Below are 55,053 nucleotides of genomic sequence, written 5' to 3'. Positions count from 1 at the left end.
GGAGTACAGTACGTCGTCCACCAGCACAACGGTGGCGCCGTCGATCCCCTCGTCGGGGATGGAGGTGGGCTGCAGCGCGCGGTGCGGGCGTCCGCGCAAGTCATCGCGGTAAAGCGTGGTATCAAGAGAGCCGGAGGGAATCGTCTTTCCCCCGTACTGCTCGATCTTGGCGGCGAGGCGCTTCGCCAGGGGAACGCCGCCGGAGGGGATTCCCAGGAGGACAACGCGGTCAGCGTCCGCGGTCTTCTCAATGATCTGGTGCGAAATGCGGTCGAGCGTGCGGTTGATGTCCGCAGCGTCCATGAGTTCGCTCATTATTCTGCTCCTTCTCCGCGTCAGCGCGCGGTCCTTAAAGGATCTGTTGTGGCGCCCTTTCGGGCTGGGAGGGAGAGTAGCACAAAGCGGGGCATTTTCGCTTTTCGACGCCCGTTCGCTACCAGCAAACACCGGGCTTGAGCAGGTAAAAGGGGGCGTCGGCAAGCAAAGCCCCAAAAAGGCGGGAAGTCGTGTGGGACCCGCGCGTTATGGTGGGGGACAACTCGTTTAACGAACCATGCAAAGGGGTCTGCCACATGTTCGAGAGGTTCACGGACCGCGCCCGCCGCGTCATCGTCCTCGCCCAGGAGGAGGCGCGCTCGCTCAACCACAATTACATGGGCACCGAGCACATCCTGCTCGGCCTGATCAAGGAGGGCGAGGGCGTCGCCGCGAAGGCGCTCGAGTCCATGGGCATCGATCTCGAGGACGTGCGCCGCGAGGTCATCGACATTATCGGCACCGGCTCCCAGCCCGTGACCGGCCACATCCCGTTCACCCCGCGCGCCAAGAAGGTGCTCGAGCTCTCCCTGCGCGAGGGCCTGCAGATGGGGCACAAGTACATCGGCACCGAGTTCCTGCTCCTCGGCCTCATCCGCGAGGGCGAGGGCGTGGCCGCGCAGGTGCTGATCAAGCTCGGCGCTGACCTGCCGCGCGTGCGCCAGCAGGTGATCCAGTTACTCTCCGGCTACGAGGGCGGCGAGGGCCAGAACCCGGAGGCGCCGCAGATGGCTGCGGGCGCCGCCACGGCCGGCCCGGGCCCGCGCGGCGGCGGCCAAGGCGAGCGCTCCAATTCGCTGGTGCTCGACCAGTTCGGCCGCAACCTCACCGCGGCCGCGAAGGAGGGCAGGCTCGACCCTGTCGTGGGCCGCGACAAGGAGATCGAGCGCATCATGCAGGTGCTCTCGCGCCGCACCAAGAACAACCCGGTGCTCATCGGCGAGCCCGGCGTGGGCAAGACCGCCGTGGTGGAGGGCCTGGCGCTGGACATCGCCAACGGCAAGGTGCCCGAGACCCTGAAGGACAAGCAGGTCTACTCCCTCGACCTCGGCTCGCTGGTGGCGGGCTCGCGCTACCGCGGCGACTTCGAGGAGCGCCTGAAGAAGGTGCTCAAGGAGATCAACCAGCGCGGGGACATCATCCTGTTCATCGACGAGATCCACACCCTCGTGGGTGCGGGCGCCGCCGAGGGTGCGATCGACGCGGCCAGCCTGCTGAAGCCGAAGCTGGCCCGCGGCGAGCTGCAGACCATCGGCGCCACCACGCTGGACGAGTACCGTAAGCACATTGAGAAGGACGCCGCGCTGGAGCGCCGCTTCCAGCCGGTGCAGGTGGACGAGCCGAGCGTGGAGGACACCATCACCATCCTCAAGGGCCTGCGGGATCGCTACGAGGCGCACCACCGCGTCTCCTACACCGACGGGGCCCTGGCCGCCGCCGCGAACCTCTCCGACCGCTACATCAACGACCGCTTCCTGCCGGACAAGGCCGTGGACCTGCTGGACGAGGCCGGTGCCCGCATGCGCATCAAGCGCATGACCGCCCCGGAGGAGCTGCGCGAGGTGGATGACCGCATCGCGGAGGTGCGCAAGGAGAAGGAAGCGGCGATAGACGCCCAGGACTTCGAGAAGGCCGCGGGCCTGCGCGATACCGAGCGCAAGCTGGGCGAGGAGCGCTCGGAGAAGGAAAAGAAGTGGCGCTCCGACGACCTGGAGGACATCGCCGAGGTGGGCGAGGACCAGATCGCGGACGTTTTGGCCCACTGGACCGGCATCCCCGTGTTCAAGCTCACCGAGTCCGAGTCCTCGCGCCTGCTGAACATGGAGTCCGAGCTGCACAAGCGCATCATTGGCCAGGACGAGGCCGTCAAGGCCGTGTCCCGCTCCATCCGCCGCACCCGCGCGGGCCTGAAGGACCCGAAGCGCCCCAGCGGCTCCTTCATCTTCGCCGGCCCGTCCGGCGTGGGTAAAACGGAGCTGTCCAAGGCGCTCGCCGAGTTCCTCTTCGGCGACGAGGACTCCCTGATCCAGGTGGACATGGGCGAGTTCCACGATCGCTTCACCGCCTCGCGCCTCTTCGGTGCCCCTCCGGGGTACGTGGGCTACGAGGAGGGCGGCCAGCTCACCGAGAAGGTGCGCCGCAAGCCGTTCTCCGTGGTGCTCTTCGACGAGATTGAGAAGGCGCACAAGGAGATCTACAACACGCTGCTCCAGGTGCTCGAGGAGGGCCACGTCACCGACGGCCAGGGCCGCAACGTGGACTTCAAGAATACCGTGCTCATCTTCACCTCGAACCTGGGCACCGGCGACATCTCCAAGGCGGTGGGCCTGGGCTTCACCGGAAACAGCGCCACGGACGAGGACGCGCAGTACGCCCGCATGAAGAACAAGGTGCACGACGAGCTGAAGAAGCACTTCCGCCCCGAGTTCCTCAACCGCATCGACGAGATCGTGGTCTTCCGCCAGCTCACCCAGGAAGAGATCGTGCAGATGGTGGATCTGCTCATCTCCCGCGTGGACAAGAACCTCGCGGCGCAGGACATGGGCATCGAGCTCACCGACGCGGCAAGGAACCTGCTGGCCAAGCGCGGCTTCGACCCGGTGCTGGGCGCCCGCCCGCTGCGCCGCACCATCCAGCGCGAGGTGGAGGACGTCCTGTCCGAGAAGATTCTGTTCGGCGAGATCGGCGCCGGCGAGATCATCACCGTGGACGTGGATGGGGACGTGGATGGGGACGGGAAGCTGACCTTCACCCCGCGCCCGCGCCCGCTGCCGGAGGACACCTTCGGCGAGGCGGAGCAGGTGGAGCAGGACGCGTAAGCCGTGGGTATCCAGTACCGGAAGAAGCACAAGGTGTCCAAGAACGTCTGGATCAATCAGACGGGCACCGGCGCGTCCGTGTCCACCAAGGTTGGGCCGGTCACCTTCAACTCCCGCGGCGGGGTGTGGGTGAACCTCCCCGGCGGGATGTCCTACCGGGGCAGGTGGAAGTAGCCGGCGGGCGTTTGCTCGAGGAGGCCGTCGGCAAGCAAGCTCCATAACGCACGGGAGCGCTGGGCTTCATCGGCCCAGACTGCGTCGATGTCGCGCTGCGGCACCGGCGCTTTCGCTTCGCGCACCACGCGCATGATTTTGCCGCGCACCTGCCGGTCGGTGCCCGCGAACTTCTGTGCGGGCGCCCGCTCGAAGGTTTTGGGGTAGCCGCGCTCGCGCCAGGCGCAGTCGGTGACGGGGCACCGATCGCACAGCGGGGTGGTGCGGCACACCAGCGCGCCCAGCTCAATCAGCCCCTCGGAGAACACCGGGCCGTCGCGCTCGGGCAGGATCCCGGCCACGGCGGCGATCTCCGACTTGCGGGGTTTCAAGTTCTCCTCGCCCAGCTCGGCGCGGGCGTAGACGCGGCGCACGTTGGTGTCCACCACCGCCACGTTGCGCCCGTACGCGAAGCACGCGACCGCCCGCGCCGTGTACTCGCCGATGCCGGGTAGCGCGAGCAGTTGCTCGACCTCGCTGGGCACTTCGCCCGCATGCTTGTCGACGATCACCTGGGCGCACTCCTTCAACCGCAGCGCGCGCCTCGGGTAGCCCAGCGAGCCCCACGCCCTGAGGATCTCGTCCGTGCCCGCCGCCGCGAACGCCTCCGGCGTGGGCCAGCGTTCGATCCACTCCCGCCAGACGGGCGCGACGCGCTCGACCTGCGTCTGGTGGCTCATCACCTCGCTGAGCAGCACGCCCCACGGCGTCACGCCCGGGGCGCGCCACGGCAGGTCGCGGGCGTTCGCGCGGTACCAGGCCACAATTTCGCGTGCGTCGATCACAATGAGTGCCACAATAGTTGCCATGCACACAGGGAGAGATGTCTGGGCCGAGCTGCGCGCCGGCAACGAACGATTCGCCTCCGGCGCCGCGGCCGGCCCCCACCGCGACCGCGCGCGTCTCGACGAGCTCGTAGGCGGGCAGCACCCGCGCGCGGCGGTGATCGCGTGCAGCGATTCGCGGGTGCCGGTGGAGCTGCTTTTCGACGCAGGCTTCGGCGACATCTTCACCATCCGCACCGCCGGGGGCTGCGTGGACGACGCGGTGGTGGCCTCCGTGGACTTCGCGGTGAGCGCCCTCGGCGTGCCGCTGGTGGTTGTGATGTCCCACGAGTCCTGTGGGGCGATCGGCGCCGCCATCGGGGCCGTGCGCTCGGGCGAGGTGCCGGGTGGTCTCTCCCGCGTCTTCGTGGAGAAGATCGGGCCGTCGGTGATCGAGGCCGGCGACCAGGACCGGGCGGGCGTGGAGGAGGCGCACGCGCGCATCACCGCCGAGCAGCTCATCGGACGCGTCCCCGCCATCGCGGAGCGCGGCGCCGGGGTGGTGGCGGCCCGCTACCGCCTGGATGGGGGCCGCGTCGAGACCGTTTGGGAGCGCTTCGCTGACTAAAGTGGGGGCATGACCAACCAGCGACCCCTTCCGGAAGAGATCTACATGCGCCGCCGCGTCGCGGCGCTGGTCATCCTCTTGGTGGTGGCCTCGCTGGTGATTTGGGGTTTGAGCGCCATGGCCAAGTCCGGTGGCGGCGACGGCTCGAACGAGTCCTCCTCCACCGCCTCAACCGAGGAGACGAGCGAGCTGGTCACGGAGCCGACCGTCTCCGAGCCCACCACGGAAACAAGCACGGAAACAAGCACCGCGACCGCGTCCAGCACCGCGACCACGTCCACCACCGCGACCGTAGCCGCCGAGAAGAAGGGCAGCTGCGCGCTTTCGGACTTGCGCATCGAAGCGGTCCCGCCGCAGCCGTCCTTCGCGGTAAACAGCCAGCCGGAGTTCTTCATGAACGTCTCCAACCCCACCGACGCGGACTGCGAGCTGGACTTGAAGGACGGCCAGGTGCGCTTCGAGGTGTACGAGATGGCCACCAACAAGCGGGTGTGGGCGGACACGGATTGCTACCCGTCCATCGTCACTGGGCGGCAGGTGTTCCCGGCGGGCTCCGAGCAGGCGTTCAAGGCGGTGTGGTCCGTCACCTCCTCGCAGCCGGGCCAGTGCGCGAACCGCCAGCAGGTGCCGGCGGGGGCCTACTACCTGCACGCCGTGATCGGGGACAACGCCTCCGACCCGGCGCCGTTCAACCTGACTAGCTGAGCCGGCGCAGGCCCTCGCTGATGTGGCGGGCCCATAGCGCGGAGACGTGGTCCGCCTCCGCCAGCTGCTCCGGGGTGGCGGCGAGGATGGCCGGCAGCTCGCCGAAGGCGTTGACAATGTGGTCCATGAGGAACTTCTGCACGCGCGGCACCCGCGACAGCGCCCGGTAGCCGCGCGGCGTGAGGGACTGCATGAGGTTCTCCTCCGACGCCGGCAGCCCCAGCTGGCGCGCCAGCGCCGCGGTGTTGAGCAGCTCCGGGTCGGGCAGGGCCTCGAGGGCGGCGAGGGCGTCTTCCACCTGGGCGTCCGTCGGCGCGGCGGAGGCGGTGAGGTAGTCCCGCACCAGCATCTCGATGTTGGTGGCGTTGCTGCCCTCCAGCTCGCTGAGCTGCAGCATCAGCTGGCGCGCCTCGGTACCCAGCTCCACGATGGTCAGGTCCAGGTCCTTCGCTGCGCGCTCGAGCATCATCTGGCGCTGCAGCACGTTGACCACGTCGCCCACGGTGGCGTAGTCGTTCATCTCGGCCACGAAGAGGCGCTGGTTGGCTAGGTCGAGGCGCTGGCGGTAGCGCTCAACGGTGGACAGGGCCTGGTTGGCCCTGCTCATCAGCACGGCCGGTTCCTCCAAGCGGTGGCGCTCGCCCTCGGCGTAGAGGGTCAGCGTGTTCATGGAGGCGGAGACGCTCACTACCGGCACGCCCGTCTGCAGGGCGGTGCGCTCGGCGGCGCGGTGGCGCGTGCCGGATTCCACGGTGGGGAAGCGCGGGGAGGGCACCAGCTGCACGTTGGCGCGGGTGATGCGGGTTGCGTCGTCGCTCAAGACCACGGCGCCGTCCATCTTTGACAGTTCCCGGAGCATCGTGGGGGAGAAGGGGACGTCGAAGCTGAGCCCGCCGTCGCAAAGCTCGCTCACCTCGGGCCCGTCCCCGATGACGATCAAGCCTCCGCCGCGGCCGCGCTGGATGCGCTCCAGGCCGTCGCGGAGCGGCGTGCCGGGGCTGAGCTGTTCGAGGATGTCGCGCATACTCACGCGAGCAACCCTATCGTCTCGCTGAGCGTGGCCACGCGCTGGATCCGCATGCCCTCGACGCGCAGGTCATCGCCCGTGGGCACGATGGCGCGCGTGTAACCCAGGCGCGCGGCCTCCTGCAGCCGGCGGCCCAGGTTGGGCACGCGGCGCAGCTCGCCGGCCAGGCCCACCTCGCCGATCACCACCGTTTTCGGCGGGAGGGGGCGCTCGTGGAGGGAGGACCAGGTGGCCAGGGCCACGGCCAGGTCGGTCGCCGTCTCGGTGATGCGCCCCCCGCCGACGGCGGCCACGTACGCGTCCTTGTCGTTGGTGCGCTCGCCGCAGCGCGCCTGCAGCACCGCCAGCACCATGGGCACGCGGTTGCCGTCCAGGCCGGTGACCACGCGTCGGGGACTTTTGTTCACCGGGTCCACCGTCAGCGCCTGCACCTCGGCCAGCATGGGACGCACGCCGTCCATGGCCACGGTCACCGCGGAGCCGTCGGGGGTGGAGCCGCGGTGGCTGAGGAAGAGGCCGGAGGGGTCCGGCACCTCGCGGATGCCGTCCGCGGTCTGCTCGAAGCAGCCCACCTCGTCGGTGGCGCCGAAGCGGTTCTTGATGCCGCGCAGCATGCGCAGCTGGGACTGCCTGTCGCCCTCGAAGTTCAGCACCACGTCAACCAGGTGCTCAAGCACGCGGGGGCCGGCAACGTTGCCGTCCTTGGTCACGTGGCCCACCAGCAGCACGGGCAGGTTAGTGGTCTTGGCAAGCGAGGTCAGCGCGGCGGTTACGGCGCGCGACTGCGCCACGCCCCCGGCCACGCCCTCCACCCCGGCGGCGTGCATGGTCTGCACCGAGTCAACGATCAGCAGGGATGGCTTCACCTGGTCCACGTGGCCGAAGACCACGTCCAGGTTGGGCTCGGAGGCCAGGTACAGGTTCTCCTTCAGCGCGCCGGTGCGCTCGGCGCGGGCGCGGACCTGGCCGGCGGATTCCTCGGCGGTGACGTAGAGGGCCGTGCGCGTGTCGGCCCACTTGGAGGCCACCTCGAGGAGGAGGGTGGACTTGCCCACGCCGGGTTCGCCGGCCATGAGCACTACGGAGCCCGGCACCACGCCGGAGCCGAGCACGCGGTCGAGCTCCCCGATGCCCGACTTCATGGCGTTTGTGGCCGCCGCGTCCACGGCGGTGATGGGCCGCGCGGGCGCGTTCGGCGTGAGCGTGACCGGGGTTGCGGCGGGCGCCTCCTCCTGCAGCGTCCCCCACGAGCCGCACTCAGGGCAGCGGCCGAGCCACTTCGGCGAGGTGTACCCGCACTCGGTGCAGGTGTGCACCACCCGCGGTTTCTTGGCCAATTAGCGGGTGAAGTCTAGCGGGTGAAGTCCATCTCGCGCTCGCCGGACGGCACCCCGGGGGCAGAGACGGTGGCGGTGACCTCGATGGAGCCCGCGTCGAAGTTGAACTTCACCGGCACGTTGCCGCCGTAGGCGAAGTCCTTGTTCTGCACGGAGTTGGGCACGTACTGGATGCAGGCGTCCTTGGCCTCGGGGATTCGGTCCAGGCCGTCCTGCGAGTCGGCGACCAGGTTGCAGTTGTAGCCGATGGTCTTGGCGCTGCCCAGGTTCACCTTCGCGCCGTCCACCTCGGCGGAGACGAGCTGGTGCTCGGCCTCGGTGCGGTCCTGGTTGGTGGCCACGAACTTGAGCGCCGCCTGGCCGTTCTCGTCCAGCACCACGGTGACGTCCTGCACCGACAGCTCGCGGTTCTCGGTGAACCCGGTGGCACCGTCCACGGCCGCAACCTGGGAGGAGGTCTGGGTGATCTGGCCGGCGGAGCAGCCGGTAAGGGCCAGTGCGGAGGCGACGGACAGTGCGGCAACCGGCTTCAGGGACTTCACGAGGGGTCCTCCATCAATCGAGCGAATATCTCCATCACACCTTAGTCGCAGCTGGCGCACATTTCCCAGTTTGGGGAGGGGTAAACTTTTGGAGTGGTCGGCAACGGGGCCGTCGGCAAGCAATGCACTGTACCCTGTTGTGGTTGATTCCCGGGAACTGTCAAGGAGAGTCGTAAATGGAGTTCAAGGTCGGAGAAGTGGTTGTGTACCCGCACCACGGCGCGGCGCGGATCGCGGACATCGAGCAGCGCGAGATCGGCGGGGAGAAGCTCGACTACTTGGTGCTGCAGATCCTGCAGTCCGACCTTGAGGTCCGGGTGCCCATCAAGAACACCGAGCTGGTGGGCGTGCGAGACGTGGTGAACGAGGAGGGCCTGCAGAAAGTCTTCTCCGTCCTGCGCGAGACCGACGTGGAGGAGGCTGGCAACTGGTCCAGGCGCTACAAGGCGAACCAGGAGCGCCTCGCGTCGGGCGACATCAACAAGGTCGCCGAGGTGGTGCGCGACCTGTGGCGCCGGGACCAGGGCAAGGGGCTGTCCGCGGGTGAGAAGCGCATGCTGGGCAAGGCCCGCCAAATCCTCGTCGGCGAGCTCGCGCTGGCTGAGCCGGTGGACGAGAAGAAGGTCGGGGAGATGGAGTCCCGCATCCAGGAGATCATCGAGGAGCAGATCAAGGCCGGCGTGAGCGACGACCCGGCCCAGGAGATCGACGACGACCTGGACATGGACGATCTGAGCTTCGATGACGAGGACGACGAGTAGGCCGGTCATCGCCGTCATCGCCGCCGCGGGGAAGGGGACGCGGCTCGGCGCCGGCGTGCCCAAGGCCTTCGTTGAGCTGCGGGGGGAGAGCCTTATCGCGCGGTCCGTGCGCGCGATGGGGGAGGCGGGCATCGACCGGATTGTGGTCGTGGTCAGCCCCGATACGGAGCCGCTCGCGCGCGAGCAGCTCGCCGGCTTCAGCGTCAGCGTCGCCCACGGCGGCGCGGAGCGCGCGGATTCCATCTGGAGCGCGCTTCGGGGCATTTCGCTTGTCGACGCAACCGTAGTGATCCACGACGCCGCCCGTGCACTGACCCCACCCGCCATGATCGCCAGGGTGGTGCAGGCCGTGGAGGCGGGTGCGCCCGCCGTGGTGCCCGTGGTGCCCGTCACCGACACCGTGAAGGTCGTCGAGGGCACGGCCGTGCGCTCTACGCCCGACCGCTCCCGGCTTCGCGCCGTTCAGACGCCCCAGGGCTTCGACCTGCGCACACTGCGCGCCGCCAACGAGGCCTACTTCGCCTCGCCCCAGGGCTTCGCCGCCACCGACGACGCCTCCCTCATGGAGTGGTTCGGCGTGCCGGTGCGCACGGTGGACGGCGATCCTTGGGCCTTCAAGATCACCACGCCGGTGGACCTGCTGCTGGCCGAGGCGCTGCTGGATAGCGATTTAGGTGGATAGCGATTTAGGTGGATAGCGATTTAGGTCAGCGAAAAAACTTTCGATAAAGTTCGCAAAACCCCTTGTCCCCCCTCCGGTTCTTGGTTATAATGTTCGGTATCGAGGGTGGAAACGAAAAAAGGGGGAACCCGATGGGCTACTTCGCCACAGAACGCGACGGCGACGAGCTGAGCGCCTGCGGGCAGCGCGCGCGTGACATCGAGTACGAGGTCTTTGCCAGGTACGCCGAGCAGGGCTTTTGGGACCTGGACTTAGAGCTCGAGCGGGGGCGCGTCGCCGCCTCGCTCGGGCGGAGCCCGGCGTGGGTGGAGAAGGCGATCCTGGCCTACCACCGGCTGCGGGACCTGCCCAAGCTCAGGGCCCTGCAGGCCGAGACCCGGCGCCTGGACATCACGCGGCTCGAGGCCGTCGGCGAGACCGTGGACAAGCTGTACCGGCTGCCCGAGCAGGACGTCCTGGAGGAGTTCGACGAGCTCCTGGTGCAGATGTTCACCCCGACCCGCGCCGGGCAGGCGCTGCCTTCCCCGATGACGATTCGCCGGCGCCTGAACGACCGCCTGCGCAAGATCGACGCCTCGTTGGCGCCGGACCCAAAGAAGAAAAAGGAGCGCAAGGACAAGAAGGACCGCCCCTTCGGCTCCTGCGAGGCCGAGTTTTACGGCCTGAACGACTATGACGCGGGGCTGTCCGTGTCCGGTGACGCCGCCACCATCGGCCTGATGGACATGCGCACCCGCCAGGTGGCCAAGGAGGCCAAGTGCTCCCAAAGCGAGGCCATCAAGCGCCTGCTCACCGGGGAAATCACCTCCACCACCGGCATCGTGCTGCACCTCTTCGCCTCGAAGTCGGACCGCAGCACCTACTACGTTCCCAACTTCGGCTGGACCGACGCCGAGGGCACCGAGGCGCTCAACGCGATGATGGAGGAGCGCCCACCCCGCATCGTGGACCTGGAGGAGGCGGAGCAGGCCACCACGGCGTCCTACACGCCGACCGACGCGATCAAGGCCTACGTCCAGGCGCGGGACGGGTGCTGCATCTACCCGGGATGTGACCGCCCGGCCAACAAGTGCCAGCTGGACCACCGGGTCCCGTTCGGCGACGGCGGCCCAACCACGCCCTCCAACCTCTTCTGCCTCTGCCAGCGCCACCACAACGTTAAGACGGACCGCCGCGCCTTCTACGTGCCTGATCCCGCCACGGGCGAGGTCGTGTGGCTGTTCGCGGACGGCACGTACCAGGTGGTGGAGCCCGAGGGCCTGCTCGCCGAGTCCACCACCCCGGAGCGCCCCCGCTGGCGCCAGACCATCGCCCAGCGCCGCGAGCAGAAGGCGGCTGTGACGGAGTTCAACGCCCGCTGCCACGCGGCCGTGGAGAAGTACGAGCAGGACGAGGACTACCACGCCTGCGTCGCCGAGCTGGAGCGCCTGGAAAAGGCGAGCGGCCTCCGGTTCGAGTACTGGCCGAGCAAGCCGATGTGGATGACCATGTCCGAGGGCGAATGGAAGGCCTGCCTCCTCCGCTGGTACCAGGAGGGCATGATCTCCGCGGAGCGGGCGGGCATCGAGGAGCCGGTGCCCTTCTAACCCGGCAGGTAGCGTGGGGCGCATGGACAATCTGCGAGTTGGCACCGCGTTCGACGCCCACCAAATCCAGCCCGGCAGGGAATGCTGGATCGGCGGCATCCTCCACGAGGGCGAGGACGGCTGCGAGGGCCACTCGGACGGGGACGTGGTCGCGCACGCGATCGTGGACGCCGTGCTTTCCGCCGCCGGGTTGGGGGACCTCGGGTCCTTCGTCGGCGTCGGCCGCCCGGAGTACGAGAACGTGCAGGGGGTCACGCTGCTGCGGGAGCTCCGCCAGCTTGTCGACGCACACGGTGTGCGCGTCATCAACGCCTCCGCGCAGCTCATCGGCCAGACGCCGAAGATGGGGCCCGTGCGCGAGGAGTGCGAGCGGACCTTGAGCGAGGCGCTCGGCGCGCCGGTGTCGGTGTCCGCCACCACCACCGACCACATGGGTTTCACCGGCAGCGGCGAGGGCCGCGCCGCGATCGCCACGGCGCTGGTGCAACTTGGTACGAAAGTCCCAACTTCGGATACTTAGGTTCCTGACCTGCTGTTTCAGCTTTTCTCCAGACGGCTGTGCGGGCTACGTTAGCCGCATGAAGAAAACCTTGACCGCCCTGTGCGCCACTGTGCTGGCGTCGGTGTGCGCCCCGGCAGCGTCGGCAGTGCCGGCCATGCCGCAGGGCTACCCGATCGAGGGGTTCGGCACCCCCTGCGACACCTCCACGTTTTCGGACCCGCAGTGGCGCTACGGCGAGACCGCGCGCCGCTACCTGGCGGACGGCACCCTCCAGTTCACCAACCGCACCGACCAGACCGTGCCGTACACGGCCACGGTGGAGACGGGCACCAACCACAAGATCGAGGCCAACTCCAAGGCCACCCTGCCCAACGGCTGGAACACCACCGCAAAGGCGGACATCGGCCTGAAGGAGTCCAACGGCTGGATCGAGGGCGAGACGTTCGGCCCGATCAAGCTGGGTCCGGGCGAATCCTTCCGCGTCGACTATGGCGTGCTGGAGAAGGACTTCATCTCCATGTTCATCACGTGCGACAACGGGGTGCTGCGCAACGGCCCCGGCGCGAACGTGATCCGGGGGACCGGCCCGGCGGAGCGCTACGCGTTCGCGTACGTCATCAGGGCGGACGGTTCGGTCTCGGATGTGGCGTTGGAGGTGCCGTCGAGAAGCGAAGGCGCGAATTCCAGGCCGGTGGGCGACACCTACACGGCGACATCGGGTCCGAGCCTCGAGCAGGTGGCGAGCCCGCGCGACACGCGCGTCGAGCCGGGACCGGGCTTCCGGCGCGACCCCGATTGGCCCCGGCTGGGGCAGAAGGTGCGGCCGGGCGACAAGTCCTACTACCCGTACGACATCGAGGCGGTGGCGCCCACCTTCCGCAAGCCCGGCTACTCGCAGGACTTCCTCAACTGGTCCAAGGGAGACTACACGTTCACGCCGGTGACGGACTACGTGGTGGGCGCCGAGTTCAACGGCTACCTCAACTGGATGGGCGGCGGCGGGCGCGTTCCCGCCGGCTGGCTCGAGTCCGTCGGTGCGGTGATGCGCGCGCACATGCCGGTGGGCACGGCGCTGAAGCCCGTGGAGCTCGCGCCGGGCGAGCGGGTGCGGGTGGAGTACGGCACCACCATGACGCGCATCAACTACCGCGAGATCTCCGCCGGGCGCGACGGCACCTACAGCCGCATCACCCCGCAGCCGCAGGCCAGCGCCCCGAGCGGGTTCTGGGCCGAGGCCGTGATCACCGCCCCGGACGGCTCGACACGAACCGAGGACGTCACCCCGGACGAGTACCGCGAGCTGCCCGTTCCCACCCAATCCCACCTGTAAGCCCCACGCATAAACCAAGAACACAGAAACGAGATTCCCATGAAGCGCGCAATGACTGCTTGCCTCGCCGCCGCCACCACCACGATCATGGTCGCCGCCGCACCCGTCGCCCAGGCCCTGCCGCAGCGCAACTACACCGCCACCAACCCGACCACCATCGGGGCGTACTGCTCCAACCCGGGCGACCGCGGCCAGACGGTGAACATCGTGCGAAGCTACTTCGACGGCTCCGCCGGCACCTGGACCGTGTCCAACTACAACGACGAGCCGCTGCCGGTCACCCGCTCCATCACGGAGACGAAGACCAAGACCTGGAACGTCACCGCGGGCCTGAGCTTCGACGTGGCCAAGCTGATCCAGTTCACCTTCTCCACCAGCTACACCGATTCCCAGACCTACTCCGTGGGCGAGCAGGTCGGCCCGTACAACGTGGCGCCGGGCAAGACCGCGGTGTTGCAGGCCGGCTGGATCGTGTCCGACTTCCAGGGCCAGGAAACCGTCTGCGGCGCGAACCACACTTGGCAGGGCGCTGGCAACACCTTCACCGCCACCATGCCCAAGGAGCGCCACGTCCGCGTGAGCACCCGCGACAACATCGACTGGGGCGCGTAGATGAAGAAGCCGGCCGCAATCGTGGCGCTCGCGCTCCTCCTCGCCCCGGCCGCGCACGCCGAGCCCTACGACTTCGAGCTCCCGCAGCGCTGGAACACCGACCTCGCGCCGGGGAGCCACTGCGCCACGCCGGGGTTGAAGGACACTTACGTCTCGGCCACGCGGCGCTGGTTCAAGCAGACAGACGCCGCCAGCGTGGCCAACGACACGGAAGAGGCGGTGCCCGTGATCCAGACCGTGAAGGAGAAGCGGGTGCAAACCCTCGAGGTCTCGGGCACGTTTACGCCCAAGGGCGATCTGGTGAAGAACGTCTCGCGCGCCTACGGCTGGAAGTACGTGCACGAGGTGAGCTGGGCGCTGAACCAGAAGGTGGGGCCGTACCAGCTCGGGCCGGGCGCCCAGGGCCGCCTGGTGTGGGGCTTCACCATGCTGGACGGCGACGCGCAGGACGTGGCGTGCAGCCGCGCGCAGGTGTGGGAGCCCGTTGGCGCGCCGTACAGCTTCACCGTTCCGGAGGCCCGCTACTCGGAGCTCAGGGTGGAATCCTCCCAGCTGTAGAGTGGGGAGCTGTGACTCAACGCATCTTCGACACAGCCACCCGCTCGCTGCGGGACTTCGAGCCGGTGCGCCCCGGCCACGTGTCCATCTACCTGTGCGGGGCGACGCCGCAGTCCGCGCCCCACATCGGGCACCTGCGCAGCGGCGTCGCGTTCGACATCGTGCGCCGCTGGTTCCTGGCCAAGGGCTATGACGTCGCCTTTGTGCGCAACGTGACGGACATCGACGACAAGATCCTGAACAAGGCGGCGGAACATGGCCGGCCCTGGTGGGAGTGGGTGTCCACGTACGAGCGCGAATTCACCCGGGCGTACGACGCGCTGGGGGTGCTGCCGCCGTCGGTGGAGCCGCGCGCAACGGGGCACGTGACCCAGATGGTGGACTACATGCAGCGCCTGATGGACCGCGGCTTCGCGTACGAAGAGGACGGCTCCGTCTACTTCGACGTGGACGCCTGGGTGGCCGCGGGCGGGGACTACGGCTCCGTGTCCGGCAACCGCCCGGAGGAGATGCGCGGCGGCGAGCGCCTGGACTTCGCGCTGTGGAAGGCCCAGAAGCCGGGCGAGCCAAGCTGGCCCACCCCGTGGGGCCCGGGCCGGCCGGGCTGGCACCTGGAGTGCTCGGCCATGTCCACCTGGTATTTGGGCGGGACCTTCGACATCCACGGCGGCGGCCTGGATCTGCAGTTCCCGCACCACGAGAACGAGCAGGCGCAGTCGCACGCGGCCGGTGACGGCTTTGCCAACTACTGGATGCACAACCACTGGGTGACCATCGCCGGCGAGAAGATGTCCAAGTCCATTGGAAATGTGCTTGCCCTCGACGCCCTGCCGGTGCGCCCGGTGGAGCTGCGGTACTACCTCGGCTCGGCCCACTACCGCAGCGTGCTGGAGTACTCACCGAAGGCGCTGCAGGAGGCCGCGGCTGGCTACCGCCGCATCGAGGACTTCGTCCGCAGGGCGGGCATGCCGGAGCCGACGACGTGGACCGAGGAGTTTGAGCTCGCGCTTGACGACGACTTCTCTGTACCGCGGGCCCTCGCCGAGATCCACAACCAAGTCCGGGAGGGCAACAAGGCGTCCGACCCGGCCGAGATCGCTGGCCGCGTCCGCGCCATGGCGGCCGTGCTGGGCATCGACCCGGGGCAGTGGCAGGAGAGCGCGGACACCTCCCGGGCCCTAGATCAGGCCCTAGACGTGCTGGTGGGCGCGGAGCTCGAGCGCCGCGCGCAGGCGAGGGCCGAGAAGGATTGGGCGGCGGCCGACGCGGTGCGTGACCGCCTGGCCGAGGCCGGCATCGAGGTCGTGGACACGCCCGAGGGACCGAAGTGGGAGATGAAGTAGATGGCAAAACCGTACCAGCGCCCCGATAAGCAGAAGAAGAACAAGAAGGGCGCCACGAAGGGCTCGGGCGGCCAGGCCAGGCGCGCGCTGCGAGGCAAGGGCGCGACCCCGAAGGCGGAGGACCGCGTCTACCACGCGGCGCACAAGCGCAAGCTGGAGCGGCAGCGCCGCGACTCGGGCCGCCACGAGAAGGAGCAGTCGGACCTGGTGGTGGGCCGCAACCCCGTGGTGGAGTGCCTGCACGCCAAGGTGCCGGCCGAGGGCCTGTACGTGGCGCTCGGCACCAGCAACGACGAGCGCCTGACCGAGGCCGTGGGCATCGCCCACTCGCGCGGCATCCCGGTGCACGAGGTGCCGCGCCAGCAGCTGGATGACATGACGGGCAACGGCATGCACCAGGGGCTGGGCCTGAAGATCCAGCCGTACAAGTACACCGACGTGTTCTCCCTGCTGTCGCAGAACCGGGATGAGCCGGGCATGTTCGTGGTGCTGGACAACATCACGGACCCGCGCAACCTGGGCGCGGTGATCCGCTCGGCGGCGGCGTTCGGCGGCCACGGCGTGATCATCCCGGAGCGCCGCTCCGCGCAGGTCACGGGCGTGGCGTGGCGCACCTCGGCGGGCACCGCGGCGCGCCTGCCGGTGGCGCGGGAGGTCAACCTCACCCGCGCGATCAAGCAGTTCAAGGACAACGGCTACACCGTGGTCGGCCTCGACGCGGGCGGGGAGCACACCCTGGACACGTTCGAGGGCGGGGTGGACCCGGTGGTGATCGTGGTCGGCTCCGAGGGCAAGGGCATCTCGCGCCTGGTGCGGGAGAACTGCGACGTGATCATGTCCATCCCCATGGAGGGCTGGGTTGAGTCCCTCAACGCGTCGGTGGCGGCTGGCGTGGTGCTGAGCGAGTTCGCTCGTCAGAGGCGTCGAAAAGCACACTAATGCCCTCCCTCGCGTCGCTGGCGGCGGAGCTCGGCGTCTCGCGCACGACGGTCTCCAACGCGTACAACCACCCGGAGCAGCTCTCCCGCGAGCTGCGCGAGAAGATCCTCGCGGCCGCCGAGGCGCGCGGCTACCAGGGCCCCGACCCGATGGCGCGCTCGCTGCGCACGCAGCGCACGGGCGCGATCGGGGTGGTGCTCACCGAGGAGCTGCGCTTCGCGTTCGAGGACCGCGCCTCCGTGGACTTCCTGGCCGGGCTGGCGGACATCAGGGACTACTCGCTCACCCTCATCCCCGCCGGCGCGAGCGTGCACGACGCGATCGTGGACGGCATCGTGGTGTACTCCGTGCCGGAGGGGGACCCGCAGCTCGCGGGGGCGATCGAGCGGGGGTTGCCGCTGGTGCTGTGCGACCAGCCGAAGGATACGGGCGTGCCGTTCGTGGGCATCGACGATTACGCGGCCATCCAGCCCGCGGCCCGGGCGCTTCTGGAGGCGGGGCACCGCCGCGTGGGCATCCTGGCCAAGCGCATGTTCTCGACGCCCACGAACGGGCTGGTGGAGGACGTCGCGTCGGCGGATCTGGTGGCGCAGCGCGCGCGGGTCGAGGGGGCTCGGGCATTGCTTGGCGACGCCCCCGTTGTCACCCGCCACCTCAACGACCCCGACTCGGCGGCCGACGGCGCGCGCGAGCTGCTCACGCGCTTCCCGGACCTCACGGCCGTGCTGTGCACGACGGACTCCATGGCGCTGGGGGTGATGGAGTACTGCGGCGGGCGGGTGCCGCACGAGCTCTCCGTGACCGGCTTCGACGGCATCGACACCCGCTACGGGCTGACCACCGTGCGCCAGCCGAACCGGCTCAAGGGGGAGACCGCGGCGGTGCTGCTGCGCTCCCTGCTGGATGGTCGGGCCTCGGAGCGCGAGCGCGTCCTGCTGGAGACCACGTTCGTGCCCGGCGCCACTGTGGCTAGGGTGCCTCGAGCGTCATCACCCGCACGCTAGGCCTGTCCAGCGCGTCGGTGCGCAGGATGAGGAGGCGCTCGGTGGGGCCGGTCTCGCGCACGTCGAACGCCGCGCCGGGTTGCAACAGGCTGACAAGCTGCTCGTGGGTGTGGCGGGCAGCGCCGGTGCAGGCGGCCTCGTCGGCGACTGCGCCGATGGTGAGGGAGTGCAGCTCGAAGGTTGCGTCGACAAGCGATGCGGTCCCCTCGACCTCCGCGCACGGCGTGGCCCCTTGCAGCCGGTCCCCGCGGAGCTGGAAGTTGGAGGTGCCGGCGACGCTGGTGGGCAGGCCCGGTTCGGTGGCGATGCCCACCACCTGCCACGTGGCCGGCGCGGCGCAGGCGCTCAGGGCGCAGGCGGCGAGCAGCGGCGCAAGGGCCTTCGCGGGCCTGATCAAGACTTCTTGGCGGCCTTCTTCTTCGTGGCCTTCTTGGAGGTCTTCTTCGCCGTCGTCTTCTTGGCGGCCTTCTTCGTCGCCTTCTTCTTGGTGGCCTTCTTCGTCGCCTTCTTCGGCTCGGCCGCGGCGGCCTCCTCGGCCTGGCGCTGCTCGTCGTAGCGCTTGTACACGAAACCCTTCGGCTCCACGCCCAGCATGGACATCAGGGTGACGCCGTCGTGGAAGTCCTCGGCGTAGGTGGCCACGATCCGCCGAGCTCCGGCGGCCGTCTGCTCCTCCATCTCAACGACGGCGTCAGCTGCGGGGCGGGAATCGGTGATCTTCGGCGGCACGTTCGGCTTCCTCCTAGGACGACAACTTTTGGCGGCAAGTACTCCGGCTATCTTAGCGCGCGCTGGATCTGCTGGAACGTCACGCGGCCCACGCGCTTGAAGGCGCGGTAGGGCAGGTAGTGCTGCGGGGCGCGCAGGCGGCGGGCCACCCACTCGCCGAAGACCACGCCGCCCGCCAGCGCCATGCACACCGCGATGGCGGAGAAGATGTTGTTCATGCCCACCACCATCTGCTCGTTGAGCACGGCGTACATGCCGCGGTAGATTCCCGAGCCGGGGAGGAAGGGCGTCACGCCCGCCACCGCGGTGATCACCGGGCTGATGAGGAAGCGGCGGGCGATCAGGCCGCCGGCGAGGCCCACCACCGTGGCGCAGGCGGCCGTGGCCATGAAGCGGTCCGTGCCGAAGGGGATGAGGAAGACGTAGTAGATGGTGGAGCCGGCGGCGGCGGTGACGAAGGAGACCAGGATCGCCGCTTCTTCCGCGAAGCAGGCCACCGCGAAGGCCGCGGCTGCCGTCGCGCTGCCGAAGATGCGGAAGCCCACGCCGTCGAGGGACGGCTTGCCGGGCATCGTCTCGATCGGGGGCAGGCCCACGCCGAGCAGGTTGGACACATACAGGCCCATGGCCACGCCGGCGATGATGCCGCCCGTGTTCAGCAGGGTGTTGAAGAAACGCGCGGAGGCGGTGACGGGCGAGCCGGTGATGCCGTCGAGAAGCGATTGCACCAGCGTGAGACCCGCGAGCAGCACGACGATGCCCGAGGCGATGACTTGGCTGGGCACGATCGTGTGCCCGATGGAGGCGGAGAAATCGTAAAACACGGCCGCCGGGATCGTGGCCACGAAGCCACCGAGGACGCAGTGGAAGAAGTACGGCAGGTCATTGCGCGACAGGACCTTGTTGAAGCCCATGATGAGGAACGCCGTGATGCCGCCCACCACCGCCATGAGCCAGTCGCCGCCGAGCAAGATCGCCACGGCGGCGCCCATCACCGTGTAGCCCGCGAGGAAGCGGGTGTTGCGCCACGGGATGGGGGAGCGGTCGATGTCATCGAGGATCTTCTCCGCCAGCTCCGGGCGGGTGGCGCCGGCGCGGATCGAGCGGATGAGCCGGTCTGCCTCCTGGAGCTTGTGGTAGTTCTCGCTGATCCTGGTCACCACGCGGAAGACGGTGACGGGGGTGCGGTCCTCGCCGCCGATCACCGCGTTCATGGTGATGGTGTTCACCGTGATGTCCACGTGGCAGTAGTGCAGGCCGTAGGACGAGGTGACGGTGCGGATCTGCGCGATCGCGTCCGAGGACGTGGTGCCGTTGGCGATGAGGATTTCCCCGATGCGCGCGGCGATCATCATCACGGCGGCGACTTGGGTCGGATCCGTCAGATCGACCGGGGCGAGGACGGAGGGCGGCGGCGAGGTGCGCGCCGCGTCGATCGTCGCTACCCGCTGGCCAGAGCCCCGGAGCCGGTCCCGCAATGATCTTTTCACCCGTCAAACCCTAACGTTTCCGCGTGTTTCCTGCATGCGCGGGGGCCGTGTAGTCTGATCTGCGTTGCTGGAGTGGCGCAATCGGTAGCGCAACGCACTTGTAATGCGTAGGTTGCGAGTTCAAGTCTCGTCTCCAGCTCCAAAACCTTTCAGTTGGGGGCTCGGGAGTTCGTTTCTCCCGTGCAGGGGGCGCACAGGAAACGTACAGTTGCGGGTAGTTCAATGCTTCTGGATATAAACCCGTGCTTAAAGGAGTGTGCCCCGAGATGGCTGATACCCAGGGCGTGAAGGTGCTCGTCGTCGACGACGAGCCGAACATCGTCGAGCTGTTGACCGTGTCCCTGAAGTTCCAGGGGTTTGAGGTCGAGAGCGCCAACTCCGGCCAGGACGCGCTCGAGCTGGCCCGCTCGTGGCGCCCGGACGCCTACATCCTCGACGTGATGATGCCCGGCATGGACGGCTTCGAGCTGCTTGGCAACCTGCGCGGCGAGGGTCTGGACGGCCCAGTGCTCTTCCTCACCGCCAAGGACGCGGTGGAGGACCGCATCCACGGCCTGACCATCGGCGCGGACGATTACGTGACCAAGCCGTTCAGCCTCGAGGAGGTGATCACCCGCCTGCGCGTGATCCTGCGCCGCGGCCACGTGCTGGACGCCCCGGAGGGCGACGCCACCCTGCGCTACGCGGACCTGACGCTCAACGACGAGACGCACGAGGTGACCAAGGCAGGCGAGATCGTGGAGCTCTCGCCCACCGAGTTCAACCTGCTGCGCTACCTCATGCTCAACGCGGAGGTGGTGGTGTCCAAGGCCAAGATCCTGGACAACGTGTGGCACTACGACTTCGGCGGGGACGGCAACGTGGTGGAGTCCTACATCTCCTACCTGCGCCGCAAGATCGACACGGGCGACGTGCCGCTGATCCACACGGTGCGCGGCGTGGGCTACGTGCTGCGCACCCCGCGCCACTAAATGGCTATCTCCCCGCTGGCGGCGCGCGCCTACTCGCTGAACACGCCGCTGCAGAAGCGCCTGGTGTCCCTGGTGGTGGCGGTGGCGTCCACCGCCATGCTGCTCAGCTTCACCGTGGTCTACTTCCTTATGCAGGGCCTGCTCTACCAGCGGGCGGACGACCAGCTGCGGGAGGGTCTGGACACCTGGGTGGGCCACACGGCGTGGCTGCCCACCACCGGCGCGCCGAACGAGTTCCACCAGGCCATCAAGCTGCCGGGGCACGACACGCCGTTCGAGCCCATCGCCTCGACCACCCCGCCGGACTACGCGCAGCTGCGCGGCTTTGACAAGGGGCAGAACATCGGCTCGGTGGAGGGGGCCGAGTTCAACCGGCAGTGGCGGGCCATGGCGGCGCAGGAACCGGACGGCACCGTGCTCTACGTGGCCAAGAAGCTGGACGCCGAGCGCCGGACCCTGGCGGGCCTCGCGCTCACCGAGACCGCGATCGCGGCCTTGGCCATCCTGGGCATCATCTACGTCGGTAGGCGCCAGGTGCAGCGCGCGCTCGCGCCGCTGCGGGAGGTGGAGCGCACCGCGCTCGCCATTGCGGACGGCGAGACCAGCCGCCGCGTCCCCCCGTGGCCGCGCAGCACGGAGGTGGGCAAGCTCTCCTACGCCATGAACACCATGGTGGGCCAGCTGCAGGAATCGGTGAAGGAGGCGGAAGACAAGGAGGAGCAGATGCGCCGCTTCGTCGGCGACGCCTCTCACGAGCTGCGCACGCCGCTGACCAGCATCCGCGGCTACGCCGAGCTGTACCGCAAGGGTATGGCGCCGGACGCGGACATGGTGCTGGACAAGATCGAGGAGGAATCCGCCCGCATGCAGCTTTTGGTGGAGGACCTGCTCGCGCTCACCCGGGCGGAGGGCGCGCGCCTGGACAAGCGGCCTGTGGACATGCTGCAGATCGCCACCTCGGTGGCCTCCACCGCCGCCGCGGCCTTCCCGGACCGCGTCCTGAACATCCACCCCGAATCCTCGCAGCCGCCGGTGGTGGAGGGGGACCCGGACCGCCTCTACCAGGTGCTTTTGAACCTGGTTACCAACGCCTTCAAGCACGGCGGACCGGACGCGGAGGTGACCATTACCCTGCGCGACCACCTAGACAGGCTGTCCATCGACGTGGCGGACACCGGCGTGGGCATGGAGCCGGCGGACGCGGAGCACATCTTCGAGCGCTTCTACCGGGCGGACTCCTCGCGCCACCGTGCGGCGGGCGGCGGCTCGGGCCTGGGCCTGGCCATCACCAAATCCCTGGTGGAGCAGCACGACGGCACGATCAGCGTGCTCTCCGCCCCGGGCGAGGGCGCGACCTTTACAATTTCCCTTCCACTGCGCGGCTGAGGTCGTGCTGGGCAGCGTCCATCTTCTCCGCGTCGGTCTCGCCGGCGGGGATGGCGCGGGAGAGGTCGTAGCCCGACATGTCGTCGGCCGGGAAGACGTGGATGTGGGCGTGCGGCACCTCGAAACCGGCGATCAGGTACCCGGCGCGCTCGGTGCCGAAAACCTCGATCACGGCCTGCCCCACGGCCTGCGCCACCTCGTTCAGGTGCGCCCACAGCTCGGGCGGGAGGTCGGTCCACTTGTCCACGGGCTCCACCGGCACCACCAGGGTGTGGCCGTACGCCACGGGCTCGATGGTGAGGAAGGCGGCGACGGTCTCGTCGCGGTAGATGAAGCGGCCGGGGATCTCCCCGTCGATGATCTTGGTGAATACGGTGCTCATGGCCACCAACGCTACCGGTAAGTTTGATGCCATGCGCATCCTTGTCATCGGTTCGGGCGGCCGCGAACACGCCCTGCTCACAGGCCTTTCCGGCAATGGTCTCAACGAACTCACCGTCGCGCCGGGCAACGCCGGCATGGCCACGTTGGCCGACGTCCGCGGGGTGGACGTGGCTGACCCGGCCGCCATCGTCGCCCTGGCCCGGGACGTGGACGCGGAGCTCGTGGTCATCGGGCCGGAGGTGCCCCTGGTGGCCGGCGCGGCGGACGCGCTCGAGGAGGCCGGCATCGCAGTGTTCGGCCCCTCGAAGGCGGCGGCGCAGCTCGAGGGCTCGAAGGCCTTTGCCAAAGAGGTGATGGCGGCGGCGGGCGTGCGCACGGCGCAGGCCCGCCAGGTCACCGATGTCGCGGACCTGGAGGCGGCGCTCGACGAGTTCGGCCCCACCTACGTGGTCAAGGACGACGGGCTCGCGGGCGGGAAGGGGGTTGTGGTGACAGGGGAGCGTCGAGAAGCAAAAGCCCACGCTGAGGCGGTGCTCGAGACCGGCCCGGTGCTCTTCGAGTCCTTCCTTCAGGGCCCCGAGGTGTCCCTGTTCTGCCTGGTGGACGGCGAGACCGTGGTGCCGCTGCTCCCCGCGCAGGACCACAAGCGCGCCCGCGACAACGACGAGGGCCCGAACACCGGCGGCATGGGCGCCTACGCCCCGCTGCCGTGGCTGCCCGCGGACGGCACGGAGCGCATCGTGCGCGAGATCGCCGAGCCGGTGGCGCGCGAGATGGTGCGCCGCGGCACTCCCTACCACGGCCTGCTGTACGTGGGCGCGGCCTGGGGCGCGGAGGGCCCGGCCGTGGTGGAGTTCAACGCCCGCTTCGGGGACCCGGAGACGCAGGCGGTGCTCGCCCTGCTGAAGACCCCGCTGGCCGACGTGCTGGGGGCAGTTGCTTCTCGACGCCTCCGTGAGCTCGCCCCCCTTGAGTGGGCACCGGGCTACGCCGCGACCGTGGTGCTCGCGGCCGGCGGCTACCCGGAGGCGCCCCGCACCGGCGGCGCGATCACGGGCGAGGCGCTGGATGACCCGTCGAAGGTGCTGCACGCCGGCACCACGAAGCGCGACGGCGCGTACGTTTCCGAGGGTGGACGCGTGCTCAACGCCGTCGGCCGGGGCGCGACCCTCGAGGAGGCGGTGGCTGAGGCGTACCGCGTGATCGAGGGCATCGAACTGGAGGGATCCTTCTACCGCACCGACATCGCGCGCCGGGCTATCGAGGGGGAGATCTCCCTATGATGAGTGCCGTGAAACCGATGAACACGAACGTCCTGTCCAACCGCTACGCCTCCCCGGAGATGGCCACCCTGTGGAGCGCGGAGCACAAGATCGTGCTGGAGCGCCAGCTGTGGATCGCCGTGCTGCGCGCGCAGCGCGAGCTCGGCGTCGAGGTGGCGGACGGTGCGATCGAGGCCTACGAGCGCGTGATCGACCAGGTGGACCTGGCCTCCATCGCCGAGCGCGAGAAGGTCACCCGCCACGATGTGAAGGCGCGCATCGAGGAGTTCAACGCCCTGGCCGGGTTCGAGGAGATCCACAAGGGCATGACCTCGCGCGACCTGACCGAGAACGTGGAGCAGCTGCAGATCTACCGTTCCCTTGAGCTGGTGCGCGACAAGGCGGTGGCGCTGCTCAAGGCCGTGGGCAACCGTGCGGGCGAGTACAAGTCCCTGGTCATGGCCGGGCGCTCCCACAACGTGGCGGCGCAGGCGACCACCCTGGGCAAGCGCTTCGCCTCGGCGGCGGACGAGATCCTGCTGGCCGTGGAGCGCATCGAGGAGCTTCTGGGCCGCTACCCGCTGCGCGGCATCAAGGGCCCGATGGGCACCGCCCAGGACATGCTCGACCTGCTCGGCGGTAACGAGGCGAAGCTCACCGAGCTTGAGCGCGGCATCGCGCGGGGCCTGGGCTTCGACCGCGTCTTCGACTCGGTGGGCCAGGTCTACCCGCGCTCCCTGGACTTCGACGCCATCTCCGCCCTGGTGCAGCTGGGCGCCGGGCCGTCGTCCTTGGCCACCACCATCCGCCTCATGGCGGGCAACGAGACGGTGACAGAGGGCTTCAAGGAGGGCCAGGTCGGCTCCTCCGCCATGCCGCACAAGATGAACGCGCGCTCCTGCGAGCGCGTCGGCGGCTTCCAGGTCATCCTGCGCGGCTACCTCACCATGGTGGCGGACCTGGCGGGCCAGCAGTGGAACGAGGGCGACGTCTTCTGCTCCGTGGTGCGCCGCGTGGCGCTGCCGGACGCCTTCTTTGCCATCGACGGCCAGTTGGAGACCATGCTCACGGTACTGGACGAGTTCGGCGCCTTCCCCGCCATGATCGCCCGCGAGCTGGACCGCTACCTGCCGTTCTTGGCCACCACCCGCATCCTCATGGCGGCGGTGCGCGCCGGCGTGGGCCGCGAGACGGCGCACGAGGTGATCAAGGAGCACGCGGTGGCCATGGCGCTGGACATGCGCGAGCGCGGCGCGGAGCAGAACCTGGTGGAGCGCCTCGCCGCCGACGAGCGCCTGCCGCTGGACAAGCAGCAGCTCGAGGAGGCGCTCGCGGACCGCCACGCCTTCATCGGCGCGGCCGAGTCGCAGGTGGACAACGTGCTGCGCCGGGTGCAGGTGCTTATCGACGCACACCCCGAGGCCGCCGCATACCGCCCCGGCGAGATCCTCTAGCGCTCGCCTTGCTGTTCCCAGCGCACCTTCTGGCTGGGGGTGGTGAGCAAAAGGCCGGTGGCTGGGATGCCGTCGCCGGTCCACGTGCCCGCGTAGACCTGCATGGCCTTGCCCACCTCCAGGTCGCCCACGTACCCGCTGAGCGGGTTCTCCGGCTCCCCGCAGGCCGAGGCGTCGGCGAGGAAGTTCGCTTTCTGGTCTCCCGCCACCGGCTCGAGGCGGGGCAGCGCCACGGTGTAGTCCTGCGGGTACTCGCCGATGAAGGTGGGCGTGAGCGTGACCAGGAAGCAGTCGGGCGAGGGCTTGGACGCGCGCGCCTCCCACTCCACGGGCACCCCGCGGGCGGTGTCGGTGGTGACCACCTTGGCGGCCTCGCCGAACTCGCGCTCGGCGTAGGGCGCGGCGGTGGGCACCTCGCCGGAGTAGGGGCCCGGGGCGGCGGCGCACGCCGCGAGCGCGAGCGGGAGGGTGACGGCGGTCGCGCGCTTGAGCATGGGGAATATACTAGCCCGCATGCGTGCAGAGCTTTCTGACTACCAACATCTGTCCGGCGGCAAAGTCCGCGAGATCTACGAGGTGGACGCCGAGACCCTGCTGATGGTCGCCTCGGATAGGATCTCCGCCTTCGACTACTCGCTGCAGCCGGCGATCCCGGACAAGGGGCGCATCCTCACCGCCACCTCCATGTTCTTCTTCGACCTCCTCGGCGTGCCCAACCACCTGGCGGGCCCGATCGATGACGAGCGGATCCCGCAGGAGGTGCTCGGCCGCGCCATGGTGGTGAAGAAGCTGCAGATGGTGCCGTTCGAGTGCGTGGCGCGTGGCTACCTCACCGGCTCTGGCAAGAAGGAGTACGACGCGCGCGGTGCCGTCTGCGGCGTGAAGCTGCCGGAGGGGCTCAAGGAGGCGTCCAAGCTGCCGGAGCCGATCTTCACCCCGGCCACCAAGGCTGAGCAGGGCGATCACGACGAGAACGTCACCTTCGAGCACATGGCCGGCGAGATCGGCGCGGACCTCGCGGGCGAGCTGCGCGAGCTGACGCTCGGCGTGTACCGCACCGCGGCGGACTACGCCCTCGAGCACGGCATCATCCTGGCCGACACCAAGCTGGAGTTCGGCATCGACGCCGACGGCCGGGTGGTGCTGGCGGACGAGGTGCTCACCCCCGACTCGTCGCGCTACTGGCCGGCGGACGGCTACGAGGCGGGCAAGGCACAGCCCAGCTTTGACAAGCAGTACGTGCGCAACTGGCTCACCGGCCCGAAGGCGGATTGGGATCCGGCGTCCGGCATCCAGCCTCCTGAGCTGCCCGGCTCCGTTGTCGAGGCCACGCGCGACCGCTACATCGAGGCCTACGAGCGCCTCTCCGGCAAGCGCTTTGCCGATTGGCCGGGTGCCTAAGTGATCCAGCCCCCCAAAGCGAAACAGGTTGCCCACACCCGGTCCTTCCACGGCCGGGACTTCGAAGACAACTACGAGTGGCTCCGGGACAAGGACGACCCGGAGGTGCTGGCCCACCTGGAGGCCGAGAACGCCTACACCGAGGCCATGACCGCCGGGCTGACCGAGCTCACCGATGCGGTGTACGGGGAGATCAAGTCCCGCATCAAGGAGACGGACATGTCCGTCCCGCAGCGCCAGGGCGCGTGGTGGTACTACGGCCGCACCGTGGAGGGCCAAAGCTACGGCATCTCCTGCCGCGTGCCGGTGACCGGCGACCCGTGGGTGCCGCCGAGCATCGAGGGGGAGGTTGCGGGGGAGCAGGTGCTTATCGACGCAAACCAGCTCGCAGCCGGCCACGAATTCTTCTCCCTCGGCGCCTCGTCCGTGTCCACCTCGGGCCGCCTCCTGGCCTATTCCTTCGACACCGAGGGCGACGAGCGCTTCGAGCTGCGCGTCAAAGACCTGGAAACCGGCGAGCTCCTCGATGACGTCCTCCGCGGCGTCTTCTACGGAGCCACCTGGGCGGGGGAGGACTACCTCTTCTACACCCGCGTGGACGACGCGTGGCGGCCCTACCAGGTGTGGCGCCACCGCGTGGGCACCCCGGAAGCCCAGGACGTGCTGGTGTACCAGGAGGACGACGAGCGCTTCAACGTGGGCGTGGGCGCGGACCGCGCCGAGCGCTACCTCTACATCGTGTCCTCGTCGTCGCTGACCACCGAGTACCGCGTGGCACCGCTGGCCGAGCCGGAGGCGGACTTTGCGGTGCTGCGCGAGCGCGAGCCCGGCGTGGAGTACCACCCGGATTACGCCCAGGTGGGCGGGCGCGAGTACTGGGTAATCACCCACAACGCGACCGGTCCCAACTTCGCCGTGGCCGCCGCCGAGATCGGCGCGGACTTGCGCGACCTGGGCGGGCTGCGGGAGCTGGTGCCGCACTCCGCCGATGTGCGCGTGGAGGGCGTGGACACCTACCGGGACTTCGCCTTTGTGGGCTACCGCCGCGGCGGCATCCCGCGCCTGGCGGTGGCGGACCTGCGCTCGGGCTTCCGCGGACTTACGGAGCTCGAGTTCGACGAGGAGCTGTACTCCGCCTCCCTCGGCGGCAACCCCGAGTGGGACGCCCCCGTGGTGCGGGTGGGCTACTCCTCCTTCACCCAGCCCTCACAGGTGCTGGATTACCGGGTGGCCACGGGCGAGTTCACGCTGCTGAAGCAGCAGGAGGTGCAGGGCGGGTACGACGCCTCCGAGTACGAGGCGTTCCGCCTCTGGGCCACCGCCGAGGACGGGGCGCGGGTGCCGATGAGTGTGGTGCGCAAACGGGGCGTCGACAAGCATGCTCCCACCCTGCTCTACGGCTACGGCTCCTACGAGGCCTCCACCGACCCCCACTTCTCCGTGTCCAGGCTGTCGCTGTTGGACCGCGGGATGATCTGGGTGTGCGCGCACGTGCGCGGCGGCGGGGAGATGGGGCGCGCCTGGTACGACACCGGCAAGACCCTGACCAAGCGCAACACCTTCACCGACTTCATCGCCTGCGCCGACGAGCTGGTGCGCCAAGACCTGACCACGCCGGGGCAGCTGGTGGCGGAGGGCGGTTCCGCCGGCGGCCTGCTGATGGGCGCCGTGGCCAACCTCGCGCCCGAGAAGTTCGCGGGCATCCAGGCGATCGTGCCGTTTGTGGACCCTTTGACCTCCATCCTGAAACCCGAGCTGCCGCTCACGGTGGGGGAGTGGGAGGAGTGGGGCGACCCGTACCACGACCCGCAGGTGTACGACTACATGGCGTCCTACGCCCCGTACGAGAACGTGACCGACCAGGAGTACCCCGCGATCCTGGCCGTGACCTCGCTGAATGACACGCGGGTGCTCTACGTGGAGCCCGCCAAGTGGGTGGCCAAGCTGCGCGAGGTCGGCCGGGGCGGCCCGTTCTTGCTGAAGACGGAGATGTCCGCCGGCCACGGCGGCGTGTCCGGGCGCTACGCCAAGTGGAAGCAGACGGCCTTCGAGTACGCCTGGGCGCTGGTCACCGCCGGGGCCGCGGAGGTGGAGGGGTAGTAAGGGGTAGGGCGCGCGTTACCCCCAGCCTGTGAAGTGGCGTAGGTAATCCTCCGGGGAGTATGAATATCTCACCACAACTCTCGAGAGGAGGACCTGATGTCCCACGTTGTCTCCACCCCGCAGATCGCGGAGCCGAAGAAACGGCGCGACAACACCCACTGGCTCTACATCGGCGTCATCATCGCTGTGCTGGGCGGCATCGCCCTCGGCCTGATCGCCCCCGACACGGCGGTGAAGCTCAAGCCGCTCGGAGACACCTTCGTGTCCCTGATCAAGATGATCATCGCCCCGGTGATCTTCTGCACCATCGTGCTCGGCATCGGCTCTGTCCGCTCCGCCGCCACGGTGGGCAAGACGGGTGGCATCGCCCTGCTGTACTTCATCGTCATGTCCACGCTCGCGCTGGGCATCGGCCTTTTGGTGGGCAACATCATCAAGCCGGGCGAGGGCCTGGATATCGCCGGCACCGCCGAGGAGGGGGCGAAGTACGCCCAGAAGGCGGCCGAGTCCTCCGACGGGCTGATCGGTTTCATCCAGAGCATCGTGCCCAGCACGTTCTTCTCGGCGTTTACCTCGGGCTCCATCCTGCAGGTGCTGTTCATCGGCCTGCTGGTGGGCTTCGCCGTGCAGTCCATGGGCAAGCAGGGCGAGCCCATCCTCGGCTTCGTCGCGCACCTGCAGAAGCTGATCTTCAAAATCCTGGGCTGGATCCTCTGGCTCGCGCCGATCGGCGCCTTCGGCGCGATGGCCGCCGTGGTGGGCAAGACCGGCATCCAGGCCGTGGTGCAGATGCTGGTGCTCATGCTGGCCTTCTACATCACCTGCTTCCTCTTCGTCTTCGGCGTGCTGGGCACGGTGCTGTGGGTGGTTGCCCGCGTGAGCCCGTGGGCCCTGTTCAAGTACCTCGGCAGCGAGTTCCTGCTCATCCTGGCCACCTCCTCCTCGGAGTCGGCGCTGCCGAACCTCATGCGCAAGATGGAGCACCTGGGCGTGGACAAGTCCACCGTGGGCATCGTGGTGCCCACCGGCTACTCCTTCAACCTGGACGGCACCGCCATCTACCTCACCATGGCCTCCATCTTCATCGCGGACGCCATGGCCATGCCGATGGACATGGGCGAGCAGATCTCCCTGCTGGTGTTCATGATCATCGCCTCCAAGGGCGCCGCGGGCGTGACCGGCGCCGGCCTGGCCACCCTGGCCGCGGGCCTGCAGGCCTTCCGCCCCGACCTGCTCTCCGGCGTGGGCGTGATTGTGGGCATCGACCGCTTCATGTCCGAGGCGCGCGCCCTGACCAACTTCGCGGGCAACTCCATTGCCACCCTGGTGGTGGGCACCTGGACCAAGACCGTGGACCACGACCAGGTCCGGCGCGTCCTCTCCGGCGAGGACCCGTACGTGGCTGGGGATGATGACCACCACGTAAACCTCTCCAACCCGAGCGTGGACAACCCGGCGACGGACCACCTCCAGCCCACGCCGCAGGTGGACCTCTCCGCGTATCGCGGGGACGACCCGGCTGTGCGATAATTTCCCTTATGCCAGGCCGCCTCCTCGTCTCCGTTTCCTCCATCTTCGACGAGACCTTGGACGGGGTGCGCAGCCTGGTGGATGAGCTAGACCGCCGGGAGATCCCGGTGTCGCTCCTGGTGGCGCCGCACATTGACAAGCGGTGGCACCTGGCCAAAGACAAACAGACCCGTTCCTGGCTGCGCGCGCAGCTCGGTGAGCGGGCCTTGCTGCTCAACGGCTTCGACCAGCCGGTGCAGGGCCGCCGCGCCGAGTTTGCCACCCTGGAGGAGCACGAGGCGCGCCTGCGGCTCAAGGGGGCGACGCGCCAGATGGAATCCCTCGGCTTTGACTTGCGCATGTTCGCCCCGCCGCGCTGGCAGCTCTCCCGGGGCACCCTGGACGTGCTACCGGATTTCGACTTCGACATCGCCGTGTCCAACAAGGGCGTCCACCACCTGCGCACCGGCGGGTTCACGCAGTGCCGCAACCTCTCTGTGGGCGAGGGCTACGGCGCGGCGAAGTGGTGGCGCCGAAACGTCATCGCGGCGGCGCAGCGCGGCGCGGAGCGCGGAAACACCATCAGGCTCTCGGTCTCCGGCCGCGAGCTGGACCAGAAGAAGGTGCGCCGGGACTTCCTCAACGCGGCGGACGCGGCGGTGGGCGCCGGCGCCCGGCCCGACGATTACCGCGCGTACCTGTAGCGGCCCACGAGCCGGCACACCAGGTAGATGGCGAAGGACACGAACGCCACGAACACCGAGACCGGCACGCCCGGGGCCAGGGAGGCGATCATGCCGCCCACGGCGGATACCTCGGCGAAGGCGACCGAGAGCGCTACGGCCAACTTCGGGTCGGCGGTGACCTGGGCGGCCGCGGCGCCGGGGGTGATGAGCAGCGACATCACCAGCAGGGCACCGACGATCTGCACGCTCTGCGCCGAGGCCACGCCCACCAACACGGCGAACACGAACGCCATCGCGCGCACCGGCACACCGCTGGCAGCGGCCATCTCCGGGTCCGCGGACGCGAACAGCAGCGGGCGCCACAACAAGGCCACCGTGCCCGCAACCAGCGCCGTGGTCAGCCCCAGAAGCCACAGGTCCTGGCCGCTCACGCCCACGATCTGGCCGGTGAGCAGCGCCAGGGCGCGGCCCGAGTTGCCGGGGTAGAGGTGGATGAACAGCACGGACAGGCCCATGCCGAAGCTCATCACCACGCCCACGGCGGAATCCTGCTGCCCCTGCAGCCCCAGCGCCGCCAGCACGAGCGCGGCCACCACGGCGCCCGCGATGGCGCCCGCGCCCACGTTGAGGCCGAAGAGCAGGGCGGCCGAGGCGCCCATGAGCGCCAGCTCGCTGGTGGCGTGGACGGAAAAGGACATCTGCCGCAGCACCACCAGCGGCGCCATCACGCCCGAAAGCACGCCGAGCAGGGCGCACGCCACGAGGGTCGCGCGCACGAAATCCAGGTTGAGCAGCTCGAGCGTGGTCACAGGACCACCACCTTTCCGCCCACCTCGACCACGTCCACGCGCGTGCCGTACAGCTCGCTGAGGGCGTCGGAGCGCATGACCTCGCCCACCGTGCCCACCACGTGGCCCTCGGGTCCGATGTAGAGCACGCGGTCCACCACGCCGAGGAGCGGGTTGATGGAGTGGGTCACGCACATCACCGCGGCCGGGTGCTCGTGGAGCCGGCGCACGGTGTCGCGTTGGCGGGCTGGGTCGAGGGAGAGGAGGGGTTCGTCGGCAAGCACTAGCTCCGGATCCTTGGCAAACGCCTGCGCCTGGCGGATCAGCTGCTGCTGCCCGCCGGAGAGGACGCCCACCTGCTTGTCGGCGAAGCCGAGCGCCCCCACGGCCTCGAGCTGCGTATCGACGCTCGCCTTGGCCACGCGCCCCCGATGCGAGATGGCAAGCGAGACGAGGTCGCGCCCCCGCACCGGCAGGTCGCGCGGGAACATGCGCTGCTGCGGGATCAGGCCCACGCGCCCGCCCACCTCGACGCGGCCGGCGGTGAGCTCGCGGGTGCCCAGGATGGTGCCCAGCAGCGTGGATTTGCCCACGCCGTTCGGCCCGAGCACCGCGAGGAACTCGCCGCGCTCGAGCGAGAGGTTGAGGCCGGACCACAGCGGCGCGACGGCTGCGTCGCGGAACTGGCAGATCACTTCGCCGCTTGAACCAGGGAATCAGTCACCTGCTCAATGTAGTCCAGAACGTCCGTGCCGGCCGGCGGCAGCTCGGTGATCTCCACAATCTTGACGCCCTTGGCCTTCGCGGCGTCCACGAGGCGCTGCGCCGCGTTGCTCGCAGACTGCGGGTTGAAGATCAGCACATCCACCTCACCCGAGTCGATCTTGGTCATCGCCTCCGCCACGTCGCTCACAGACGGCTCCGCCTCGTTCAGCGCCGCGTGCCTGTAGCCGTCCGGGGTCACGTCGTGCATCTCGGAGCCCGCGATCAGGTGGTCCGCGATGGACTCCGTCTGCATCACGTGCAGGTGCGGCAGGTCCGCAATCTTCTGCTTCAGCGCTTGCATTCGCTTTTCGACGTCCCCCGCGTCACCACCAGCCCGAGCCTGCACCTCCTTGGCCACCGCGGTGATGGCGTCCGGGGAGAACCAGACGTGCTCGTTGACACTGTGATCGTGGTGGTCGTCGTGGTCGTGGCCCGCGAGGTCGAAGGCGTTGATCACGTTGTCTTGGTCGGCGGCGGTGTAGAGGCTGGCGTCGTACCCGCCGCCGTTGGCCACGAGCGTCGCCGCGGCCTTGACCTTGGCCAGGTCTTGCGCGGCGGGCTCGAAGTGGTGGGGATCGATCTCGGTGCCGGTGATGATCGCCTCCACCTCTTGGCCCGTGACCGCGCCCGCCACGTCCGCCCACACGCCGGTGGTGGCGAGCAGGCCCGGCTGTTCGTCGTCTCCGCTTTCCTCGGCGGCGGAGCAGGCGGTGAGGCTGGCGGCGGCGACGATGGCCGCGATTGTGAGGTATCGCATGGGCTGAATCTAACCACTAATGAAAACCGTTTTCAATTTATGTGGCGGGGCTATGAGCTACGGCTTAGCGCCAAGCAAAAAGCTCGTGTGGGGCGTCGGATATACTGACGTGCGTCTTTTGACCCCTCAACGCGAAGGATTCCCATGGCTCGTGTCGTTGTCAATGTCATGCCGAAAGCAGAGATCCTGGATCCGCAGGGCCAGGCCGTGCTGCGCGCGCTCGGCCGGATCGGTGTGGAGGGCGTCACCGACGTCCGCCAGGGCAAGCGCTTCGAAATCGAGGTGAGCGACGCGATCTCGGACGAGGAGCTGCGCCGCGTCGCCGAGACGCTGCTGGCCAACACGGTGATCGAGGACTTCGAGGTTGTGCGATGAGCGCAACCATTGGGGTAATCACGTTTCCGGGCACGCTTGACGACGTTGACGCGCTGCGCGCCGTCCGCCTCGCCGGCGCCGAGCCCCGCCAGCTGTGGCACGCGGACGAGGACCTCACCGGCGTGGACGCCGTGGTGGTGCCGGGCGGCTTCTCTTACGGCGACTACCTGCGCTCCGGGGCCATCGCGGCGCAGGCGCCCATGATGGGTGCGGTGATCGAGGCAGCCAAGGGCGGCATGCCGGTGCTCGGCATCTGCAACGGCTTCCAGATCCTCACCGAGGCGGGCCTCCTGCCGGGTGCGCTCACGCGCAACCAGTACCTCAACTTCCACTGCGTGGATACCTACTTGGAGGTGGCCAACGCGAGCACGGCGTGGACCTCCGAGTTCGAGGAGGGGCAGCGCATCCTCGTGCCGGCCAAGCACGGCGAGGGCCGCTTCCAGGCGGCGCCCGAGACCATCGAGGCGCTGGAGAAGGAGGGTCGCGTGGTGTTCCGCTACACCGACAACTTCAACGGCTCCATCAACTCCATTGCCGGCGTGACCAATGAGACCGGCCGCGTGGTGGGGCTCATGCCGCACCCGGAGCACGCCATCGAGACGCTCACCGGCCCGTCCACCGACGGCCTGAGCCTGTTCACATCCGCACTCGACGCGATTTCGAAGATCGGAGCGTAAAGATTCCCATGACCGTGATCAATGACACCGTCGAGAACGCCAAGGCCACGCCCGAGCTGGTGCAGCCGTACGCGGAGCTGGGCCTGAAGGACGACGAGTACCAGAAGATCAAGGACATCCTCGGGCGACGCCCCACGGACGCGGAGCTGACCGTGTACTCCGTGATGTGGTCCGAGCACTGCTCCTACAAGTCCTCCAAGGTGCACCTGCGCTACTTCGGCGAGACGATGACCGAGGAGATGGCGTCCAAGATCCTCGCCGGCATCGGTGAAAACGCGGGCGTGGTGGACATCGGCGGCGGAGATGCGGTGACCTTCCGCGTTGAGAGCCACAACCACCCCTCCTTCGTTGAGCCGTACCAGGGTGCGGCGACCGGCGTCGGCGGCATCGTGCGCGACATCATGGCCATGGGCGCGCGCCCAATCGCCGTGATGGACCAGCTGCGCTTCGGCCCTATCGACGCGGACGATACCAAGCGCGTCCTGCCGGGCGTGGTGCACGGCATCGGCGGCTACGGCAACTGCCTGGGCCTGCCCAACATCGGCGGCGAGACCGTCTTCGACGAGGCGTACGCCGGCAATCCGCTGGTCAACGCCCTGTGCGTGGGCACGCTGAAGGTGGAGGACCTCCACCTCGCGTTCGCTTCCGGCACCGGCAACAAGGTCATCCTCTTCGGCTCCCGCACCGGCCTGGACGGCATCGGCGGCGTGAGCGTGCTCGGCTCCGCCACCTTCGAGGAGGGCGAGGAGCGCAAGCTCCCCGCCGTGCAGGTGGGCGACCCGTTCGCGGAAAAGGTGCTCATCGAGTGCTGCCTCGAGCTCTACGCCGCCGGCGTGGTGGTGGGCATCCAGGACCTCGGCGGCGGTGGCCTGTCCTGCGCCACCTCCGAGCTGGCGGCGGCGGGCGACGGCGGCATGCGCGTGGACCTGGACGCGGTGCCGCTGCGCGCCGAGAACATGACCGCGGCGGAGATCCTCGCCTCCGAGTCCCAGGAGCGCATGTGCGCCGTGGTGGCCCCGGAGAATGTGGACACCTTCATGGAGATCTGCGCCAAGTGGGACGTGCATGCTGCGGTGATCGGCGAGGTCACCGACGAGCACGACCGCCTGGCCGTGTACCACCAGGGCGAGCTGGTGCTGGACGCGCCGCCGTCCACCATCGACGCTGGCCCGGTCTACGAGCGCCCCTACGCCCGCCCCGCGTGGCTCGATGGGGTGCAGGCGCTGGAAGGGGGCGTCGACAAGCATGAAGCTCTCAAAGAGACCTGGCTGAAGATGGTCGCCTCCCCCGCGCTGTGCTCGCGCGACTTCATCACCGAGCAGTACGACCGCTACGTGCGCGGCAACACCGTGCAGGCCAAGCGGGCGGACTCCGGCGTCCTGCGCATCAACGAGGAGACCGGGCGCGGCGTAGCCGTCTCAGCCGACGCGTCCGGGCGCTACACCTACCTGGACCCGAACTTGGGCGCGCGCCTCGCGCTGGCGGAGGCCTACCGCAACGTGGCCGTCACCGGCGCCACCCCGGTGGCCGTGACCAACTGCCTCAACTTCGGCTCGCCCGAGAACCCGGACGTGATGTGGCAATTCCGCGAGGCGGTGCACGGGCTTGCCGACGGCTCCGCCGAGCTGGCCATCCCCGTCTCCGGCGGCAACGTCAGCTTCTACAACCAGACCGGCGACACGCCCATCCTGCCCACTCCCGTGGTCGGCGTGCTGGGAGTGATCGAGGACGTGACCAAGGCGATCCCCCACGCACTGACGTCCGGCGAGGAGCAGACCTTGGTGCTGCTGGGTGCGACCGCCGACGAGTTTGGCGGCTCCGTGTGGCAGGACATCTCGGGCCAGGGCCTCGCCGGCCTGCCGCCGCAGGTTGACCTGGCCAACGAGGCGCGCCTGGCGGAGTACTTCTCCGGCGTGGAGGGCATTACCGCCGCGCACGACCTGTCCGAGGGCGGCCTCTCCCAGGCTGTGTTCGAGCTGCTGCTCGGCTCGGGCCTCGGCGCGGACCTAGACCTCACCGTTGTGCACGAGGACGCGTTCACCGCGCTGTTCTCCGAGTCCGCCTCCCGCGTGCTGGTGGCGGTGACGCGCGACCGCGTGGACGCCGCCGTGGAGCGCGCCGACGCCGCGGGCATCCCGGTCGCGGTGATCGGCTCGACTACCGAGGACGGCACCATCCGATTCGCGGGCGAGTCCGTGGCGCTGAGCGAGCTGGCCAGCGCGTGGTCCGAGACCATGCCGCGCCACTTCGGCCACGCCACTGCACCGAACGCCGCGGTGTGAGCTAGTCGGTGCGCTGGGCCGCCTCCGGCAGGCGCACTAGGGGCTCCGGCTCGTACTGGCCGCGCAGGTCCTTGAGGGTCTGCGTGTGCTCCCACAGGCGCTTGTCCTCCTCGGTGACCGGGGTGAACTGGCGGGCGGGCAGCGGGTTGCCGTCGATGTCCGTGCCCAGGTACGTCACCGAGGCGTGGATCGCGTCCTGCAGGCTGTCGCGCCCGCCGCGGGGGTCGCCGGAGCGCACGTGGATCGAGGTGTGCAGGGAGCGGGTGTCCGTGCGGGTCAGGCGCGCCTCAACCTCGATCAGGTCGCCGATATGGATGGGGCGGTAAAAGCGGATGCCGCCGGCGTAGACCGCCACGGTGCGCTCGCCGGACCACTCCATGGTGCAGGCGGCGCCCGCCTCGTCGATCCACTCCATGGCCGTGCCGCCGTGCACGTTCCCGCCCCAGTTCACGTCCGTGGGCTTGGCCAGGAAGCGGTGCACCAGGCGCGGCGCGGTCGAGTCTTCGGTGTACGTCTGCTCGGCCATCTCCTCCTCGATGGCGCGGCGCAGGTCGATGCGCGACAGCGCCGCGTCCGCCACCCGCCGCTCCTCGTCCGTCTGCGGCACGAACGTGGGCACCTGCGTCGGCTTGCCGGTCTCCGGGTCCTTGGCCACGAAGATGACCAGGCAGTCGCACGCGCGGGTGAACACGCCTTGGCGGGGGTCGGCGGAGAGCACCTCGTTCACAATGTGCATGGAGGAGCGGCCGGTCAGGGCGATGCGGGAGCGCACCTCCACAATGTGGCCCGAGGGGATCGGGCGGGTGAAGTGGATGTGGCCAACGTACGCGGTGACGCAGTAGGTGGAGGACCACTGGGCGGCGCAGGCGTATGCGGCCTTGTCAATCCACTCCAGTACGCGCCCGCCGGACACGCCCTGGGCGCCGGCGTGCAGCACGTCGTTGGGCGAGGCCATGAAGCGCAGCGTGATGGAGGGGGATTTCGCAACTTGCTCGGGGTTGGGCATACCCACACACCCTAGTATGCGGGCCATAGTATGAGGGTCATGGCGAAAAAGACCGATCCGGCGCAGACTCGCGCGGCCGTGGAGGCAGTCGCGCCCTGGCTGCGGGGCGATGCGGAGGAGCCGGGCCGCGCCGCGCTCGCGGCGGCGGTGCGCACCACGGCGCGCACCCTGGAACAGGAGCTGTCGGGTCACACCGTGGAGCTGCGTGTGCCGCCGTTCGTGGCGGTGCAGTGCATCGAGGGCCCCCGCCACACGCGCGGCACCCCGCCCAACGTGGTGGAGACGGACCCGCGCACCTGGCTGCTCCTCGCCACCGGGCTGAGCACCTTCGACGCCGAGGTGGCGGCCGGGCGGGTGGATGCCTCCGGGTCACGCGCCGGGGAGGTCGCGCGCGGCCTGCCGGTGATTCCGCTGTAGGCCGCCGTCTCGGATACAGTGGTTGCCGTGCATGACCTTGCAAATACGGCAGTTCCCGCACCCGACGAGCCGAGGGAGGAATGCGGCGTCTTCGGCGTGTGGGCGCCCGGGGAGGACGTGTCGAAGCTGACCTACTTCGGCCTTTTCGCCCTTCAGCACCGCGGCCAGGAGGGGGCCGGCATCGCGGTGGGGGATAAGGACAACATTGTGGTGTTCAAGGACACGGGGCTGGTCAGCCAGGTGTTCGACGAGTCGGTGCTGGACGCGCTGCAGGGCGACGTAGCCATCGGCCACACCCGGTACTCCACCGCGGGCGGCAACTCGTGGGAGAACGTGCAGCCCATGTTCCGCACCTCGCCCAACGGCACGGACGTGGCGCTGGCCCACAACGGCAACCTGATCAACTACATGGAGCTGCAGCGCGAGGCGATTGAGAAGAAGCTCATCCCCGCCGAGGGCGTGAAGGGCCAGGGCTCCTCCTCGGACACGGCGGTGGTCTCCGCGCTGCTCGCGGATTTGATCGATGACGGGGCTTCGCTTCTCGACGCATCCCGGCAGCTGCTTCCCCGAGTCAAGGGCGCGTTCTGCTTCATGTTCACGGACGGGCACACCCTCTACGCCGCGCGCGACCCGCACGGCGTGCGCCCCTTGAGCCTGGGCCGCCTCGACGGCGGCTGGGTGGTGGCCTCCGAGACGTGTGCGCTGGACATCGTCGGGGCCTCCTTCGTCCGCGACATCGAGCCGGGCGAGCTGATCTGGATCGACGAAACGGGCGTGCACTCCGAGCGTTTCGCCGAGACCACCAAAGCGCACTGCGTGTTCGAGTACGTGTACGTGGCCCGCCCGGATTCGGTGATCGACGGCCAGACGGTGAATTCGGCGCGCATCGAGATTGGGCGTCGGCTAGCAAACGTGCTCCCCGTCGACGCCGACCTGGTGATGCCGGTGCCCGAGTCCGGCACCCCGGCCGCGATCGGCTACGCCGAGGAATCCGGCATCCCCTTCAAGCAGGGGATGATGAAGAACGCGTACGTGGGCCGCACCTTCATCCAGCCCTCCGACACGCTGCGCCAGCTCGGCCTGCGCCTGAAGCTCAACCCGGTACGCGAGGTGATCGAGGGCAAAAAGCTCGTAGTGGTGGACGATTCGATCGTGCGCGGCAACACCCAGCGCAAGCTGATCCGCATGCTGCGCGAGGCGGGCGCGGGCGAGGTGCACGTGCGCATCGCGTCGCCGCCGGTGAAGTGGCCGTGCTTCTACGGCATCGACTTCGCCAGCCCCGGCGAGCTGATAGCCAACCACGGGCACACGGACAGCGAGGAGGCCATCGCCGAATCCATCCGCACCATGATCGGCGCGGACTCCCTCGCGTTCGTGCCCATCAGCGACATGATCGAGGCCTCCGAGCAGGCCCCCGAGAACCTCTGCGCCGCGTGCTTCACCGGCAACTACCCCCTGGGCTTGCCGTCGGGAAACCCCAACGCCGACCTCGTCCGCCGCATCCAGAAAGGTGATGAAGCCTAAATGACCACCCCGCACGACAACCACGAGCTCCCGGTTTCCTACGAGGCCGCCGGCGTGTCCATCGAGGCCGGCGATAAGGCGGTCGAGCTGTTCGCGCCCCTGGCTAAGAAGGCGTCGCGCCCCGAGGTCCGCGGCGGCCTCGGCGGCTTCGCGGGCCTGTTCGCGCTGGGCAAGTACAAGGAGCCGCTGCTGGCGGCGGGTTCGGACGGCGTGGGCACCAAACTCGCGGTGGCCCAGGCCATGGACAAGCACGACACGATCGGCATCGACCTCGTGGCCATGTGCGTGGATGACCTGGTGGTGTGCGGCGCGGAGCCGCTGTTCCTGCAGGACTACATCGCCATCGGCAAGGTGGTGCCGGAGAAGGTGGCGGAGATCGTTGCCGGCATCGCCGAGGGCTGCGTCCAGGCCGGCTGCGCCCTGCTGGGCGGCGAGACGGCCGAGCACCCGGGCGTGATGGATCCCGAGGACTATGACGTATCCGCCACCGCCGTGGGCGTGGTGGAGGCCGACGAGCTGCTCGGCCCCCACCGCGTGCAGGAGGGCGACGTGGTGATCGCGATGGCCTCCTCCGGCCTCCACTCCAACGGCTACTCCCTGGCCCGCCACGTCCTGCTCGAGCGCGCCGGGCTGCCGCTGGACGGCCACATGGACGAGCTCGGCCGCACCCTCGGCGAGGAGCTGCTCGAGCCCACCCGCATCTACGCCCTGGACTGCCTCGAGTTGGCCTCCGAGTGCGAGGTGCGCACCTTCTGCCACGTCACCGGCGGCGGGCTAGTGGGCAACATGGAGCGCATCATCCCCGAGGGCCTGGTGGCTCAGATGCACCGCTCCACCTGGACCCCGGGCCCGATCTTCCGCACCATCTCCGCCGTGGGCTCGGTGCCGCGCGAGGAGATGGAGAAGACCTTCAACATGGGCGTGGGCATGGTGGCGGTGGTCTCCGCCGCGGACCGCGACCGCGCACTGGCCATCCTCGCCGCCCGCCACGTGGACAGCTGGGTCATCGGCGAGGTCCGCGCGGCCGCCGAGGGCGAGGCCGCCCGCGCCGCGCTGACCGGCACTCACCCGCAGCACTAGGCGGAGATGCAAAAACGCACCCCGCCCGGGGGTGCGTTTTTTGGGGCTTTAGCTTAACGACGCTCCCTGTCGTCCCACTCCCCGTACGAGCCGTAGCCGGCGTCCACCTCGTCCTCATCCTCGCCCCAGGCCCGCTCCGGAGCCTGGCCAGCAAGTTCCCGCTGCAGGGAATCGAGGTCCATTTCCGGAGAGTTGTACTTCAGCTGGCGAGCGACCTTGGTCTGCTTTGCTTTAGCGCGTCCGCGACCCATGGCGTGACCCCCTTGAGGTGATACGGGCGGCCTAATAGGCGGCCTCTTTTATTCGAAAGTTTTTGTCCTGCCAGACATAATAGCCAATGCCCTAGGAAAATTCCCCTCCGGTCTGTGAGCTGCGGTGACGCAGCTGATCCACCGCGCGCCGGCCGGCCCCGCCGGCCTCGTCGGCCGGCAGGAAGTCCGGGTCCACCGTGGCGGCGGTGCCGTCGATGTCGAGCGCAGCTTCCAGCGCGGAGCGCTTCACCAGCCCCAGCGCGATCGGCCCGTAGTCCGCGTCGTGCACCACGGTGCCGAGGCGGCCCACCTTGCGCCCGCCCGCGGTGATCTCGGCTCCAGGCGCCGGTTCGACGGGCGCCGAGCCGTCGAGCTGCAGCATGACAAGCAAGCGCGGGGCGCGGCCGAGGTTTTCCACGCGGGCAACCGTCTCTTGCCCGCGGTAGCAGCCCTTTTCAAGGTGTACCGCGCCGATGCGGCCGGCGCGGTTGATCAGCCGGGGCACCTCGTGGGGGATGGCCTTGGCATCGAGGTCGGCCGCAAGCTCCGGCTCGCCGGCGCGCACGCGCTGCGCCGTGAACGCCATCAGGCCCGCGAGCTGGCCCCCGGCCTTACGGAAGGCCCGGGCGGCGGCCTCGATCTCCGGGCGCGGCACCAGGGCGTCGGTGCGGGTCAGCCCGCCCACCCACGGCACCTCGCGCGAGGCCGCCGCGCCGGTGATGAGTGCGGCGCCGGCGGGGGAGAAGGCGGTGAGCACGCCCAGGTCCGCCTCCCGGATGCTCACGTCGGACCAGAACACCATGCGCTCGAGGTAGGAAACCAGGCTGTCGCGCTGGGCGCGGGGTACGTCCAGGTAGAAGGTCTCGCCGTCGAACATCACGCCCGCGTGGTGCAGGATCCGGCCCTGCGCGTCCAGATCAAGGGCCTCCGCGCCGAAGCCGGCTGGCGCCGTGTCGAGCTTCTGGGAGAGCAGGTTGTTGAGGAAGGCCGGCGCGTCCGGGCCGGCCACTGCCACCACAGCGCGGTGCGAGCGGTCCACCAGGCTCGGCGCGTCGTGGAGGCGGCGCTGCTCCGCCAGCGGGTCGGAGTAGTGGAACGGCACCCCGGAGGCGTCGATAAGCGATTGCCCCTCGAACGCAACCGCGCCGGGAACCTGGAGGAGTGGTGATTGGTACGGCACGGCCCCGATCATAGGGGCATACTTGGAACCTATGGGTCAATCGCTTGTTCCCCCCGCTCCCGTGATCTACCTGGTGGAGCCGTTCGGCGGCTCGATCCGCCGGCAGAACGCACAGACGCCGCACGTGTTCTGGGACGACGCGGCGGTGACCAGGGGGGACGGCGTGTTCGAGACCGTGCTGGTGCGCGGCGGCGAGCCCCGGAACGTGGACAAGCACCTCGCCCGCTTCCGCCGCTCCGCGGAGTCGATGGGCCTGCCGGAACCCGTCGGGGAGCAGTGGCTCAAGGCCACCCGGGAGGCGATCGAGGATTACGTGCGCGAGCGCGGCGCAGAGGCGGGCAATGTGGAGGCAAAGTGCGTGTGGACGCTCACGCGCGGGCGCGAAACCACCGGCGTGCCCACCGCCTGGCTCACCGTGCGCCCCATCGGCGAGGACGTGCTGCGGCAGCGCGACCGCGGGGTGAAGGTGATCACCACCCCGCGCGGCTACACGGTAGATCCGGACGTGCCCTGGCTCGGCGCCGAGGCGAAGACGCTGAACTACTCCGCCACCATGGCGGCGCTGCGGTGGGCGCGCGGCGAGGGGTTTGAAGACGTGATCTTCACCGAGCGCGGCACAGACCGCGTGCTCGAGGGCGCGACCAGCAGCGTGCTCGTGGTGAAGAAGGGCGGGCGCATGCGCACCCCGGCACCGGGGCCCGGCGTGCTGCGCGGCACCACGCAGACGGCGGTGTTCGAGCTGGCGGCGAAGCGCGGGTGGAAGTGCAAGGAGAAAGATGTCTACCTGTCGGAGTTGCTCAAGGCCGAGTCGGTGTGGTTGGTCAGCTCCACCCGCATCTGCGCGAGGGTGACCAGGCTGAATGACGCGAAGCTCCCGGCCCCGCCCAACGAGGCGGAGATCCGGGAGCTGATCGTGGACGCGCTTTCTTAGCCCGCCACGCGGGTGAGCTCGGCGGACATGTACGGCACGAGCTCGCCGTCCGCGCCGCCTACGAGGCGCTCATCCACCCAGCCGAGGTTGTTGTTGGGCATCAGGCCGTAGAGGCGCTTGCCGGGGCCGTGGTCGGCGGGGCCGGTCTCGGTGGCGATGGTGGACGCGCTCTCCAGCTGCCAGGCGCGCTCGTTGAGCAGCGAGCCGTAGAGCACCTCCACCAGGCCGCGGGAGTTGGTCAGCGTCACCTCGATCTCGTCCTTCTCCGAGATCCGCCAGAAGCCAACCTCGCGCTGGTCCGGCCCCGCCGGTTCGCCCTCGCCGTTCAGCCTCCAGGTGCGGGACTCGAAGCGGAGGTAGTTCTCGCCGTCGTGCGAGATGACCAGCTGCTGGCCAAATGCGTACTCCTCGCCGTGGTCGTTGGCCTGGCCCTCGCCGCGCCAGACGCCCACCAACGGCAGGAGTGCGAGCAGGCCGTCGTGGAGGCTGGGGCCCTGGCGGAGGTTGGCAGTATCTTGCTCCAGCGGGAAGCCCTCGAAGTCCAGCGGCGGGATGTTGCGGTGCGCGGTCTGCTTGGACTGCTCCGCCGCGAGGGTGACCGCGTCGCTGCCGCTCAGCGTCTGCGCGGTGGGGTTTTCGTTGCGTTCGGGGCTGTTTTCGGGGCTGTGTTCGGTCATGCCTCCCAGGGTAGCCTGGGCTCATGTCCACCAGCATCACCACCATCTCGCCCGAGCAGCTCACCGACGGTGTCCGTGCCTTCATCCGCGCCGCGGAGGAGCACGACGGCGTTGCGCCCTTGTCCGAGCAGTTCCTCGCAGGCCTCGGTGACGCCTCCCTCGGCCACACGCACCGCGTCGCGCGCGTGGGCGGCCAGCTCGCGGGGCTTGCGGCGCAAGCGCCGGACGGTTCGGTCGAGCTGGTGGTGCACCCCGATTACCGGCGGCGGGGGGTGGCCAAGGAGTTCATCGCACTGCTTGTCGACGCCCCCGGGAACCAGCCCCAGTTCTGGGCCCACGGCAACCTCCCCGCCGCCCAGGCCACCGCGGAATCCGTCGGCCTGGAGGCCACCCGCGAGCTGCTGGTCATGTCCGCCGCCGCGGGGGACCTCAACCTCCCGCACCTCTCCGGCGCGGTTCCCAACGGCTACGAGGCCGTGAACTACCCGGAGGCCGTGGAGCGCTTCGGTCGCGAGCGGGTGGAGCGCGACTGGCTGCGCGTGAACAACGACGCCTTCTCCTGGCATCCCGAGCAGGGCGGCTGGGACATGGATCGCCTGCACCGCGGCATGGCGGCGGACTGGTTCGACCCGGCCGGCGTGTGGTTCCTCTACGCGCAGCGCCCGGGGGAGCGGGAGCCAGACCTGGCCGGGTTCCACTGGACGAAGCGCCACCCTGGTGGTGTTGGTGAGGTGTATGTGGTCGGGCTCGCTTCGGGCTACCGGGGGGAGGGTTTGGGGGTACCCCTCATGGCCGCCGGCCTCCGGCACCTGGTCGAGGGGGGATCATCGCAGGTCATCCTGTACGTGGAGGCCGATAACGAGCCCGCGGTCCGCCGTTACGATGAGACGGGCTTCACAGTGGCCGAGTCGCACGTGGTCTACCAAAAACCTGCCGTTTAGCTGGCATTTCGCCCAGCGCTGCGATTGTTTACTGATTGTTCACTTGGCGGGCTACCACGGGTTAACCGGGGGAACGTAGCTTTATCCACCGTGAGTAATCGGAGTTGATCTACGTCCGCATTCAGCTGGTGTAAATCACACCCTTCGAGGACCGATGCTCGTGCATTGATCTACCAAAGACCGGAAAGGTTTACCCCGTGATCCGCAACTTCAAGCGCACCGCCGCTATCGCCGGCATCGTCGCAGTTTCTTCCGCAACCCTGGTTGCATGTGGTGACTCCAACGACACCGAAACCACCACCAAGTCCGAGACCGCTGTCGAGACCTCGAAGTCCACCGAGACCGTGGCCGCCACCACCGAGGCTGCTGCTGGCTCCTACGAGCTGTCCGGCAACAAGGGTGAGCTGAAGGGTGAGGGCTCCTCCGCTCAGAAGAACGCTGTTGACTACTTCGCTCAGCAGTACGCCGCCAAGGTCAACGGCGCTTCCCTCGCCTACACCGCTTCCGGCTCCGGCGACGGTGTGAAGAACTTCATCGCCAACCAGGCTGCCTTCGCCGGCTCCGACTCCCCGCTGAAGGACGAGGAGATCGAGCCGGCCAAGAACCGCTGCGGCGGCAACGAGGCTTGGCACCTGCCGTTCGTGATCGGCCCGGTCGCCATCGCCTACAACCTCGATGGCGTGGACAACCTCGTTGTCACCCCGGAGCTGCTGGCCAAGATCTTCCGCGGCGAGATCACCAAGTGGAACGACCCGGCTGTCGCCGAGGTGAACAAGGACGCCAAGCTGCCGGACCAGGACATCCACGTGGTGTACCGCTCCGACTCCTCCGGTACCTCCGACAACTTCCAGAAGTTCCTGGCCGCGTCCACCAAGGGTGACTGGGACGCTTCCTCCGGCAAGCAGTTCCCGGGCGTCGTCGGCGAGGGCGCTGACAAGTCCACCGGTGTTGCGAACGCCGTGCAGACCATCCCGGGCTCCATCACCTACGTCGAGCTCGGCAACGCTCAGCAGAACGGCCTCGGCATCGCTCAGCTCGACCTGGGCAACGGCCCGGTTGAGCTGAACCCGGACACCGTGGGCAAGGCTCTGGACAACCTGACCTTCAAGACCGAGGGCCACAACATGGTGGTTGACTCCACCAAGCTCTACGAGCAGAACGCCGCCGGCACCTACCCGCTGGTGCTGACCACCTACGAGATCGTCTGCTCCGCAGGCTACGACGACCAGGTCCGCGGCCAGGTCAAGGACTTCCTGAACGTCTCCCTCGACTCCCAGGACGACACCCTGGCTCAGCTCGGCTACATCCCGGTCAAGGGCAAGCTGGCTCAGCAGCTCCGCGAGGCTATCGACGCTATCGCGTAAATAGCTCTCCAGCCCCCGGGCTAGAAAAGGGCTAGACCTGTGCCCCCGTGCACGCCACAGCGCGAGCCGGGGGCATCCCTATGATTAGGTGGCCACGCAGCGGCCGCCATATCGCTAGGAAATCCTGTGCGCGCACCGCGCACACACCACGTAAGTACTCCTCAAAGGATTCGTGACTATGGCAAACAACGAAACGCCGAACACGGGTTTGGGCGATAGCGGCCGCGGCGACGAAGCGCTGGGCGTGTCGGGTCTCGGTGGATCCGTCGCGACGACGAGCGCGGCGAACAGCGCCTCCCCCGTTAACCGAGAGGACGGCCGGGTGGCAAACCAGAACACCTCCGGCACCGTCAATCACGACGAGCTGAAGACCGCCTCGGGCAAGAAGCGCCCGGGCGACCGCGTCTTCGAGTTCCTCTCCACCTTCTCCGCAACCCTGATCACCGTCATCATCGCGGCCATCGGCATCTTCCTGCTCCTGCAGGCCATCCCGCCGCTCGCCCGCAACGATGGCGGCATCCTCGGGTTCTTCACCTACACCGGCCAGTGGCAGACCAACGACCTGGACAACATGAAGTTCGGTATCCCGAACCTCTTCTTCGCCACGTTGATGATCTCCCTCATCGCTCTGGTGATTGCCATGCCGATCGCGCTCGGCATCGCCATCTTCCTGTCCAACTACGCGCCGAAGAATCTGGTCCGCCCGCTCGGCTCCCTCATCGACATGCTCGCCGCGGTGCCGTCCATCGTGTACGGCCTCTGGGGCGCGCAGGTGCTCGGCCCGAAGCTGACCAAGTTCTACGAGTGGATCCACTCCTGGGGCGGGGACTTCTTCCTGTTCAAGACGTACCAAAACTCCCCGGCCTTCGCCTCCGGCCGCAACATGCTCACCGGTGGCATCGTGCTCGCCGTGATGATCCTGCCGATCATCGCCGCGACCGCCCGCGAGATCTTCGTGCAGACCCCTCCGGGCCAGATCGAGTCCGCGCTGGCGCTCGGCGCGACCCGCTGGGAGGTTATCCGCATGACCGTGCTGCCGTTCGGCCTCTCCGGCTTCATCGCCGGCTCCATGCTCGGCTTGGGCCGCGCGCTCGGTGAGACGATGGCCCTGTACATGGTCGTCTCCCCGTCGATCGACTTCCACGCGTCGCTCTTCCACGGCGGCACCACCTTCGCAACGCTGATCGCGTCCGCCGCCGCGGAGTTCAACAACCCGGTCTCGGCCGGCGCCTACATTGCGGCCGGTCTGGTGCTGTTCCTGCTTACGTTCATCGTCAACTCGATCGCCCGCGCGATCGCCAACAAGAAGTAGGCAGGGGGAAGAGAACATGTCTACCGCAATTCCGAACAACACCGCAGAGCGCACCGCCCCGGCGGCCCCGACCAGGAACGCCGCCGGCTTCACCGACATCGCCTCGGGCCGCAAGCGCACCAACGCCATCATGGGCGGCCTGATGTGGCTGTGCATGATCCTCGCCATGATTCCGCTGGTGTGGGTCCTGTGGACCGTGATCTCCCGCGGCATCGGCCCGATCACCTCCGCCGACTGGTGGACCAAGGACCAGGGCATGACCACCCCGCTGCTTCCGGGCGGCGGCGCCTTCCACGCCATCGTGGGTACCCTGCTGCAGACGCTGATCGCGTCCCTGTTTTCTATCCCCATCGGTGTATTCACCGCCATCTACCTGGTGGAGTACTCCAACGGCAACCGCTTGGGCAAGCTGACCACCTTCATGGTGGACATCCTCTCGGGTGTGCCGTCCATCGTCGCGGCCCTGTTCATTTACGCGCTGTGGATCACCATCCTGGGCCAGGAGCGTTCCGGCTTCGCCGTGGCGCTGTCCCTGATCCTTCTGATGGTGCCGATCGTGGTGCGCAACACCGAGGAGATGCTGCGCGTGGTTCCGATGGACCTGCGCGAGGCCTCCTACGCCCTGGGCGTGCCGAAGTGGAAGACCATTTCCCGCATCGTGCTGCCGACCGCCCTGTCCGGCATCGTCACCGGCATCATGCTGGCCGTGGCCCGCGTGATGGGCGAGTCCGCTCCGGTGCTGGTGCTGGTGGGCTCGACCTCCACCACCAACTGGAACCCGTTCAGCGGCCCGATGTCCTCCCTGCCGCTGATGATGCTGGACATGTACAAGTCCGGTACCACCCCGAACGTGATGGACAAGCTCTGGGGCGCCGCGCTGACGCTGGTGATCCTGGTTGCTGTGATCAACCTCATCGCGCGCGCCATTTCCTCCCGCTACTCGGTGAAGAAGAAGTAGTCCCCGCCGTACCTTTCCCAATAGAGGAGAAACCCTGATGTCCAAGCTTTCACTCCAAGACGTGAACATCTACTACGGCGACTTCCACGCCGTGCAGAACGTGAACATGGAAATCCCCGCCCAGGCCGTGACCGCCTTCATCGGCCCGTCCGGCTGCGGCAAGTCCACCGTGCTCCGCACCCTGAACCGCATGCACGAGGTCATCCCCGGCGCGTCCGTGAAGGGCAGCATCCTGCTGGACGGCAACGATATCTACGGCAAGAACGTGGATCCGGTGGCCGTTCGCAACACCATCGGCATGGTGTTCCAGAAGGCGAACCCGTTCCCGACCATGTCCATCGAGGACAACGTCGTGGCCGGCCTGAAGCTCGCCGGCGAGAAGAACAAGAAGAAGCTCAAGGAGGTCGCGGAGGAGTCCCTGCGCGGCGCGAACCTGTGGGACGAGGTCAAGGACCGCCTGGACAAGCCGGGCGGCGGCCTTTCCGGTGGTCAGCAGCAGCGTCTGTGCATTGCCCGCGCGATCGCGGTGCGTCCCGAGGTCCTGCTCATGGACGAGCCCTGCTCGGCCCTGGACCCGATTTCCACCCTCGCCGTGGAGGACCTCATCCACGAGCTGAAGGAGGAGTACACCATCGTGATCGTGACCCACAACATGCAGCAGGCTGCGCGTGTGTCCGACAAGACCGCCTTCTTCTCCCTCGAGGCAACCGGTAAGCCGGGCAAGCTGGTGGAGTTCAACGACACCACCAAGATCTTCGAGAACCCGGATCAGAAGGAGACCGAAGACTACATCGCGGGTCGCTTCGGTTAAGGGGCCTTTGCTTATCGACGCCCCCCTTCGCGCCTACTTCCGCAGCGAGAAGCGGCGTTCCAGCTCGGGGGCGTCGAGCCCCTCGAGCTCTTGCTCCTCGGGGCGCACGCCCGTCACCATGAAGATGAGGTGGCGCCCGATGCCCACACAGTGGTCAGCGAAGCGCTCGTAGTAGCGGGCAACCAGCGCGATCTCCACCGCGGCGCGGTTGCCGTGGGGCCACTGCGGCCCCGCCGCGCGGCTGACCAGGCCCCGCGACGCCGCATCCACCGCCTCGTCCGCCTCGGCGAGCTCCCGGGCCTGCGCCACCTTCGGCGCCGCGATGAGCCTGCCGGCGTCCGCGGCCATTCGGTCGCACGCCTCGGCCATCACCGTGATGGTCTTCATGACATCGGCGGTAAAGGCGGGCTCCGGGTGATGCTGTCGGGCGACCTTGGCCACGAGCTTGGCCAGGTTGCCCATCCGCGTGATATCGCGCTCCGTGTTGATGTAGGAGAGCACCTGCCGCAGATCGGTAGCCACGGGGTTCTGCCGCGCGAGCAGCAGCAGCGCCCGGTCCTCGCAGCGCCGGTGGATCTCGATGATCTTGTCGGACTCGGTCATGGCGTTCTCCGCCGCCTCGAGGTCCTGGCCCACCACCGCCCGCGAGGCGTGCAACATGGCGAGGCGCGCGAGCGAGCACATCTGCACCACGTCGCGGGTGTAGTCATCTAGCAGCTCGCGGTACTCCAGGCGCAGCCGCACCTGCTGGCTCTCCGCCGCCGGCGCCTTGCGCTCCCTCTTGCCCACCACGGTTAGCCGCCGTTGCTTTCGATCTCTGCGCCCACGGGCACGGTGTCGTCCTCCGGGTCATCCAGCCACCCCTCGGGCAGCGCCACCTTTGAGGGGGAGCCCTGGCGCCCGCGGGCGTCGTCAGCCGCCTCCGCAACGGCATCCGAGTCGGCGATGGCGTCGAGCAGGCTGCGCAGCTGCGCCAGCGAGGCCACCTGTGCGAGCTGCTTGCGGAATTCGCCGCCCACCGGGAATCCCCGCAAGTACCAGCCGGTGTGCTTGCGGATGTCCCTGCACGCGTGGGACTCGCCGTCGTGAAGCGAAAGAAGCTCCGCGTGGCGGTAGATGATGCGCGCGACCTCACCCAGGGTCGGCTCCGGCGGGATGGGTTCTCCGCGCAGCTGGGCGCCGAGCTGGGCGAACAACCAGGGGCGGCCGAGGCACCCGCGGCCCACCTCCACGCCGTGGCACCCAGTCTGCTCCATCATGCGGGAGGCGTCGTCCGCGGCGAAGATGTCGCCGTTGCCGATCACGGGGATGCCCGTGGGCGCCATGTGCTCCACCAGGTTCGCGATCTCATCCCAGTGGGCGCTACCCGAGTAGCGTTCGCTGGCGGTGCGGGCGTGGAGCGCCACCGCGGACGCTCCCTGCTCGGCGGCGATGCGGCCCGCATCCAGGTGGGTGTGGTGCTCCGCGTCGATGCCGATGCGGAACTTTACGGTCACCGGGACCCCGGAGCCCTCCGCAGCGCGCACGGCCGCGCCGACGATGTTGGCGTACAGGCGGCGTTTGAACGGGATGGCGCAGCCGCCGCCGCGGCGCGTCACCTTGGGCACCGGGCAGCCGAAGTTCATGTCCACGTGGTCGGCGATGTTTTCCTCCACGATCATCCGCACGGCCTCGTAGGTGTACTTCGGGTCTACCGTGTACAGCTGCATGGAGCGCGGCGTCTCCACGTCCGCGAAGGTGGTCATGTGCAGCGTCTTCGCGTTGCGTTCCACCATCGCCCGCGCCGTGATCATCTCGCACACGTACAGGCCCGAGGAGGTACCCGTGAGCTCCTCCTCGATCTCGCGGCACAGGACGCGGAACGGCATGTTGGTTACTCCCGCCATCGGCGCGAGGATGACGGGGGAGTCGAGCTCGATCCCGCCGATACGCAGCGCTTGTGTGGTAACCGTCATGGCCCCTTATTGTTATCGGCCCAGCGCGCCGCGTCCAATCACCGTCTAATCACCGTCCAATCCCCCTTAACCCACCCAGCGCGTAGCAGTGATAGCTAGGTCACAGTAGGGTGTAAGTGTTAGTTCGTCCCACACAGAACGAAGAGAGGGAAAGCACTATGAGCGACCGCATTGCTAACGCGAAGCTGCGCGACAAGGTAATGACGGCCGAGGAGGCCGCCCAGTTTGTGAACCACGGCGACAAGGTTGGCACCTCCGGCTTCACCGGCGCCGGCTACCCCAAGGCGATGCCCGCGGCGATCGCGGAGAAGGCCAAGGCCGCGCACGAGAAGGGCCAGGACTTCTCCATCGACATGTACACCGGCGCCTCTACCGCGCCGGAGTGCGACGGCGTGCTGGCGGAGGCCGGCGCGCTGCGCTACCGCATGCCGTACCAGTCCGACCCGACCATGCGCAACAAGATCAACGCCGGCGAGATGAAGTTCCAGGATATCCACCTCTCCCACTCCGGCATGATGGTTGAGCAGGGCTTTTTTGGGGATCTGGACCTGGCCATCGTCGAGGCCGTGCGCATCACCGAGGACGGCAACATCGTGCCGTCCTCCTCCGTGGGCAACTCCGTGGAGTTCCTCAACGCCGCCAAGAAGATCATCATCGAGGTCAACTCCTGGCAGTCCGAGGAGCTCGAGGGCATGCACGACATCTGGACCGTGCCGCCGCTGCCGAACCGCATCCCGATCCCCATCACCAAGTGCGGCGACCGCATCGGTGACACCTTCATCACCATCGACCCGGACAAGGTCGTCGCCGTCATCGAGACGAACGACCCGGACCGCAACGCGCCGTTCAAGGCCCCGGACGCGATCTCCGAGCAGATCGCCGGCAACTTCCTCGACTTCCTGGAGAACGAGGTGAAGGCCGGCCGCCTCACCTACGACGGCTACGTCATGCAGTCCGGTGTGGGCAACGTCCCCAACGCCGTGATGGCTGGCCTGATGGACTCCAAGTTCGAGAACATCCAGGCCTACACCGAGGTGATCCAGGACGGCATGGTCGACCTGATCGACGCGGGCAAGATGACCGTCGCCTCCGCCACTTCCTTCTCCCTGTCGCCGGAGTACGCGGAGAAGATGAACAACGAGGCGTCTCGCTACCGCGAGTCCATCATCCTGCGCCCGCAGTCCATCTCTAACCACCCGGAGGTGATCCGCCGCGTCGGCCTGATCGCCTCCAACGGCATGATCGAGGCGGACATCTACGGCAACGCGAACTCCACCCACATCAACGGCTCCCGCCTGATGAACGCCCTGGGCGGCTCCGGCGACTTCACCCGCAACGCCTACATCTCCTCCTTCATCTCCCCGTCCGTGGCCAAGGACGGCGCCATCTCCGCGATCGTGCCGATGGTGTCCCACGTGGACCACACGGAGCACGACGCCATGGTGTTCATCACCGAGTACGGCGTGGCGGACCTGCGCGGACTGGCCCCGCGCGACCGCGTGCAGAAGATGATCTCCATCGCGCACCCGTCCTACCGCCCGCTGCTGGAGGAGTACGTGGAGCTGGCCGCCAAGTCCAAGTACCAGGCCACCCCGCACGACCTGCGCCACGCCTTCGACTTCCACAACCGCATCGAGGCCACCGGCACGATGATGAAGGAAGCCGAGTAGGGCTCACAGCAGCACGCCGACACTGGGACCCTCCGCCGGGGCGGGCCAATTACCGGCCGCCTGGTGGGAGGGTTTACCATTGTCCGCACGGGCCTTTAGCTCAGTTGGTAGAGCTACGGACTTTTAATCCGCAGGTCCCGGGTTCGAGCCCCGGAGGGCCCACACATATTCCTCGCGTCGACCAGCTACGTTCTAAGCATGGACTCAGGCTTTGCTGACCCCCAGGCGATCGCAGTCGCATTCGGCCTTACGCTTCTCGCCGGGCTCTCCACCGGCCTTGGTGGCGCCATCGTCGCGCTGAAGCGGCAGCCGGGTAATCGCTTTCTCGCCGGTTCCCTCGGCTTCTCGGCCGGCGTCATGGTCTACATCTCCTTCGTGGAGCTGCTGCCGGAGGGCATTCGCTCGTTGGGGGAGGCGGGTATCGGGCGGGCCGAAATGGCCGGCACCGCCGCGTTCTTTGCCGGCATCGCGCTGATCGCCCTGATTGACCGCTTCGTGCCCGAGGACATCAACCCGCACGAGGAGCCCCGCGCACTGGATTCGTCGCGGATGCGCAGCGTTGGGTTGCTCACCGCGCTGGCCATCGCCGTCCACAACTTCCCAGAGGGATTTGCCACGTTTATCTCGGCGCTGGCGGATCCGGCGCTCGGGGTGCCCATCGCGGTGGCTATCGCCATCCACAACATCCCGGAGGGCGTGGCTGTGGCGGTGCCGCTTCGCCAGGCGAGCGGGGACAAATGGCGCGCCGCCGGGTGGGCCACCCTCTCCGGGTTAACGGAGCCACTGGGCGCGGTGGCCGGCTATTTGGTGCTGCGGCCGTTTCTGGGGCCCGCCACCCTCGGCTACTGCTTCGCCGCCATCGCGGGTGTGATGGTCTTTGTCAGCCTGGACAAGCTTTTGCCCACGGCGGTGCAGACGGGCCGCCACCATGCCGCGGTCTACGGGCTGGTAGCGGGTATGGCCGTGATGGCTGTCAGCTTGCTGCTCTTGCCGGGATAGCAGCCTTCGCCGCGGCCATGATCCACAGGCTGAGCACGAAGGGCCACGTGTACGTGGGTACTGGCAGGCCGGACATGGCCCACTGGATCACCACGGTCAGCGCCACACCAGCCAGCGCGCCGCCTACCCGCACCGGCCAGGCCGCGCGCGGCCACAGGACGATCGCGGCGGCGATGGCGATGAGGACCGCCGAGTAGTTGTGCAGCCCGGTAGACACCGCCTCCACGCTCGGGTGGAGGATCATGCTCACCGCCAGCCCGGCGGCGCTGCCGAGTGCCGCGAAGGCACCGATTTCCCAGCCCGCGACGCACAGCGCGGCCAGGATGAGCACACCGGCGAGGGCGCCGTCGGCCAAGACCACCTCGGCGAACCCGCCCAGGAAGCCGCGGGCGAGCCCCTCGCCGACAACAGCCGAGGAGGTGAGCGGGCCGGGCTCCCACCGCGCGGCCAGCGGGCCGTAGAGCAGGCCCGCCACCAGGCAGAAGGGCGCGGTGGCCACGGGGATCCGGGGCACCCGCGCGATCGCCAGGTGCACCGGAATGACGGCCGCCGCACCGGCCGCTGTGAGCGCCAGCCCGGTACCCACCGGGGCGCCGGCGGCCGCAGCCGCCGCGCCCACCAGCGCTCCGTTGAACCCCATCAGGCCGTGGTCCACTCCGTCAAGGCGCAGCGCGGCCGCCAGCAGCGACTGCACCGCGCACCCCACCGCAGCCAGGAGCGCCAGCTTCCAGCCGCTCGCTGCCATGCCTGCGAGGATGAGCGCACCGGCGAGTGCGTTTTCGGCGAGGAAGATTTGGGAGATGCCGCGCAGGCCGGAAACCGTGCTGGTTCTAAGGAGGTCCACGCCGACCTAATGTACTTCCATGTATTTCTGCGAGCTGCCGGTTTGGCACCGGTTTCGCACCGGTTTGGCACCGTCGCTGGCGCTGGCTTATGCTTACGTAGCTGTTTTGCAGCGCCCCTATCGTCTAGAGGCCTAGGACTCCGCCCTTTCACGGCGGCAACACGGGTTCGAATCCCGTTGGGGGTACGGCCCTGTGGCGCAGTTGGTTAGCGCGCCGCCCTGTCACGGCGGAGGTCGCGGGTTCAAGTCCCGTCAGGGTCGCCGTGTGAAAGCCCGAGGTTCGCCTCGGGCTTTCACTCGTTTCCGGGCAGCGGCGCCGTGGGTTAAGGGTCAAAAAGTGTGTCTGGCGTCGGCGTGTCGCTGGGGTTAGATCTGGCCTTTTTGGATGCCTGTTGAGTGGTTGTAGTTGGTGTCGATAGCGTTGTCGTAGAGGGCTGGTCGTCCTGT

At 68.5% G+C, this 55,053-nt stretch carries 56 protein-coding genes and 4 tRNA genes (1 of these 60 only partly in view); 40 read left to right on the top strand and 20 right to left on the bottom strand.

Annotation, left to right across the window (positions count from 1 at the left end; genetic code table 11):
• A protein-coding gene (pyrR, locus tag BN4252_RS01060; RefSeq protein WP_096877734.1) for a bifunctional pyr operon transcriptional regulator/uracil phosphoribosyltransferase PyrR crosses the window boundary here: on the bottom strand, positions 1-315 show its 5' portion. The gene continues 219 nt to the left of window position 1, outside the view; only the first 315 of its 534 coding nucleotides appear in the window; the start codon lies at positions 313-315; the stop codon falls past the left edge of the window.
• Between the two features lie 257 nt (positions 316-572).
• Here pyrR and BN4252_RS01055 point away from each other — a divergent pair, with 257 nt between their 5' ends.
• Both BN4252_RS01055 and BN4252_RS11000 read left to right on the top strand, forming a co-directional pair.
• A complete protein-coding gene (locus BN4252_RS01055; RefSeq protein ID WP_066524322.1) occupies positions 573-3,134 on the top strand; it encodes an ATP-dependent Clp protease ATP-binding subunit in 2,562 nt (853 codons plus the stop codon).
• Between the two features lie 3 nt (positions 3,135-3,137).
• Positions 3,138-3,308 carry a DUF4236 domain-containing protein gene (locus BN4252_RS11000; RefSeq protein WP_143341138.1) on the top strand — a complete coding sequence of 57 codons (171 nt, stop codon included), beginning with the start codon at positions 3,138-3,140 and terminating at the stop codon, positions 3,306-3,308.
• Here the strand turns inward: BN4252_RS11000 and BN4252_RS01050 are convergent.
• Positions 3,287-4,156 (bottom strand): HhH-GPD family protein, encoded by an 870-nt coding sequence (locus BN4252_RS01050; protein ID WP_066524388.1) that lies wholly within the window; start codon positions 4,154-4,156, stop codon positions 3,287-3,289. The two genes, BN4252_RS11000 and BN4252_RS01050, sit on opposite strands and share 22 nt — an antisense overlap.
• Here BN4252_RS01050 and BN4252_RS01045 point away from each other — a divergent pair.
• Complete coding sequence (locus BN4252_RS01045) at positions 4,155-4,739, top strand: carbonic anhydrase (protein ID WP_096877733.1); 585 nt, start codon at positions 4,155-4,157, stop codon at positions 4,737-4,739. The genes BN4252_RS01050 and BN4252_RS01045 overlap by 2 nt on opposite strands.
• A gap of 9 nt (positions 4,740-4,748) precedes the next feature.
• On the top strand, positions 4,749-5,444 hold the full coding sequence (locus tag BN4252_RS01040) for a hypothetical protein (RefSeq protein ID WP_066524318.1): 696 nt from the start codon (positions 4,749-4,751) through the stop codon (positions 5,442-5,444).
• On the opposite strand, the gene disA is transcribed toward BN4252_RS01040, so the two are convergent.
• The 3 genes from disA to BN4252_RS01025 are packed head-to-tail and all read right to left on the bottom strand — an operon-like array spanning position 5,437 to position 8,350.
• Positions 5,437-6,468: a DNA integrity scanning diadenylate cyclase DisA gene (gene disA / locus BN4252_RS01035; RefSeq protein ID WP_066524316.1), complete on the bottom strand. Its 1,032-nt coding sequence runs from the start codon at positions 6,466-6,468 to the stop codon at positions 5,437-5,439. The two genes, BN4252_RS01040 and disA, sit on opposite strands and share 8 nt — an antisense overlap.
• A 2-nt stretch (positions 6,469-6,470) precedes the next feature.
• On the bottom strand, positions 6,471-7,808 hold the full coding sequence (gene radA / locus BN4252_RS01030; RefSeq protein ID WP_066524313.1) for a DNA repair protein RadA: 1,338 nt from the start codon (positions 7,806-7,808) through the stop codon (positions 6,471-6,473).
• Positions 7,809-7,822: 14 nt separating this feature from the next.
• Positions 7,823-8,350 (bottom strand): hypothetical protein, encoded by a 528-nt coding sequence (locus tag BN4252_RS01025; protein ID WP_096877732.1) that lies wholly within the window; start codon positions 8,348-8,350, stop codon positions 7,823-7,825.
• A 176-nt stretch (positions 8,351-8,526) separates the two neighbouring features.
• On the opposite strand from BN4252_RS01025, the gene BN4252_RS01020 reads away from it, so the two are divergent.
• The 10 genes from BN4252_RS01020 to BN4252_RS00975 all read left to right on the top strand — a co-directional run bounded on the left by BN4252_RS01020 (position 8,527) and on the right by BN4252_RS00975 (position 17,667).
• Entirely contained in the window at positions 8,527-9,111 is a 585-nt protein-coding gene (locus tag BN4252_RS01020) for a CarD family transcriptional regulator (RefSeq protein WP_066524311.1), read from the top strand.
• Positions 9,092-9,793 (top strand): 2-C-methyl-D-erythritol 4-phosphate cytidylyltransferase, encoded by a 702-nt coding sequence (gene ispD, locus BN4252_RS01015; protein WP_066524309.1) that lies wholly within the window; start codon positions 9,092-9,094, stop codon positions 9,791-9,793. The genes BN4252_RS01020 and ispD overlap by 20 nt, the downstream gene beginning before the upstream one ends.
• Before the next feature lie 131 nt (positions 9,794-9,924).
• On the top strand, positions 9,925-11,379 hold the full coding sequence (locus BN4252_RS01010) for an HNH endonuclease signature motif containing protein (RefSeq protein WP_066524307.1): 1,455 nt from the start codon (positions 9,925-9,927) through the stop codon (positions 11,377-11,379).
• Positions 11,380-11,401: 22 nt separating this feature from the next.
• Positions 11,402-11,899, top strand: coding sequence for a 2-C-methyl-D-erythritol 2,4-cyclodiphosphate synthase (gene ispF / locus BN4252_RS01005; protein WP_066524306.1), 498 nt, complete (start codon positions 11,402-11,404; stop codon positions 11,897-11,899).
• Positions 11,900-11,957: 58 nt separating this feature from the next.
• Entirely contained in the window at positions 11,958-13,211 is a 1,254-nt protein-coding gene (locus BN4252_RS01000; RefSeq protein ID WP_066524304.1) for a hypothetical protein, read from the top strand.
• Positions 13,212-13,250: 39 nt separating this feature from the next.
• The gene (locus tag BN4252_RS00995) at positions 13,251-13,823 is read left to right on the top strand and encodes a hypothetical protein (RefSeq protein ID WP_066524301.1); all 573 of its coding nucleotides are present in this window, start codon (positions 13,251-13,253) and stop codon (positions 13,821-13,823) included.
• The gene (locus BN4252_RS00990; RefSeq protein WP_066524296.1) at positions 13,824-14,381 is read left to right on the top strand and encodes a hypothetical protein; all 558 of its coding nucleotides are present in this window, start codon (positions 13,824-13,826) and stop codon (positions 14,379-14,381) included.
• Positions 14,382-14,392: 11 nt separating this feature from the next.
• On the top strand, positions 14,393-15,724 hold the full coding sequence (gene cysS, locus BN4252_RS00985; RefSeq protein WP_066524294.1) for a cysteine--tRNA ligase: 1,332 nt from the start codon (positions 14,393-14,395) through the stop codon (positions 15,722-15,724).
• A complete protein-coding gene (rlmB, locus tag BN4252_RS00980) occupies positions 15,725-16,663 on the top strand; it encodes a 23S rRNA (guanosine(2251)-2'-O)-methyltransferase RlmB (RefSeq protein WP_066524292.1) in 939 nt (312 codons plus the stop codon).
• Positions 16,663-17,667 carry a LacI family DNA-binding transcriptional regulator gene (locus BN4252_RS00975; RefSeq protein WP_066524290.1) on the top strand — a complete coding sequence of 335 codons (1,005 nt, stop codon included), beginning with the start codon at positions 16,663-16,665 and terminating at the stop codon, positions 17,665-17,667. Before rlmB ends, BN4252_RS00975 begins: the two co-directional genes overlap by 1 nt.
• On the opposite strand, the gene BN4252_RS00970 is transcribed toward BN4252_RS00975, so the two are convergent.
• From BN4252_RS00970 to thrE, 3 genes are read right to left on the bottom strand one after another with little or no spacing between them, the layout of a single operon-like run.
• Positions 17,633-18,064 (bottom strand): META domain-containing protein, encoded by a 432-nt coding sequence (locus BN4252_RS00970; RefSeq protein ID WP_066524288.1) that lies wholly within the window; start codon positions 18,062-18,064, stop codon positions 17,633-17,635. The two genes, BN4252_RS00975 and BN4252_RS00970, sit on opposite strands and share 35 nt — an antisense overlap.
• Positions 18,061-18,396, bottom strand: coding sequence for a hypothetical protein (locus tag BN4252_RS00965; RefSeq protein WP_066524287.1), 336 nt, complete (start codon positions 18,394-18,396; stop codon positions 18,061-18,063). The genes BN4252_RS00970 and BN4252_RS00965 overlap by 4 nt, the downstream gene beginning before the upstream one ends.
• Before the next feature lie 47 nt (positions 18,397-18,443).
• Positions 18,444-19,886 carry a threonine/serine exporter ThrE gene (thrE, locus tag BN4252_RS00960; protein WP_066524285.1) on the bottom strand — a complete coding sequence of 481 codons (1,443 nt, stop codon included), beginning with the start codon at positions 19,884-19,886 and terminating at the stop codon, positions 18,444-18,446.
• A 66-nt stretch (positions 19,887-19,952) separates the two neighbouring features.
• On the opposite strand from thrE, the gene BN4252_RS00955 reads away from it, so the two are divergent.
• From BN4252_RS00955 to BN4252_RS00945, 3 genes are all read left to right on the top strand, one after another.
• Positions 19,953-20,028 (top strand) — tRNA-Thr (locus BN4252_RS00955).
• 124 nt (positions 20,029-20,152) lie between these two features.
• A complete protein-coding gene (locus BN4252_RS00950) occupies positions 20,153-20,857 on the top strand; it encodes a response regulator transcription factor (RefSeq protein ID WP_066524284.1) in 705 nt (234 codons plus the stop codon).
• Positions 20,858-22,243, top strand: a complete 1,386-nt coding sequence (locus BN4252_RS00945; protein WP_066524283.1) for a sensor histidine kinase — start codon at positions 20,858-20,860, stop codon at positions 22,241-22,243. It abuts the gene before it with no gap.
• On the opposite strand, the gene BN4252_RS00940 is transcribed toward BN4252_RS00945, so the two are convergent.
• Positions 22,215-22,625 carry an HIT family protein gene (locus BN4252_RS00940; RefSeq protein WP_066524384.1) on the bottom strand — a complete coding sequence of 137 codons (411 nt, stop codon included), beginning with the start codon at positions 22,623-22,625 and terminating at the stop codon, positions 22,215-22,217. The genes BN4252_RS00945 and BN4252_RS00940 overlap by 29 nt on opposite strands.
• Positions 22,626-22,656: 31 nt before the next feature.
• Here BN4252_RS00940 and purD point away from each other — a divergent pair, with 31 nt between their 5' ends.
• Positions 22,657-23,910, top strand: coding sequence for a phosphoribosylamine--glycine ligase (gene purD, locus BN4252_RS00935; RefSeq protein WP_066524382.1), 1,254 nt, complete (start codon positions 22,657-22,659; stop codon positions 23,908-23,910).
• Between the two features lie 17 nt (positions 23,911-23,927).
• Positions 23,928-25,343, top strand: a complete 1,416-nt coding sequence (gene purB, locus BN4252_RS00930; protein WP_066524380.1) for an adenylosuccinate lyase — start codon at positions 23,928-23,930, stop codon at positions 25,341-25,343.
• On the opposite strand, the gene BN4252_RS00925 is transcribed toward purB, so the two are convergent.
• Positions 25,340-25,837, bottom strand: a complete 498-nt coding sequence (locus BN4252_RS00925; protein ID WP_066524282.1) for a hypothetical protein — start codon at positions 25,835-25,837, stop codon at positions 25,340-25,342. The genes purB and BN4252_RS00925 overlap by 4 nt on opposite strands.
• 19 nt (positions 25,838-25,856) lie before the next feature.
• Here BN4252_RS00925 and BN4252_RS00920 point away from each other — a divergent pair, with 19 nt between their 5' ends.
• The 4 genes from BN4252_RS00920 (at position 25,857) to BN4252_RS00905 (ending at position 31,060) form a co-directional block, all read left to right on the top strand.
• Positions 25,857-26,744: a phosphoribosylaminoimidazolesuccinocarboxamide synthase gene (locus BN4252_RS00920; RefSeq protein WP_066524281.1), complete on the top strand. Its 888-nt coding sequence runs from the start codon at positions 25,857-25,859 to the stop codon at positions 26,742-26,744.
• 3 nt (positions 26,745-26,747) lie between these two features.
• Entirely contained in the window at positions 26,748-28,844 is a 2,097-nt protein-coding gene (locus tag BN4252_RS00915) for a S9 family peptidase (protein WP_066524379.1), read from the top strand.
• A 99-nt stretch (positions 28,845-28,943) separates the two neighbouring features.
• Complete coding sequence (locus BN4252_RS00910) at positions 28,944-30,377, top strand: cation:dicarboxylate symporter family transporter (RefSeq protein ID WP_066524279.1); 1,434 nt, start codon at positions 28,944-28,946, stop codon at positions 30,375-30,377.
• Positions 30,378-30,385: 8 nt separating this feature from the next.
• Positions 30,386-31,060, top strand: coding sequence for a DUF2334 domain-containing protein (locus tag BN4252_RS00905; protein ID WP_066524277.1), 675 nt, complete (start codon positions 30,386-30,388; stop codon positions 31,058-31,060).
• On the opposite strand, the gene BN4252_RS00900 is transcribed toward BN4252_RS00905, so the two are convergent.
• From BN4252_RS00900 to BN4252_RS00890, 3 genes are read right to left on the bottom strand one after another with little or no spacing between them, the layout of a single operon-like run.
• A complete protein-coding gene (locus tag BN4252_RS00900; RefSeq protein WP_066524275.1) occupies positions 31,042-31,851 on the bottom strand; it encodes a metal ABC transporter permease in 810 nt (269 codons plus the stop codon). The two genes, BN4252_RS00905 and BN4252_RS00900, sit on opposite strands and share 19 nt — an antisense overlap.
• Positions 31,848-32,525 carry a metal ABC transporter ATP-binding protein gene (locus tag BN4252_RS00895; protein WP_066524274.1) on the bottom strand — a complete coding sequence of 226 codons (678 nt, stop codon included), beginning with the start codon at positions 32,523-32,525 and terminating at the stop codon, positions 31,848-31,850. The genes BN4252_RS00900 and BN4252_RS00895 overlap by 4 nt, the downstream gene beginning before the upstream one ends.
• Positions 32,522-33,352, bottom strand: coding sequence for a metal ABC transporter solute-binding protein, Zn/Mn family (locus BN4252_RS00890; RefSeq protein WP_066524273.1), 831 nt, complete (start codon positions 33,350-33,352; stop codon positions 32,522-32,524). The genes BN4252_RS00895 and BN4252_RS00890 overlap by 4 nt, the downstream gene beginning before the upstream one ends.
• A gap of 144 nt (positions 33,353-33,496) precedes the next feature.
• Between BN4252_RS00890 and purS the strand changes: the two genes are divergently transcribed.
• The 3 genes from purS to purL are packed head-to-tail and all read left to right on the top strand — an operon-like array spanning position 33,497 to position 36,686.
• Positions 33,497-33,727: a phosphoribosylformylglycinamidine synthase subunit PurS gene (purS, locus tag BN4252_RS00885; protein ID WP_066524270.1), complete on the top strand. Its 231-nt coding sequence runs from the start codon at positions 33,497-33,499 to the stop codon at positions 33,725-33,727.
• Positions 33,724-34,404, top strand: coding sequence for a phosphoribosylformylglycinamidine synthase subunit PurQ (gene purQ / locus BN4252_RS00880; protein ID WP_066524269.1), 681 nt, complete (start codon positions 33,724-33,726; stop codon positions 34,402-34,404). Before purS ends, purQ begins: the two co-directional genes overlap by 4 nt.
• An 8-nt stretch (positions 34,405-34,412) precedes the next feature.
• Positions 34,413-36,686, top strand: a complete 2,274-nt coding sequence (gene purL, locus BN4252_RS00875; RefSeq protein WP_066524268.1) for a phosphoribosylformylglycinamidine synthase subunit PurL — start codon at positions 34,413-34,415, stop codon at positions 36,684-36,686.
• Position 36,687: 1 nt separating this feature from the next.
• Here purL and BN4252_RS00870 read toward each other — a convergent pair whose 3' ends face one another.
• Positions 36,688-37,692, bottom strand: coding sequence for an acyl-CoA thioesterase (locus tag BN4252_RS00870; RefSeq protein WP_066524267.1), 1,005 nt, complete (start codon positions 37,690-37,692; stop codon positions 36,688-36,690).
• A gap of 39 nt (positions 37,693-37,731) precedes the next feature.
• Between BN4252_RS00870 and BN4252_RS00865 the strand changes: the two genes are divergently transcribed.
• Genes BN4252_RS00865 through purM form a run of 3 tightly spaced genes read left to right on the top strand, consistent with a single transcriptional unit; the run spans position 37,732 to position 40,713 of the window.
• Positions 37,732-38,109: a sterol carrier family protein gene (locus tag BN4252_RS00865; RefSeq protein ID WP_066524266.1), complete on the top strand. Its 378-nt coding sequence runs from the start codon at positions 37,732-37,734 to the stop codon at positions 38,107-38,109.
• Positions 38,110-38,136: 27 nt separating this feature from the next.
• On the top strand, positions 38,137-39,633 hold the full coding sequence (gene purF / locus BN4252_RS00860; RefSeq protein ID WP_096877738.1) for an amidophosphoribosyltransferase: 1,497 nt from the start codon (positions 38,137-38,139) through the stop codon (positions 39,631-39,633).
• Positions 39,634-40,713 (top strand): phosphoribosylformylglycinamidine cyclo-ligase, encoded by a 1,080-nt coding sequence (gene purM / locus BN4252_RS00855; protein ID WP_066524263.1) that lies wholly within the window; start codon positions 39,634-39,636, stop codon positions 40,711-40,713.
• Positions 40,714-40,766: 53 nt separating this feature from the next.
• On the opposite strand, the gene BN4252_RS00850 is transcribed toward purM, so the two are convergent.
• Positions 40,767-40,964: a DUF3073 domain-containing protein gene (locus BN4252_RS00850; protein WP_066524262.1), complete on the bottom strand. Its 198-nt coding sequence runs from the start codon at positions 40,962-40,964 to the stop codon at positions 40,767-40,769.
• Positions 40,965-41,055: 91 nt separating this feature from the next.
• On the bottom strand, positions 41,056-42,144 hold the full coding sequence (ygfZ, locus tag BN4252_RS00845) for a CAF17-like 4Fe-4S cluster assembly/insertion protein YgfZ (RefSeq protein WP_230208530.1): 1,089 nt from the start codon (positions 42,142-42,144) through the stop codon (positions 41,056-41,058).
• 31 nt (positions 42,145-42,175) lie between these two features.
• On the opposite strand from ygfZ, the gene BN4252_RS00840 reads away from it, so the two are divergent.
• Positions 42,176-43,075, top strand: a complete 900-nt coding sequence (locus BN4252_RS00840) for an aminodeoxychorismate lyase (RefSeq protein ID WP_066524256.1) — start codon at positions 42,176-42,178, stop codon at positions 43,073-43,075.
• On the opposite strand, the gene BN4252_RS00835 is transcribed toward BN4252_RS00840, so the two are convergent.
• Positions 43,072-43,752 carry an FABP family protein gene (locus tag BN4252_RS00835; RefSeq protein ID WP_066524255.1) on the bottom strand — a complete coding sequence of 227 codons (681 nt, stop codon included), beginning with the start codon at positions 43,750-43,752 and terminating at the stop codon, positions 43,072-43,074. The two genes, BN4252_RS00840 and BN4252_RS00835, sit on opposite strands and share 4 nt — an antisense overlap.
• A gap of 23 nt (positions 43,753-43,775) precedes the next feature.
• Between BN4252_RS00835 and mshD the strand changes: the two genes are divergently transcribed.
• The 5 genes from mshD (at position 43,776) to pstB (ending at position 49,138) form a co-directional block, all read left to right on the top strand.
• Positions 43,776-44,693: a mycothiol synthase gene (gene mshD, locus BN4252_RS00830; protein WP_066524254.1), complete on the top strand. Its 918-nt coding sequence runs from the start codon at positions 43,776-43,778 to the stop codon at positions 44,691-44,693.
• A gap of 197 nt (positions 44,694-44,890) precedes the next feature.
• Entirely contained in the window at positions 44,891-46,057 is a 1,167-nt protein-coding gene (gene pstS / locus BN4252_RS00825) for a phosphate ABC transporter substrate-binding protein PstS (RefSeq protein WP_066524250.1), read from the top strand.
• Between the two features lie 178 nt (positions 46,058-46,235).
• Positions 46,236-47,369, top strand: a complete 1,134-nt coding sequence (gene pstC, locus BN4252_RS00820; RefSeq protein ID WP_078056696.1) for a phosphate ABC transporter permease subunit PstC — start codon at positions 46,236-46,238, stop codon at positions 47,367-47,369.
• Positions 47,370-47,385: 16 nt separating this feature from the next.
• A complete protein-coding gene (gene pstA, locus BN4252_RS00815; RefSeq protein WP_066524248.1) occupies positions 47,386-48,327 on the top strand; it encodes a phosphate ABC transporter permease PstA in 942 nt (313 codons plus the stop codon).
• 37 nt (positions 48,328-48,364) lie between these two features.
• Positions 48,365-49,138 carry a phosphate ABC transporter ATP-binding protein PstB gene (pstB, locus tag BN4252_RS00810; RefSeq protein WP_066524243.1) on the top strand — a complete coding sequence of 258 codons (774 nt, stop codon included), beginning with the start codon at positions 48,365-48,367 and terminating at the stop codon, positions 49,136-49,138.
• Positions 49,139-49,171: 33 nt separating this feature from the next.
• On the opposite strand, the gene BN4252_RS00805 is transcribed toward pstB, so the two are convergent.
• Positions 49,172-49,930, bottom strand: a complete 759-nt coding sequence (locus BN4252_RS00805; protein WP_066524241.1) for a phosphate signaling complex PhoU family protein — start codon at positions 49,928-49,930, stop codon at positions 49,172-49,174.
• Between the two features lie 2 nt (positions 49,931-49,932).
• Positions 49,933-51,093, bottom strand: coding sequence for a tRNA dihydrouridine synthase DusB (gene dusB, locus BN4252_RS00800; RefSeq protein ID WP_187370903.1), 1,161 nt, complete (start codon positions 51,091-51,093; stop codon positions 49,933-49,935).
• 158 nt (positions 51,094-51,251) lie between these two features.
• On the opposite strand from dusB, the gene BN4252_RS00795 reads away from it, so the two are divergent.
• From BN4252_RS00795 to zupT, 3 genes are all read left to right on the top strand, one after another.
• A complete protein-coding gene (locus BN4252_RS00795) occupies positions 51,252-52,763 on the top strand; it encodes an acetyl-CoA hydrolase/transferase family protein (protein ID WP_066524239.1) in 1,512 nt (503 codons plus the stop codon).
• 89 nt (positions 52,764-52,852) lie between these two features.
• Positions 52,853-52,925, top strand: a tRNA-Lys gene (locus BN4252_RS00790).
• 36 nt (positions 52,926-52,961) lie between these two features.
• Positions 52,962-53,762: a zinc transporter ZupT gene (gene zupT, locus BN4252_RS00785; RefSeq protein WP_066524238.1), complete on the top strand. Its 801-nt coding sequence runs from the start codon at positions 52,962-52,964 to the stop codon at positions 53,760-53,762.
• Here zupT and BN4252_RS00780 read toward each other — a convergent pair.
• Positions 53,737-54,606, bottom strand: coding sequence for an urea transporter (locus BN4252_RS00780; protein ID WP_066524236.1), 870 nt, complete (start codon positions 54,604-54,606; stop codon positions 53,737-53,739). The two genes, zupT and BN4252_RS00780, sit on opposite strands and share 26 nt — an antisense overlap.
• Before the next feature lie 113 nt (positions 54,607-54,719).
• On the opposite strand from BN4252_RS00780, the gene BN4252_RS00775 reads away from it, so the two are divergent.
• Positions 54,720-54,792 (top strand) — tRNA-Glu (locus BN4252_RS00775).
• 1 nt (position 54,793) lies between these two features.
• A tRNA-Asp gene (locus BN4252_RS00770) sits at positions 54,794-54,867 on the top strand.
• The last annotated feature ends 186 nt before the right edge of the window (positions 54,868-55,053 follow it).

The organism is Corynebacterium bouchesdurhonense (genome assembly GCF_900078305.2).
Classification (GTDB): Bacteria; Actinomycetota; Actinomycetes; order Mycobacteriales; family Mycobacteriaceae; genus Corynebacterium; species Corynebacterium bouchesdurhonense.
The sequence above is the reverse complement of the archived record's forward strand: the minus strand, read 5'-3'. Positions and strand labels throughout refer to the sequence as shown.

Coding starts and splice junctions, on each gene's coding strand:
- purL (WP_066524268.1), top strand. CDS start 34,413: ATGACCGTGATCAATGACACCGTCGAGAACGCCAAGGCCACGCCCGAG.
- BN4252_RS00795 (WP_066524239.1), top strand. CDS start 51,252: ATGAGCGACCGCATTGCTAACGCGAAGCTGCGCGACAAGGTAATGACG.
- BN4252_RS00945 (WP_066524283.1), top strand. CDS start 20,858: ATGGCTATCTCCCCGCTGGCGGCGCGCGCCTACTCGCTGAACACGCCG.
- pstA (WP_066524248.1), top strand. CDS start 47,386: ATGTCTACCGCAATTCCGAACAACACCGCAGAGCGCACCGCCCCGGCG.
- BN4252_RS00975 (WP_066524290.1), top strand. CDS start 16,663: ATGCCCTCCCTCGCGTCGCTGGCGGCGGAGCTCGGCGTCTCGCGCACG.
- BN4252_RS00835 (WP_066524255.1), bottom strand. CDS start 43,752: ATGACCGAACACAGCCCCGAAAACAGCCCCGAACGCAACGAAAACCCC.
- purS (WP_066524270.1), top strand. CDS start 33,497: ATGGCTCGTGTCGTTGTCAATGTCATGCCGAAAGCAGAGATCCTGGAT.
- BN4252_RS00940 (WP_066524384.1), bottom strand. CDS start 22,625: ATGAGCACCGTATTCACCAAGATCATCGACGGGGAGATCCCCGGCCGC.
- BN4252_RS01040 (WP_066524318.1), top strand. CDS start 4,749: ATGACCAACCAGCGACCCCTTCCGGAAGAGATCTACATGCGCCGCCGC.
- BN4252_RS00840 (WP_066524256.1), top strand. CDS start 42,176: ATGGGTCAATCGCTTGTTCCCCCCGCTCCCGTGATCTACCTGGTGGAG.
- BN4252_RS00990 (WP_066524296.1), top strand. CDS start 13,824: ATGAAGAAGCCGGCCGCAATCGTGGCGCTCGCGCTCCTCCTCGCCCCG.
- BN4252_RS01050 (WP_066524388.1), bottom strand. CDS start 4,156: ATGGCAACTATTGTGGCACTCATTGTGATCGACGCACGCGAAATTGTG.
- BN4252_RS00850 (WP_066524262.1), bottom strand. CDS start 40,964: ATGGGTCGCGGACGCGCTAAAGCAAAGCAGACCAAGGTCGCTCGCCAG.
- BN4252_RS01010 (WP_066524307.1), top strand. CDS start 9,925: ATGGGCTACTTCGCCACAGAACGCGACGGCGACGAGCTGAGCGCCTGC.
- rlmB (WP_066524292.1), top strand. CDS start 15,725: ATGGCAAAACCGTACCAGCGCCCCGATAAGCAGAAGAAGAACAAGAAG.
- BN4252_RS00920 (WP_066524281.1), top strand. CDS start 25,857: ATGCGTGCAGAGCTTTCTGACTACCAACATCTGTCCGGCGGCAAAGTC.
- BN4252_RS00865 (WP_066524266.1), top strand. CDS start 37,732: ATGGCGAAAAAGACCGATCCGGCGCAGACTCGCGCGGCCGTGGAGGCA.
- ispF (WP_066524306.1), top strand. CDS start 11,402: ATGGACAATCTGCGAGTTGGCACCGCGTTCGACGCCCACCAAATCCAG.
- purB (WP_066524380.1), top strand. CDS start 23,928: ATGAACACGAACGTCCTGTCCAACCGCTACGCCTCCCCGGAGATGGCC.
- BN4252_RS00925 (WP_066524282.1), bottom strand. CDS start 25,837: ATGCTCAAGCGCGCGACCGCCGTCACCCTCCCGCTCGCGCTCGCGGCG.
- disA (WP_066524316.1), bottom strand. CDS start 6,468: ATGCGCGACATCCTCGAACAGCTCAGCCCCGGCACGCCGCTCCGCGAC.
- pstB (WP_066524243.1), top strand. CDS start 48,365: ATGTCCAAGCTTTCACTCCAAGACGTGAACATCTACTACGGCGACTTC.
- BN4252_RS00995 (WP_066524301.1), top strand. CDS start 13,251: ATGAAGCGCGCAATGACTGCTTGCCTCGCCGCCGCCACCACCACGATC.
- BN4252_RS01020 (WP_066524311.1), top strand. CDS start 8,527: ATGGAGTTCAAGGTCGGAGAAGTGGTTGTGTACCCGCACCACGGCGCG.
- purM (WP_066524263.1), top strand. CDS start 39,634: ATGACCACCCCGCACGACAACCACGAGCTCCCGGTTTCCTACGAGGCC.
- ispD (WP_066524309.1), top strand. CDS start 9,092: ATGACGAGGACGACGAGTAGGCCGGTCATCGCCGTCATCGCCGCCGCG.
- BN4252_RS01045 (WP_096877733.1), top strand. CDS start 4,155: ATGCACACAGGGAGAGATGTCTGGGCCGAGCTGCGCGCCGGCAACGAA.
- mshD (WP_066524254.1), top strand. CDS start 43,776: ATGTCCACCAGCATCACCACCATCTCGCCCGAGCAGCTCACCGACGGT.
- BN4252_RS00870 (WP_066524267.1), bottom strand. CDS start 37,692: ATGCCCAACCCCGAGCAAGTTGCGAAATCCCCCTCCATCACGCTGCGC.
- dusB (WP_187370903.1), bottom strand. CDS start 51,093: ATGACGGTTACCACACAAGCGCTGCGTATCGGCGGGATCGAGCTCGAC.
- BN4252_RS00910 (WP_066524279.1), top strand. CDS start 28,944: ATGTCCCACGTTGTCTCCACCCCGCAGATCGCGGAGCCGAAGAAACGG.
- BN4252_RS00905 (WP_066524277.1), top strand. CDS start 30,386: ATGCCAGGCCGCCTCCTCGTCTCCGTTTCCTCCATCTTCGACGAGACC.
- BN4252_RS01055 (WP_066524322.1), top strand. CDS start 573: ATGTTCGAGAGGTTCACGGACCGCGCCCGCCGCGTCATCGTCCTCGCC.
- zupT (WP_066524238.1), top strand. CDS start 52,962: ATGGACTCAGGCTTTGCTGACCCCCAGGCGATCGCAGTCGCATTCGGC.
- BN4252_RS00950 (WP_066524284.1), top strand. CDS start 20,153: ATGGCTGATACCCAGGGCGTGAAGGTGCTCGTCGTCGACGACGAGCCG.
- purQ (WP_066524269.1), top strand. CDS start 33,724: ATGAGCGCAACCATTGGGGTAATCACGTTTCCGGGCACGCTTGACGAC.
- purD (WP_066524382.1), top strand. CDS start 22,657: ATGCGCATCCTTGTCATCGGTTCGGGCGGCCGCGAACACGCCCTGCTC.
- pstC (WP_078056696.1), top strand. CDS start 46,236: ATGGCAAACAACGAAACGCCGAACACGGGTTTGGGCGATAGCGGCCGC.
- BN4252_RS01000 (WP_066524304.1), top strand. CDS start 11,958: ATGAAGAAAACCTTGACCGCCCTGTGCGCCACTGTGCTGGCGTCGGTG.
- BN4252_RS00890 (WP_066524273.1), bottom strand. CDS start 33,352: ATGCGATACCTCACAATCGCGGCCATCGTCGCCGCCGCCAGCCTCACC.